The sequence below is a fragment of the Desulfomicrobium escambiense DSM 10707 genome (assembly GCF_000428825.1).
Classification (GTDB): Bacteria; Desulfobacterota; Desulfovibrionia; order Desulfovibrionales; family Desulfomicrobiaceae; genus Desulfomicrobium; species Desulfomicrobium escambiense.
Map to the genome: position 1 here is coordinate 56137 of NZ_AUAR01000016.1, position 43841 is coordinate 99977.

31 protein-coding genes (1 of these 31 running past the window's edge) are annotated in these 43841 nt (G+C 65.1%); 16 read left to right on the top strand and 15 right to left on the bottom strand.

What is annotated here, in order from left to right:
* Both G394_RS0113080 and G394_RS0113085 read left to right on the top strand, forming a co-directional pair.
* Positions 1-887: the 3' portion of an ABC transporter ATP-binding protein gene (locus G394_RS0113080; protein ID WP_051307183.1), read on the top strand. Its footprint begins 157 nt before the window's first position; 887 of the gene's 1044 nt are visible here — the last part of the coding sequence; its start codon lies off the left edge, out of view; its stop codon occupies positions 885-887.
* An 83-nt stretch (positions 888-970) separates the two neighbouring features.
* On the top strand, positions 971-1423 hold the full coding sequence (locus G394_RS0113085) for a PaaI family thioesterase (RefSeq protein WP_028578037.1): 453 nt from the start codon (positions 971-973) through the stop codon (positions 1421-1423).
* Between the two features lie 46 nt (positions 1424-1469).
* On the opposite strand, the gene G394_RS20325 is transcribed toward G394_RS0113085, so the two are convergent.
* Together G394_RS20325 and G394_RS0113095 are read right to left on the bottom strand one after the other, a co-directional pair.
* The gene (locus G394_RS20325; RefSeq protein WP_051307184.1) at positions 1470-4322 is read right to left on the bottom strand and encodes a PAS domain S-box protein; all 2853 of its coding nucleotides are present in this window, start codon (positions 4320-4322) and stop codon (positions 1470-1472) included.
* Between the two features lie 121 nt (positions 4323-4443).
* Positions 4444-5844, bottom strand: coding sequence for a sigma-54-dependent transcriptional regulator (locus tag G394_RS0113095; RefSeq protein WP_028578038.1), 1401 nt, complete (start codon positions 5842-5844; stop codon positions 4444-4446).
* Between the two features lie 454 nt (positions 5845-6298).
* Here G394_RS0113095 and G394_RS0113100 point away from each other — a divergent pair, with 454 nt between their 5' ends.
* The 9 genes from G394_RS0113100 (at position 6299) to G394_RS20820 (ending at position 17489) form a co-directional block, all read left to right on the top strand.
* Positions 6299-6568, top strand: coding sequence for a transposase (locus tag G394_RS0113100; RefSeq protein WP_028578039.1), 270 nt, complete (start codon positions 6299-6301; stop codon positions 6566-6568).
* 21 nt (positions 6569-6589) lie between these two features.
* Positions 6590-8599 (top strand): CoB--CoM heterodisulfide reductase iron-sulfur subunit A family protein, encoded by a 2010-nt coding sequence (locus tag G394_RS19185; RefSeq protein ID WP_043775887.1) that lies wholly within the window; start codon positions 6590-6592, stop codon positions 8597-8599.
* A gap of 10 nt (positions 8600-8609) precedes the next feature.
* On the top strand, positions 8610-9035 hold the full coding sequence (locus G394_RS0113110; protein WP_028578040.1) for a hydrogenase iron-sulfur subunit: 426 nt from the start codon (positions 8610-8612) through the stop codon (positions 9033-9035).
* A 20-nt stretch (positions 9036-9055) separates the two neighbouring features.
* Positions 9056-10198: a 4Fe-4S dicluster domain-containing protein gene (locus G394_RS0113115; RefSeq protein ID WP_028578041.1), complete on the top strand. Its 1143-nt coding sequence runs from the start codon at positions 9056-9058 to the stop codon at positions 10196-10198.
* 16 nt (positions 10199-10214) lie between these two features.
* Positions 10215-13643 carry a 4Fe-4S binding protein gene (locus G394_RS0113120; protein WP_028578042.1) on the top strand — a complete coding sequence of 1143 codons (3429 nt, stop codon included), beginning with the start codon at positions 10215-10217 and terminating at the stop codon, positions 13641-13643.
* Between the two features lie 18 nt (positions 13644-13661).
* Positions 13662-14228 carry a 4Fe-4S dicluster domain-containing protein gene (locus G394_RS0113125; protein ID WP_028578043.1) on the top strand — a complete coding sequence of 189 codons (567 nt, stop codon included), beginning with the start codon at positions 13662-13664 and terminating at the stop codon, positions 14226-14228.
* The gene (locus G394_RS0113130) at positions 14225-15142 is read left to right on the top strand and encodes a CoB--CoM heterodisulfide reductase iron-sulfur subunit B family protein (protein ID WP_028578044.1); all 918 of its coding nucleotides are present in this window, start codon (positions 14225-14227) and stop codon (positions 15140-15142) included. The genes G394_RS0113125 and G394_RS0113130 overlap by 4 nt, the downstream gene beginning before the upstream one ends.
* Positions 15143-15165: 23 nt before the next feature.
* Positions 15166-16080 (top strand): universal stress protein, encoded by a 915-nt coding sequence (locus G394_RS0113135; protein ID WP_028578045.1) that lies wholly within the window; start codon positions 15166-15168, stop codon positions 16078-16080.
* Positions 16081-16169: 89 nt separating this feature from the next.
* Entirely contained in the window at positions 16170-17489 is a 1320-nt protein-coding gene (locus tag G394_RS20820; protein WP_084435631.1) for a (Fe-S)-binding protein, read from the top strand.
* Between the two features lie 82 nt (positions 17490-17571).
* Here the strand turns inward: G394_RS20820 and G394_RS0113150 are convergent, their stop codons facing one another.
* From G394_RS0113150 to G394_RS0113195, 10 genes are all read right to left on the bottom strand, one after another.
* A complete protein-coding gene (locus tag G394_RS0113150) occupies positions 17572-18447 on the bottom strand; it encodes a DMT family transporter (protein ID WP_028578048.1) in 876 nt (291 codons plus the stop codon).
* 253 nt (positions 18448-18700) lie between these two features.
* Positions 18701-19072, bottom strand: coding sequence for a YdbL family probable chaperone protein (locus G394_RS0113155; protein ID WP_028578049.1), 372 nt, complete (start codon positions 19070-19072; stop codon positions 18701-18703).
* Positions 19073-19082: 10 nt separating this feature from the next.
* Entirely contained in the window at positions 19083-19283 is a 201-nt protein-coding gene (locus tag G394_RS0113160; RefSeq protein ID WP_043775889.1) for a YnbE family lipoprotein, read from the bottom strand.
* Position 19284: 1 nt separating this feature from the next.
* Positions 19285-21837 (bottom strand): intermembrane phospholipid transport YdbH family protein, encoded by a 2553-nt coding sequence (locus G394_RS20330; RefSeq protein ID WP_156902609.1) that lies wholly within the window; start codon positions 21835-21837, stop codon positions 19285-19287.
* A gap of 540 nt (positions 21838-22377) precedes the next feature.
* Positions 22378-23121, bottom strand: coding sequence for a UPF0280 family protein (locus G394_RS0113170; protein ID WP_028578052.1), 744 nt, complete (start codon positions 23119-23121; stop codon positions 22378-22380).
* A complete protein-coding gene (locus G394_RS20335; protein ID WP_051307186.1) occupies positions 23118-26585 on the bottom strand; it encodes an EAL domain-containing protein in 3468 nt (1155 codons plus the stop codon). Before G394_RS20335 ends, G394_RS0113170 begins: the two co-directional genes overlap by 4 nt.
* A 2-nt stretch (positions 26586-26587) precedes the next feature.
* Positions 26588-27724 (bottom strand): FIST signal transduction protein, encoded by a 1137-nt coding sequence (locus G394_RS19200; RefSeq protein WP_051307187.1) that lies wholly within the window; start codon positions 27722-27724, stop codon positions 26588-26590.
* 25 nt (positions 27725-27749) lie between these two features.
* A complete protein-coding gene (locus tag G394_RS0113185; RefSeq protein ID WP_028578053.1) occupies positions 27750-28838 on the bottom strand; it encodes an HD-GYP domain-containing protein in 1089 nt (362 codons plus the stop codon).
* Positions 28839-28915: 77 nt separating this feature from the next.
* Positions 28916-32182 (bottom strand): PAS domain S-box protein, encoded by a 3267-nt coding sequence (locus tag G394_RS20340; protein ID WP_051307188.1) that lies wholly within the window; start codon positions 32180-32182, stop codon positions 28916-28918.
* 131 nt (positions 32183-32313) lie between these two features.
* Positions 32314-34257 (bottom strand): aldehyde ferredoxin oxidoreductase family protein, encoded by a 1944-nt coding sequence (locus G394_RS0113195; protein ID WP_028578054.1) that lies wholly within the window; start codon positions 34255-34257, stop codon positions 32314-32316.
* Positions 34258-34419: 162 nt separating this feature from the next.
* Between G394_RS0113195 and G394_RS0113200 the strand changes: the two genes are divergently transcribed.
* Positions 34420-35013: a hypothetical protein gene (locus tag G394_RS0113200; protein ID WP_028578055.1), complete on the top strand. Its 594-nt coding sequence runs from the start codon at positions 34420-34422 to the stop codon at positions 35011-35013.
* A gap of 12 nt (positions 35014-35025) precedes the next feature.
* Here G394_RS0113200 and G394_RS0113205 read toward each other — a convergent pair whose 3' ends face one another.
* Positions 35026-35586 (bottom strand): manganese efflux pump MntP, encoded by a 561-nt coding sequence (locus G394_RS0113205; protein WP_028578056.1) that lies wholly within the window; start codon positions 35584-35586, stop codon positions 35026-35028.
* Positions 35587-35789: 203 nt separating this feature from the next.
* Here G394_RS0113205 and speA point away from each other — a divergent pair, with 203 nt between their 5' ends.
* From speA to nspC, 3 genes are read left to right on the top strand one after another with little or no spacing between them, the layout of a single operon-like run.
* Positions 35790-37757 carry a biosynthetic arginine decarboxylase gene (gene speA, locus G394_RS0113210; protein ID WP_028578057.1) on the top strand — a complete coding sequence of 656 codons (1968 nt, stop codon included), beginning with the start codon at positions 35790-35792 and terminating at the stop codon, positions 37755-37757.
* 32 nt (positions 37758-37789) lie between these two features.
* A complete protein-coding gene (locus G394_RS0113215) occupies positions 37790-38980 on the top strand; it encodes a saccharopine dehydrogenase family protein (RefSeq protein WP_028578058.1) in 1191 nt (396 codons plus the stop codon).
* Positions 38980-40149: a carboxynorspermidine decarboxylase gene (gene nspC / locus G394_RS0113220; protein WP_028578059.1), complete on the top strand. Its 1170-nt coding sequence runs from the start codon at positions 38980-38982 to the stop codon at positions 40147-40149. Before G394_RS0113215 ends, nspC begins: the two co-directional genes overlap by 1 nt.
* A 296-nt stretch (positions 40150-40445) precedes the next feature.
* Here nspC and G394_RS0113225 read toward each other — a convergent pair whose 3' ends face one another.
* A complete protein-coding gene (locus G394_RS0113225) occupies positions 40446-41000 on the bottom strand; it encodes a putative glycolipid-binding domain-containing protein (protein WP_028578060.1) in 555 nt (184 codons plus the stop codon).
* 506 nt (positions 41001-41506) lie between these two features.
* Between G394_RS0113225 and G394_RS19210 the strand changes: the two genes are divergently transcribed.
* Positions 41507-42685: an ATP-binding protein gene (locus G394_RS19210; RefSeq protein WP_043775891.1), complete on the top strand. Its 1179-nt coding sequence runs from the start codon at positions 41507-41509 to the stop codon at positions 42683-42685.
* A 44-nt stretch (positions 42686-42729) separates the two neighbouring features.
* On the opposite strand, the gene G394_RS21420 is transcribed toward G394_RS19210, so the two are convergent.
* A partial coding sequence (locus G394_RS21420; protein ID WP_028578061.1) for a HEAT repeat domain-containing protein occupies positions 42730-43841 on the bottom strand: 1112 nt, incomplete at its 5' end.

The window sequence follows — 43841 nt, forward strand, 5'->3', positions numbered from 1 at the left end:
AGTCCGGCAGCATCCATGTGGCGGGGCAGGACGTCAGTCTCCTTCCCCCCGAGCGGCGCAGGGTCAGTCTGGTGTACCAGGACCATTCGCTTTTCCCGCACATGACGGTGCTCGAGAACGTGACTTATGGGCAGCGCTATCACGGCATCCCCGCCGCGGAAGGCCGGGTCGAGGCTCTGGACCTTCTGGAGCGTCTGGGCCTGTCCAGGCTGGCCTCGCGTTCTCCGGCGCACCTGAGCGGCGGGGAGAGGCAGCGCGTGGCCCTGGCCCGGGCCCTGGCCTGCCGGCCCGATGTGGTGCTGCTGGACGAGCCCCTGTCTTCCCTGGACCCGCAGTTCCGCGACGGCCTGCGGTCCGAGCTCAAGGCGCTGCACCGCCGGTCGGGACTGACCTTTCTGATGGTCACGCACGACTTTGTGGACGCCCTGACCTTGGCCGACCGGGCCGCGGTCATCCGCGACGGGCGTCTGGAACAGGTCGGGACCGTCGGCGAAGTCTTCCGTAAGCCGGCCACATCCTTCGTGGCCTCCTTCGTGGGCATGCGCAACATATTCCCCCTGGATGTCGACGGCGTCTGCCGCCTTGGCGGGGAAACGTCTTTCGCGGTATGCGGCGCAGGCCTCACGGGCAGCGTGGCCTTGCGGCCCGAGGATGTCTTCGTGTCCCCGGGCGGGACGTTCCCAGCGGACTGGGTCAGCCTGCAGGGCAGCCTCGCGGCCGTTCGCCACGAGGGATTTTCCTGGTTCGCCGAGGTGTCCTGCGGTCAGGCCCGTTTCACCGCCGCCCTGGACCGGCAGTTCCTGGCCGACGGCCCTCCGGAACTGGGGACCCCGGTCAGCCTGGGCTTCGCCCCGGACCGTCTGCATGTGATCCCGGAAGAGTCCTGAGACGCGCTTGCAGACTGCCTCCCTGAGCGCCTATATGACCGGGACCGCCACTTCCCCCATATCTTTCCCCAAGGAGGCCTTCCATGTCCGGCACCCCTATCCAGCACCAGTACCCCGACGATCTCAGCCACTGTTACGGCTGCGGCAAAAACAACGAGCACGGCCTGCATATCGAGTCCCGCTGGGACGGTGAGCAGGGGATCGCGCGCTTCACGCCCCGGCCCGAGCACATCGCCCTGCCTGGCTACGTCTACGGCGGGCTCCTGGCCTCGCTGGTGGACTGTCACGGAGTGGCCACGGCGGCCGCGGCCGCGGCCGGAGACGGCGAGGGACCGCAACGCTACGTCACGGCCTCGCTTCATGTGGATTTTCTGCGGCCCACGCCCTTGGGCCCGGAACTGACGCTGCTGGCCCGGTTCGTCGAGCGGCGGGGCAGGAAGGTCGTCGTGGAGGTGGAGATTCTGGCCCTGGACGAGCTGCGCGCCAGGGGACAGGTGGTCGCCGCGCCCATGCCCAGCACCATGGCCCCGGAGTGATGTCCCCTCTGCGGGCTTCAGCCGCGAAGACCCGTGCACGGGGTTTTCAGGTTCGGTGGACGTTTCCCAGAACGCGCGCCATGACCTGGAGTATTCCTTCCATCCGGACGGGTTTGGCCAGATAGTCGTTCATGCCTGCCGCGAGAAAGACCTCCCTGTCGCCGGTCATGGCGTAGGCCGTCATGGCGATAATGGGGATCGAGGCCTTGTTCCCGAGGCTTTCGTCCTGCCGGATGGCTCTGGTCGTCTCGACCCCGTCCATGACGGGCATCTGTATGTCCATGAAGATCAGATCGAAATCCTGCCGGGCCAGATGGTCCAGCACTTCCCGGCCATTGGCGGCCGGCGTCACGCTGTGTCCCATTTTTTCGAGAATCTTCAGGCCCGCCCACAGGTTGACCTCATCGTCCTCGGCCAGAATGATCCGGCAGGCCGGCAGCGGGCATTCCGCCTCCTGTCCGTCCTGCGCCACGGGCATCCTGCCCTGCGGCACGCGCAGCGGAAGGGAGATGCATATGGTCGTGCCTTCGCCGAGGGTCGAATCCAGGGCCAGATCCCCGCGCATCATCCGCACAAGGCGCCGCACGATGGACAGACCGAGGCCCGCGCCCTGGTGTTCACGCACGTAGGACCCGTCGACCTGGACGAACGGCTCGAAGATGTCCCTGATCCGGTTCTCCGGGATGCCCGACCCTGTGTCGTTCACGCACAGCAGGATGCGGCATTCGGAGGCGCTGCGGGGCAGGAGCGGGGATATCTCCACGCTGACCGCGCCCCGTTGCGTGAACTTCATGGCGTTGCCCACGAGGTTGAAGAGGATCTGGCGCAGGCGCGTTTCGTCACCGACGAGACGCCGGGGTACTCCGGGGGCCAGTCGGAAGAGGAGGTCCAGGTTCTTCTTCCGCGCGATGGGCGCGAAGAGTTCGAGCACCGAGCCCTTGAGAGCCTGGACCTCGAAATCCGTCTCCGAGAGCACGAGCTTGCCCGATTCGATGCGCGAAATGTCGAGGATGTCCGAAAGCAGTCGCGTCAGACGGGTCGAGGAGGTTATGGCCGTGCGCACATAATCGCGCTGTTCGGGGTCCAGGTCGGTCGTCTCGATGAGCTGCAGCATGCCCAGGACCCCGTTGAGCGGGGTGCGGATCTCGTGGCTCATGTTGGCCAGGAACTCGCTCTTGGCCTTGCTCGCCGCCTCGCTCTGGGCTGCGAGATCCCGGGCCCTGTCCGTGCTTTCGGCCAGGTCGAGGTTGGCCTGGATCAGTTCTGCCTGAATCCGTTTGCGTTCGGTGATGTCCAGTGCCGTGAAGGTGACCCCGACGGAGAGGTCATTTCTGTCCAGCGGGGTGGACGCCATGAGCACGTCGATGACGTCCCCGTCTTTGCGTTGCCAACGGGTCTCCAGCTCTCCCGTGCCTTTCTCCCGTATCTGCCGGTATTTCTCCCGTCCCACGAAGTCGAAGTCCTCTTGGGAGGGGTAGAGCACGCGCGCGCTCTGGCCCAGTAGCTCCTCCTCACGGTAGCCGGTCATTTCGCAGACCCGTTCGTTGACCCGCGTCAGGACCCTGTTCCTGACCACGCCGATGCCCGTGGGGGCGACGCGGAAGATCGCCTCCAGGTATTCCTCGCTCTGGCGCAGGGCCTCCTCGCTCTTTGCACGGGAGAGGATGTCCCAGGCCATGCCGCCCAGGGTCGAAACCAGTTCGATGTCCCGGTCGTCGTAGTCCTCGTCCTTGTTGCCGACTCCGAAGACGGCCACGATGCGGCTTCCCTGGAAGATGGGAACGACGAGTTCGCGGATCACGGGCGCATGTCCGGGGGGCAGGCCCCTGCGGTGGGGCAGGCTTGCATAGTCGTTGTGGATGACGGCCTTGCGCTGCCGGATGGCGTCGACCCACACGCCAGCCTGCTCGACGGGGTAGTGCAGCCCGTCGCCCGCGGCCGTGCAGAAATGGTGGAGGGTGCTCGCGGACCAGGTCTGAAGGGCCAGGGTCGACTGATCCTTCTCCACAAAGTGAACGAAACCGATCCTGCTGCCGGTCAGGACCTCGGCCTCGTCGACGAAGGCCCCGAGCAGAGCCTTGGTGTCCAGCGTGGCGGACAGTTCGCTCAGTCGAACGCGGGCTTCGAGCAGGGATTGGGATTTCTTGCGGGCCGTGATGTCCATGATGTTGCCCACGACCTTGGACACGCGCCCGTCCTGCCAGACGGGCCGTGCCGTCGTTCGGGTCCAGAGCCGACGCCCGGCGAAGGTCGTGAGGGGGAATTCGAGATCGTAGGGTCGGCCCGTTTCGACGCACGCCTTGAAGGCTGCCGCGATGGCTCCCCTGTCTTCGGGGCGGTAGCACTCGATGCTTCTGCGGATGAGGTCGGGCGTGCCCTGTTCGCGTTCTTCCGGCGGCACGTCGTGGATGTTGAACGTCTCCTCGGTCCAGTACATTCGGTTTCCTGCCGCGTCCCACTCCCACCCTCCGACATGCGCCAGGGCCTGGCTCTCCCGGAGGATGGCCTCGTTCTTGAGACGCTCCTCCTCAATGCGCCTGCTGCCCGAGACGTCCCTGGCGTAGACCGCCACGAAGGCTGTCCTGCCGGTTGCGTCCGGGACCGGGTGGAGATGGTGTTCGAGGCTTTGGCCGAGGCGTTCGTCACGGAAGACGACAGGTTTTCCCGTGGTCAGGACTTTGTCGACGTGGGTTTTGCGCTGAGTCGCGGCGCGGGTATCGACGAAATCATAGACGTTTCTGCCGATCAGTTCCCCGGCAGGGGTGTGCACCCGCCTGCCCATGGCTGCGTTGGCCGCCAGAATGCGCCCGTCGGGGGACATGAGGAAGATCGCTTCAGGGGATGCGTCGATGAGGGGCTGCAGGGCCGTCGCGAGGGGCATTTCCCACGTGCTGTCCATGGTGCATCCTGTCCGGGGTTGAGAATGCGGCGCGAATTCGGGGTATGCGAGAGCAATTGCATCTTTTGCCCGTGATGACAACCAGGGACGCGCAATTCGACCGCTTCCGCAAGGGCGGTCATCACCGCCCCACGCCCCGTTCCTTGAGCAATGCGTAGAGCCGCGGCCGGGACAGGCCGGACAGCCGGCAGGCGACGGCGATCTGGCCCTTGCTGATGAGCATGAGGTTCTTGAGATACCACGTCTCCAGCTCGGCCAGGTGCTTTTCGCGGTAGGTGCGCAGGTCGGGGAAGTCGTCCGGGCTGGTCATGGGCGGGGTTCTCTCCTCCAGAGGCGGGAGGTCGGCGACCTGCAGCCGGGCGACGCTGGCGCGGATGTTCCGCGACAGGTGCTGGGGGTAGAGGATGGGTTCGCTGCCTGCTCGCAGCACGGCCTGGTCGATGGCGTTGGACAATTCGCGAATGTTGCCCGGCCATGTGTACTGCATGAGGGTGTCCAGGAAATCCGGGGACGAACCCTTGTTGTCGATGCCCTGGCGCTGGCAGGCACGGCGGATGAAGTGGCAGACGAGGTCGTTCATGTCGTCCAGCAGGTCGCGCAGGGGGGAGAGCTCCAGACGGATGCCGCGCAGCCGGTAGTAGAGGTCGCGGCGGAACGTCTCGGAGCGGACCATGGCTTCCAAATCGCGGTTGGTGGCTGCGACCAGCCTGAAATTGCTGGTCACCTCCTGCGCTCCGCCTACGGGCCGGAAGCTGCGGCCTTCGAGCACGCGCAGGAAGACCTTCTGCACCGAAAGGGGCAGTTCGCCGACCTCGTCGAGGAACAAGGTGCCGCCGTCCGCCTGCCTGATCAGGCCCACGGAGCGGCTTTCGGCGCTGGTGAAGGCGCCGCGCTCATGGCCGAAGAGCATGCTCTCCACCAGCGTGTCGGGCAGCGCGGCGCAGTCGACGACGACGAAGGGCTTCCCTGCCCGGCCGCTGTTGGCGTGGATGGCCCGGGCGAAGAGCTCCTTGCCCGTGCCCGTCTCGCCGGTGATGAGCACGCTGACGTCCGAGGCCGCGGCTTCGGCCACGATGTCCAGGCAGGAGTTTAGAAGCCGGCTGTTGCCGATGATGCCCTCCCGGCGCAGGGAGACAGGGGCGCTCTTGGCCGGCCGTTCGCGGTGGTACTCCAGGGCCCGCTCCACGAGGACCATGAGGCGCGGCATGTTGACGGGCTTGGGCATGAAGTTCCACGCGCCGCCGCGGATGGCGGCTTCGGCGGCGTCCGGGTCGCGGCTGCTGGACAGGACGATGATCTCCGGGCGCGACGGAATCTCGCGCAGCGTGGACAGGTACTCCAGGGTGTTCCTGTCCCCGGATTCCTCGCCCAGCAGGACCAGCCGGAAATCACCCACATGGAGCATGGCCAACCCTTTGGAAAGGTTTACGCTGTAGGCGGCGTGCAGGCTCCGTTTGGAGAGTTCGGTCATCAGATCCTGGCCCAGATCCCTGTCCGCGTCGATGATGAGGATGTTGTTCATGGGCTGTTCCTGTCGGTTTGTCTTGCGAGGCGAGACGGTTGTCTCGTCCCGGTTTGCCCTTTCAAGGTGAGGATGACGGATTGCCTGTTGGCGTGGATAGACTTGTAGGACGATATGACTCTCTCATACATGTGTCGTGTGTCTCGTCAAGCAAGACATTTATTTTTCTTCGAGATGAACGATACGCGTCACTCTCCATGTCTTCTCCTGTTTTGAATCAGATATTTCTATCTATCATGGCTTGCTGAAATACTAAAATGAATTTGGCATGTTTTATGACATAGGGACGACGTGAGAGAACAGCGGCGTAGTGGAAAAGAGTTCTTTAACAGACATATATGGTTAAGATGACATAGCAATGGCGTGGGTCAGGAAAGGTGAATGCGTTTTCCTTTCCGGGTGAGCGGTCCGTGACCCCGGGGTCGGCTGGACCCCCTGACGGGAGGAAATGAGGATGAAACGCAAGTGGGACGCAAGGACCAAGGCGCGGATCGTGCTCCAAGGACTCATGGGCGGCTGCGTGAACGAAATCTGCCGCTCCCATGAGCTGCGGCCGGGGTTGTACTACAAGTGGCGCAACCATTTTTTGGATAACTGCCACATCGTGTTCGAGGAGCAGCCGCGTCCGCCGAGCCAGTCGGATCTTGCCGTGGAGAACGAGAAACTCAAGCGGCTGGTGGGCGAGTTGACCCTGGAACTGAACAACGGCGGAAGCCACAGGTGATCGCGGGACAAGGGGGATGACATGGCCAGAAAGATCGGAGTGTACGTCTGTCATTGCGGGTCGAACATCGCGGGCCGGGTCGATTGTCCGGAGGTGGCCCGGTTCGCCGGGGGCCTGAAGAACGTGGCCGTCGCGCGCGACTACCAGTTCATGTGTTCTGACCCCGGGCAGGACATGATCATCCGGGATATCCGCGAGCACGGGCTGGACCGGGTGGTGGTCGCCTCCTGTTCGCCCCGCCTGCATGAAAAGACATTTCAGAAGGCCTGCGCCCGGGCCGGCCTCAACCCCTACCTCATGCAGCACTGCTGCATCCGTGAGCACTGCTCCTGGGTGACCCCCGACAAGGGCGAGGCCACCCTAAAGGCCAAGCACATCGTCGAGGCAGCGGTCCTTCGCGTCGGGCGGCACCAGGAGCTGCACTCCCGCGAGGTCGAGGTCCTGCCCGACGTCATGGTCGTGGGCGCGGGCATTGCCGGCATCCAGGCGGCCCTCGACATCGCCAAGTCCGGGCACCGCGTCATCCTGGTCGAGAAATCACCCTCCATCGGCGGCCACATGGCCCAGTTCGACAAGACCTTCCCGACCCTGGACTGCGCCGCCTGCATCTCCACGCCGAAGATGGTCGCCGTGGCCCAGGAGCCGAACATCGAGCTGCTGACCTGGACCGAGGTCGAGGACGTCTCGGGCTTCGTCGGCAACTACACCGTCACCGTCCGCCGCAAGGCCCGCTACGTCCACGAGGACATCTGCACGGGCTGCGGCGCCTGTCTCGAAAAGTGCCCGACCAAGGTCGTCAGCGAGTTCGAGGAGGGCCTGAGCCACCGCCGGGCCATCTACCGCAATTCACCCCAGGCCGTGCCGAGCACGCCCGTCATCGACCGGGACCACTGCAAGATGCTCACCAAGGGCAAGTGCGGCGCGTGCCAGAAGACCTGCCCCACGGGCGCCATCGACTTCACCATGCAGGACCGCCGGGAGGTCTACCACGTCGGCAGCGTGGTCCTGGCCACGGGCTACGACACCATGGACCCGACCCCCATGCGCGAGTACGGCTTCGGGCGTTTCCCCGAGGTCTACACGGCCCTGCAGTTCGAGCGCCTGAACAACGCCGTGGGCCCCACCGGCGGCAAGATTCTGATGAAGAACGGCGAGTTGCCCAAGAGCGTGGCCATCATCCACTGCGTCGGCAGCCGCGACAGGAACTACCACGAGTACTGCTCCCGGACCTGCTGCATGTACGCCCTCAAATACGACCACCTCATCAAGGATAAGGTCGGGCATGGGTGTGAAGTCTATAACTTCTACATCGACATGCGCTGTTTCGGCAAAGGGTATGAAGAATTCTATCGTCGCGTGCAGGAGGAGGGCGTGACCTTCGTGCGCGGCAGACCGTCGGAGGTGGTCCAGGAGAACGGCCGCCTCGTGGTCGTGGGCGAGGACACCCTGCTCGGCAGCCACGTGCGCGTGCCCGTGGACATGGTGGTGCTGTGCACGGCCATGGAGGCCCGTCCCGACAGCACGGACGTGGCCCGCATCTTCGGCATCGCCCAGGGGCGCGACGGGTTCTTCCTGGAAGAGCACCCCAAGCTTGGCCCCGTGTCCACTGCTTCGGACGGCATCTATCTGGCCGGGACCTGCCAGGGGCCCAAGGACATTCCCGACGCCGTGGCCCACGCGGCAGGCGGCGCGGCCCAGGCCCTGGCCCTGGCCGCGCGCGGGGTGGTGTCCATCTCCCCGACCACTTCGTGGATCAACCCCGACATCTGCGTCGGCTGCAAGGTCTGCATCGGCCTGTGCCCATACTCGGCCATCGAGTTCGACGAGCGGCGGCACATCGCCGTCATCAACGAGGCCATGTGCAAGGGCTGCGGCAGCTGCGCCGGGTACTGCCCGAGCGGGGCGGCCCAGGTGAAGCACTTCCGCCAGACCCAGGTTTTCAACGAAATCGACGGAATGCTCGACCCGCTGCCGGACCTGCTGATGCCGGCCGCGGACGTCTCCGCAACCACGACCCATGCCCCGGCGTGAGGAGGATCGCATGAACCAGGATTTTGAGCCCGCCATTCTGGCCTTTGTCTGCAACTGGTGCACCTACACGGCCGCCGACCTGGCCGGGACCTCGCGCATGAGCCAGCAGCCCAACGTGCGGCTGGTGCGCATGATGTGCACGGGCATGGTCGACCCCAAGTACGTCATCAAGTCGCTGCTCTCGGGGGCCGACGGGGTGCTCATCAGCGGATGCCACCCCGGCGACTGCCACTACCAGAACGGCAACTACAAGGCCCGCCGCAGGGTCAGGCTCTTGAACGAGATCCTGTCCCAGTTCGGCATAGACCGCCGCCGCGTGCGCCTGACCTGGGTCGGGGCCAGCGAGGGGCAGGAGTTCGCCGCCACCGTGAACAATTTCATCAACGACCTTCGGGAACTCGGGCCGCTCGACACGCGCGGACTGGCCGCCCTGTAGCGGGATGAGGAGGACACATCATGGCCACCACGGCAAAGATACAGATTGACGGTCAGGGGCCGGTCGTCGCCCTGCAGGGATTTTTCAGACGCTTGCTGGAGGACGAATCCCTCTCGGGCGTGATGCTGCCGGTCCATCTCTTCAAGCACGGCATGCCCATGCCGACCCTGGTCACCAAGCCCGAGCAGCTCGACCGGGCCGACCCGCTGGCGCCGGCCTTTCCCATGAACAGCGCCAAGCTCGTCTCGCGCCTGACCAGAGGGACGACGGGCGAGCGCATCGCCGTGGTCATGCGGCCGTGCGAGATCAGGGCCTTCATCGAGCTGGTCAAGCTCAACCAGGGCTCCCTGGAGGAGGTCATCCTGATCGGCATGGACTGCCCCGGCGCCTTCGACAACGCCCATTACAAGAGCTTCCTGGGCGAGGCCGACGGACCGGCCGCCACGGTCGAGTTCCACAAGTCCCTCGGCAACGGCGGCCTGCGCGACGGGCTGGAGCTGGCTCCGGCCTGCAAGGTCTGCGAATACCCGTCGCCTCACGGCGCGGACATGGTCATCGGCCTGCACGGCGTCGATCTGGGCCAGACCATCCCGGTCATGGCCACCAGCGCCCGCGGCGAGGCCCTGCTTGGGGCCATGGGGCTGCCCGCGGCAGAGCCCGACGACCGGCGCGAAAAGGCCCTGGCCGCCCTGACCGCGGCCCGCATCCAGGCCCGCGACGCCATGATGGCGCAGGTCAGCGGTCGCACGGCCACGCTCGAACAGCTGGCCGAGTACCTCTCGGGCTGCGTCAACTGCTACAACTGCCGAGTGGCCTGCCCGGTCTGCTACTGCAAGGAGTGCGTCTTCAATACCGACGTCTTCGAGCACAAGCCCTGGCAGTATCTGGGCTGGGCCAAGCGCAAGGGGAGCCTGAAGCTCCCTACGGACACGGTCTTCTACCACCTGACGCGCATGGCGCACATGAGCACTGCCTGCATCGGCTGCGGCCAGTGCTCCAACGCCTGCCCCAACGGGGTGGAGGTGGTGGAGCTCTTCCGCACGGTGGCCGCGCGCACCCAGGCTGGCTTCGACTACCTGCCGGGTCTGAGCCTGGACCAGGCTCCGCCGCTCACGGTGTTCAAGGAAGACGAATTTCAGGACACGGTCTCGCACCTGGCTTGAGCCTGAGGAGGACGCAATGAGGAAGCAATATGGCGCGCTGGTCGTCGGCGCCGGAATAGGCGGAATCCGCGCCGCCCTCGATCTGGCCGTGATGGGGCACAAGGTGGCCCTGATCGACAAGCGGCCCAGCCACGGCGGCATCCTGACCCAGCTGGACTACCAGTTTCCTTCGGACCACTGCGGCATGTGCCGCATGCTGCCGCTCATGAACCGGGACTCGGCCAGCCAGTTCTGCCTGCGCAAGGGGCTCTTCCACGAGAACATCGACCTGATGCTGAATACGGAGCTGGCTTCCCTCGAAGGGGAGCCGGGCAAGTTTTTTGTCACCCTGAACCGGCGCTCGCCCCTCATCAACCCGAACAAGTGCGTGAGCTGCGGCAAGTGCTCCGAAGTCTGCCCGGTCAAGGTCCCGAGCGAGTTCAACGCCGGGCTGACAAAGCGGTCCGCCGTGTACCTGCCCGTGCCCCACGCCATCCCCAACCACTACGTGCTCGACCTGGACAACTGCATCCGCTGCTGGAAGTGCCACGAGGCCTGCCCCACCGGGGCCATCGATCTCAAGCTCGACGAACGCGCGCGCTTCAACATCCTTGTCGCGGACGCGGACGAACAGACGCGGACCCTGATCCGGGAGAGCCTCGACCACCTGCATTTCCCGGTGCTGGAAGCCGCGGGCGGGCAGGAGGCCCTGGACCTGCTCGAAGGCGGGGCCGGCGTGGGTTATCTGCTCGTGGGTCTGAACCTCGAAGGCGTGGACGCCCAGCGCGTCATGGCCCGCGCCCGGGAACTGCGGCCCGGCCTGCCCGTGGCCGTGCTGGCCGAGGAGGGGCAGGAAGAGCAGGCCGCCGACCTGGTCAGGCGCGGTGCCCGCGACACGCTCGTCAAGCCCCTCAAGGTCAAGACCTTCGTGCCCTGGCTGGACAAGCACTACATGCGCATCGTCTCCGACACGACCGAGGACTTGCAGGTCAGCGCCGTGGTGCTGGCCGGCGGATTCGAGTGCTACCACCCGAACATGGACCCGAACGGCGGGCGCGACGTATGGGGCTACGGTCACCCGGCCGTGCTCACGGCCGTGGAGTTCGAGCGCCTCATGAGCGGCACGGGCCCCACGGGCGGCAAACTCCTGCGCCCCGGCGACGGCAAGCCCGTGCGCTCCATCGCCTGGATCCAGTGCGTCGGGTCGCGCGACGTGAAGAAGAACGCCGACTTCTGTTCCTCCGTGTGCTGCATGTTCTCCATGAAGGAGGCCATGCTGGCCAAGAAGGCCACGGGCGGCGAGGTGGAAGCCACCATTTTCTACATGGACATGCGCACCTTCGGCAAAGGCTGGGACGAATACCGGCAGCGCGCCGCGGACAACGGCGTGCGCTTCGTGCGCAGCAGGCCCCATTCGGTTCTTCCTGCCGCAGACGGCGGGGTGGTTTTGGAATGTTTCCATGAGGACGGCACGCGCAGCAGCGAGCCCTTCGACATGGCGGTGCTGGCCGTTGGGGCCAGGCCCCCGGCGGGCATGGACGCTTTCGCCGCCGCCGCCGGCATCGAGCTCAACGACTGGGGCTTCTGCCAAACCCAGCCCTATGCGCCGGAGCGCACCAGCCGCGTCGGCGTGTTCTCGGCCGGGGCCTTCGGCGAGCCCAAGGACATCTCCGAGGCCGTCATGCAGGCCGGCGCCGCGTCCGAGGCGGCGGCGCGCATCATCAAGATCTACGACGTGCTCGGTCCGGCCCCGCCGGCCCCCGAGCCCGACTACCCGGACGTTTCCCGCGAGCCCGTGCGGACCATGGTCGCCGTGTGCACGTCCTGCCCGACATTGGGCAAGAGCGTGGACCTGCAGGCGCTGACGGACACCGTGGCCCGCGTGCACTCGGTGCGCGACGTGGTGCACGTCAGGCAGGCCTGCACCGAGGAGGGCTGGAAGCAGATCCGCGAGGCGGCCGCCTCGGGCCGGCCCAACCGTATCCTGCTCGGGGCCTGCATGCCCTACGCCTACATCCCGCGCCTGCGCGAGTTGGGGCGCACTGTCGGTCTCAATCCGTCCCTGATGGACGTGGTCGACGTGCACACGCCGACCTTCAACGGCCGCGACGCCGTGGACGTGGCGCGCGAGGTCTTCTCGACCCTGTCCATGGCCGTGGCCAAACTGCAGGGCGCCGACCCCACGCCGCCGGCGGTCATGGTCGACGTGAACCGTTCGGCATTGGTGGTCGGCGGCGGCCTGGCCGGCATGACGGCGGCCATGGCCATCGCCGACCAGGGCTACGGGGTCTGCCTGGTGGAGAGCGAGGAGGAGCTCGGCGGCATGGCCATGCACCTGCACACCCAGCTCGACGGAACGGACCCGCGCAAATACATGGAGGACCTGGTGGCCCAGGTCGAGAAGCACCCGCAGATCAAGGTCTTCAAGGACTCCCGCGTGGTCCTCTCGCGGGGCAGCGCCGGACGCTTCCGTTCGGCCATCAGCGGCGACGGCGGGATCTTCCCCCTGGAGCACGGCGTGACCATCCTGGCCACGGGCGGGCACGAGGCCAAGATCTATGAGAGCGGCTTCTGCGTGCACAAGTCGGTCATGACCCACTTCGGCCTGGAGGAGAAGCTGGCCACCGGCGCCCTGGACGTCGGGGGGCTCAAGGCCGTGGCCATGATCCAGTGCTGGCGCTCCCGCGACGGCGGCGAGCGCAACTACTGCAGCCGCATCTGCTGCCCGGAGATGCTCAAGAACGTCCTGACCATGAAGGAGCGCAACCCGGACCTGCCCATCTACGTCTTCTACCGCGACATCATGGCCCAGGGATTCCTGGAGAGCTACTACACCAAGGCGCGTAAGGCGGGGGCGATCTTCGTGCGCTACGACCTGGACAACCCGCCCAAGGTCGCCTTCGCCGACGGCAAGCCCGTCATCACGGCCCTGGACCCGGTCCTCGGGGCGCAGATCCGCGTCGAGGCGGACATCCTGTCCCTGTCGAGCGGGGTGGAGCCCAACGACGTGGAGGATCTGGTGGAGATCTTCGGCGTGGAGCTGGACCGCAACGGCTTCTTCCAGGAGGCCGACAGCAAGTGGCGGCCCGTGGAATCCATGAAGCAGGGCGTCTACCTCTGCGGCCTGGCCCACTCGCCCCGCCGCATGGCCGAGACCGTGGCCTCGGCCAAGGCCGCGGCCCAGCGGGCCATGCGCATCCTGTCCGCCGGCAAGGTGGCCAGGGAGAACGTGGTGGCCACTGTCCGCCCGTCCCTGTGCTCCCTCTGCCAGGCCTGCATCGCGGCCTGCCCCTTCGGGGCGCGCAGCGTGGACCTGGAGAACGAGGTCATCAAGGTCGACGAGATGCTCTGCCAGGGCTGCGGCGCCTGTGCGGCCGTGTGCCCCAACAGCGCCACGGTTCTGACCAGTTTCCATGACGGACCCATGATGGCGGTCATCGACGCCGCCCTGGAACAACTGGCGTAAGCCAAGGGAAGGTGGACCATGAACCAGACGAAACCCCAGGCCTGGAGCCCGGACCCGGCGAGCCGGGAGATCCTCGACGAGCTGCGCGGCGAACTCGGGGCCTGCATGCAGTGCGGAACGTGCACGGCGTCATGCCCCAACGGCTTCGCCATGGACGTCACGCCCCGGCAGATGTGGCGCATGGTGCAGTTCGGGATGCTCGACCGGATCCTGGAGAGCAGGACCTTCTGGATGTGCTCGTCCTGCTACATGTGCACCCTGCGCTGCCCGCGCGGCCTCAAGCTGACCAAGGCCATGGGCGCCCTCAAGCGCCTGGCCAGGCAGCGCGGGACCTGGAAGGTGCGCAGGAACAGCGCCTTCTACGACGCCTTCATGGACAACGTGGAGAAATACGGCCGCGTGCAGGAGACGAGTCTCATGCCCGGCTATTTCCTGAAAAAGCGCGACCCGCTACTCCCCCTGCACTACCTGCCGCTGGGGGTGCGCATGATGCGGGTCGGCAAGCTGCACGTCCCGGACGGCAGCCAGAAGGGACGCCTCAAGGCCCTGTTCGCCAAGGTGCGGGAGATGGAGGAAGAGTCATGAAGTACGCCTACTACCCCGGCTGCTCCCTGCAGGAGAGCGCCCACGAGTTCGACGTCTCCGTGCGGGCCGTGATGGACAGTCTCGGGGTCGAACTCGTCGAAATCCCGGACTGGACCTGCTGCGGGGCCAGCGCCGCCGAGCCGGTCAGCGAACTCATGAACTACGCCCTGCCGGCCCGCAATCTGGCCCTGGCCGAAAGGGAACTGGCGGGCCTGGACGTGCTGGCCCCGTGCAGCGCCTGCTATCTCAACCTGCTCAAGGTCAACCGCGAGGTCGTCGGCAACAAGGCCCTGCACGGCCGGGTCAACGAGGCCCTGGAGGCCTGCGGCCTGGCATACGGGGGCGGGGTCCGCGTGCGGCACATCCTCGACATCCTGGTCAACGACATCGGCCTGGAGGCCATCGGCGGCAAGGTCGGGCGCGACCTGCACGGCATGCGCGTGGCCCCGTACTATGGGTGTCAGATCCTGCGGCCGTACGAGGTCTTCGACGACCCGCGCAAACCCGTGACCATGGACAACGTGCTGACGGCCATGGGGGCGCAGCTCCATCCTTGGGACATGGGGGCGCGCTGCTGCGGGGCGTCGCTCATGGTCACGCATCCCGAGGTGGCCATGCATTCGGTGGAGTCCATTCTGGCCGCGGCCGAAGGGGCGGACGCCATCGCCACGGTCTGCCCCCTGTGCCAGATGAATCTCGAAGCCTATCAGCACGATGCGGCGGCGGGAGGGCACCACGTGCCTGTCCTCTACCTGACCCAGCTCATGGCCCTGGCCTTCGGCCTGGAGGAGCCGGCCGTGCTGCTGGACACGAACATGAGCCTGAACGGGAGCACGCGCGCCGGCATCAGGTCCCGGGCCTGGCGGCACGAGCCGTCGGGCGAGCCGGAGGAAACGCGAACTGAAGGAACCTGACACACAAAACAGAGGGGGTAGTTATGTTCAAGGACATCATCGTAGGCGTGACGCCCACCGGTGTGGATGCATGCGCGGTCGAGGCCGCCGTGAATTTCGCCAAGAAGTTCGAATCCAACCTGTATCTGGTGCATGTGGCCGGCATGGAGCAGGGCTGGGGCTCCATCGAGACCCTGGAGGCCTCGGGCGAGACGGCCCGGCTGGAGGCGCGCATCCGCGAGATGTACGCGCCGCTGCTGGCCGCGGTGCCGAGCGCGTCGGTGCAGGTCGTGGCAGGCATCCCGCACAACGAGCTCCTGCGCCTGGCCCGCAAGAAGGACACTGACCTCGTGGTCATGGGCCCGCACACCAAGGAGTACGAGGAGAAGCGCGCCCAGATGTGGGGCATGGCCGGCAGCACCCTGGAGCGCGTCAGCCAGAAGGCCCGCTGCCCGGTCATGATCGTGCACCAGGCCGTGGAGTGCAAGGACCCGGCCTTCTGCAACATCCTCGTGGCCACGGACTTCTCGGAGCAGTCCGAGTGCGCCGTCAGCTACGGCGGCCAGATGGCCCGGCAGTACAAGGCCGGTCTGACGGTCATGAACGTCAGCGAGACTGCCACGGATTCGCCCGATGGACGTGCCCAGATCGAGGATCGGCTGCGCAAGGAATACGGCGACCGCCTGCAGGGCATCGAGAAGTGCGGCTTCACGGGCCGCTTCGGACGCCCGGCCATGGAGATTCTGAACATGGCCAAGCAGTTGGGGTCCGACCTGATCATCATGGCCCACCACTCCAAGGCCGACGATCCCGAGGAGGCCTTCCTCGGCTCGACGGTGGTGCAGGTCTCGGTCAACGCACCGTGTCCGACCATGAGCGTCAACCGTCACTTCGACCTGCGGTGCGGGCTCATGTACGACCAGACGGGTCAGGCGGTGCAGGTCTCGGCCACGGTTTAGGGCGCTGCGGACGACAACGGGCAGGGCCGCGCGGGCGGCCCCGCCCCTGTCTGCCGGCGTCGCAATCATTCATCGCGGGGGATACCGGGATGCTGAACGGAAAGATTTTAGACCTTGGGCGCGGGAAAAGCGCCTTCATGCAGAAGGTGCAGGACATGCTGCCCGAAGGCGGCAACCTGAACATGTGCCTGACCTGCGGGGCGTGTTCGGCCGGATGTCCGGCCACGGGGCTGGAGGGCATGGACCCCCGCAAGTTCCTGCGCATGGCGGCCATGGGCCTCGACGAGGAGGTCACCTCCACGCCGTGGGTCTGGATGTGCACCATGTGCCAGCGCTGCATCTACGTCTGCCCCATGAAGATCGACATCCCGAGGCTCGTCTACGAGGCCAGGGCCTCCTGGCCCCGCGAGACCCGCCCCAAGGGGATCATGGGGTCCTGCGACATGGCGCTCAAAAACGAGAGCGGCAGCGCCATGGGCACCGCGCCCCAGGACTTCGCCTATGTGATCGAGGACGTTCTGTCCGAGTGCCGTGAGTCGCAGCCGGAGTTCGAGGACATGGAGGCGCCCATCGACAAGGAGGGTGCCGAATTCTTCCTCAACCAGAATTCGCGCGAGCCGGTGACCGAGCCCGACGAGCTGCTGCCCTTGTGGAAGATCCTGCATCTGGTCGGGGCCGACTGGACCTACGGTTCCAAGGGCTGGGCCGGCGAGAACTACTGCATGTTCCTGGCCGACGACCAGAGCTGGGAGCGCCTGACGCGGCAGTCGGCGCAGAAGGCGAGCGAACTGGGGTGCCGGGTCTTTCTCAATACCGAGTGAGGCCACGTCACGTACTCAGTCCGGGCCGGACTGAACAAATTCGGCATAGAGCATCGTTTCGAAGTCAAGAACATCTATGAATACTACGCCAAATGGATCAGGGAGGGGAAGCTCAAGGTCAACTCCGACTGGAACAGGGAGCTGGGCATAAAATTCACGGTTCAGGACCCCTGCCAGATCGTGCGCAAGAGCTACGGGGACGCCATCGCCGAGGACCTGCGCTTTGTCGTCAAATCCGTGGTCGGCGAGGAGAACTTCGTCGACATGGTTCCCAATCGCTCCAACAACTACTGCTGCGGCGGGGGCGGCGGGTTCCTGCAATCGGGCTTCAAGGACCAGCGTCTGGCCTACGGGCGGGTCAAGGACGAGCAGATCAAGGCCACCAAGGCGGACTACTGCATCGCAGCCTGCCATAACTGCCACGCCCAGATCCATGAGCTGAGCGAGCACTACGAAGGACACTACGGCGTGGTGCACCTGTGGACGCTCATCTGCCTGTCCCTGGGCATCCTGGGACCCAATGAGCGGAACTATCTGGGCGATGATCTGAAAGAGGTCAACGTGTTCCATCCGGAGATTGCGGTCTAGGAAAGGGCACCCGAAAAATCAAAGCGGCCGTTTCCCGCAGGGGAGGCGGCCGCTTTGTCGTGGGGCGCAGATGCTGCCCGCGTCAGGGCCTGGCCTGGGACCAGATCATGCCGCAGAGCATGAGGGCGCAGCCGATGACGGCCTGCGTGGTCAGGATTTCGCCCAGCATCAGCCAGCCCGTCAGGGCCGCGAACACCGCTTCGAGGCTCAGGATGATGGCGGCAGGGGCCGGGCGGGCGTCGCGCTGGGCCACGACCTGCAGGGTGTAGGCCACGCCCACGCTCATGAGGCCGCCGTAGAGGATGGGGATGGCTCCGGCCCGCAGACCGGCCAGGGTGATGTCCTCGGTGGCGGCCGCCCCGGCGAAGCTGATGACGCTGCAGGTGGCGAACTGGATGGCGGCCAGCCGGACGGCGTCCACGGTCTTGAGCCCACTGGTCAACCTGCCGACCAGGAGCACGTGGATGCCCCAGAAGAAGGCGGACATGAGGACCAGGGTGTCGCCCTTGTCCATGGAAAAGGACTCGGTCACGCTCAGCAGGTACATGCCGGCGATGGCCAACCCCGCCCCGGCCCAGGTGCCCGTGCCGTAGCGCTGGCCGAGGAAGATGCCGATCAGCGGCACGAAGACGACGTAGAGCCCGGTGATGAACCCGGCCTTGCCGGCCGTGGTGTAGCACAGCCCGAACTGCTGCAGCCAGGCGCCCAGGAACAGGGCCAGACCCATGAGGACGCCACCTTTGAGCAGGGTGGAAAAGGGCGGCGGCGCCACGGTGCGTTTCGTGTTCAGGAAGGCGATGAGGGGCAGCAGGGCCGTCGAGCCCAGGGCGAAGCGCACGGCGTTGAAGGTCAGGGGGCCCATGTGGTCCATGCCCACGCGCTGCGCCACGAAGGCCGCGCCCCAGATCATGGCGGTCAGCAGAAGGAGGATGTTGGCGCGAGTGGTGCGGGAGTTCATGACTGGTCCTGGTTGAAACGTCCGCCGGCGGGAATGGCCGCGGTCCAGCGGCACGCTGTACCGGCGGGGGGACCAGGGCGTCAAGGCTGGGGGGGCAGGGGATGGGCGGTATGGACTGGAATGGACGAACACGGACGGATACGGGCCCTTGAAGTTGCGGTGGGTTTATCTGTCCGTGCCGTCCGTGTCAGTCCGTGTTCGTCCATTCTTGTTCATTCTCGTCCATACCGTCCACTTAAGTCCACTCTCCCCCTCACTTCTTTTTCCAGGCCCCTCCCGGGTCCTGGACCCAGAAGCCGGCGGGCTCCTTCTCGGCAATCTGGGCCGCCCGGGCCTGGCCTACGAAGTCGGGGGTGGTTTTCTGGCGTTGGGCGATGGCCTTGTACACGGCCGCGCGGTCGGCGTTTTCGGCCTGCACGACGTCGGCATTGGGCTTCTGTCCGCCCCGGAACTCAAGGAAGCCCTTGTTGTTCTCGCCGAGAAGGCCCTGGGCCTTGAGTTCGGTGATGACGGGCAGGCGGGCCTTCATGCGGTCCTTGATGTCGTCGGCCAGCCCGGCCTGGGCCAGCAGGAGGACGGCCAGCGCCGCCAGGATCGTCGCGATGAGGAATTTCGGTGTGCGCATGGTCTCTCCGTCAGTTGTTCGTGTTGAGTTTTTCCTCGGCCTTGTCGATGTCGCCGAAGAAATCTTCCAGGTCCTTCTGGACCCGCACGTTTACGTCGATGGTGATGTGGATGGGTTTGACCTCCACGGGCGCCATCTGCACCTCGTGGCGGGTGCTGCAGGCGCCCTGCAGGAGGAGCATGGCGGCCAGGGCCAAAAGTGGGGTTCGCACGTCAACCTCCGTTGTTGATCAGTTCCAGGAGCTGTCTGTACTGCAAGAGCTGGTCCAGGGGGAGCCGGAAATTCACGTCCAGCCGGATGCCCTGAAACACCGAGCCGGGGGAGCTGGCCGAGACCCGGGCAAAGCCCCCGAATTCGCGGTCATAGACGAAGGGCAGGGGTTTTTCCGGTTTGCCGTCGAGCTGCAACGAGACGACGAGTTCGCCGCCCACGGTGTTCATGTTCATCTTGGCCCACTCGTACCCGAAATCCTTCAGGGCCTCGGACGCCAGGTCCAGCTGACCGTACTGCGGCGTGCCCGGCGGCACCCCGGCGGTCAGGATTTCCGTGCCCTCGATGCGCAGTACCCCCTTTTCGCCGGGAGTGGAATAGAGGAATCCGTTGTCGAAGGTCAGCTTCCCCCCGGCCCAGCGCACGGGGATGCGCCCGTTGGCCGTGCCGCCGCCGCTGGCGCGGGTCATGCCGAGCTGCCCCAAAGCCTTGGGCAGTTCCACCCGGTCGCAGTACATCTCCACGGTGTAGTCCTCAACGCCGGGGTTGAGGCGGAAGGCCTGGGTGCCGATGCGGCCGCCCGCCCAGCGGAAGCTGCACCCTTCCACCAGGATGCTGTGCGGGGCCTCGATCTGGTAGCGGATGTCGCCCTTTTCCAGAATGATCTCGCCGAGCTGAAGGCGTTCGAAGGTCAGGCGCTGGTCAGAGTCCGAGCGCGCGGTCAGCACGTCGGAGAAGGCGACGGCCAGGGCGCCGCCGCTCAACGCCGCCTTGGTTTTGTCATGGGTCAGCGTGATGCCCGTGAGCTTCAGGGCGGCCGGAAGGGTGGGGGCTCCACCTTCCAGATTGAGCCTGGCCGAGGCCTGCAGCCGAGCGCTGCCCCCCAGGGTCGCCAGGGACGGGACGAATCGGGCCAACTCGCCCGGCAGGGTCACGGTCTGGTCGGCCTTGGCCTCCAGCCACGACGCATGAGGGTTGGCCAGGTCCGCACGCCCCTTGAGGGAGGCCCGCACGGCCAGCGGCGGCACGGACAGGGTCCCGTCGAGGGCCAGTCCGTGAAGGTTTTGCGCGATGCGGGATGAAATTTTTGCCACGGACCTCTTCTTCAGGCCGAGGTCCACCGACAGGCTGCCGGCCTCCGTCGCCGGGTCCGGCCAGGCCAGGGGCAGGCTCAGGGCCATGGTGGCGGTCGCGTCGTCGCTTCCGGCCGCGAGGCCCGCGGAGATGCTGCCGGCCAGCGTCGGCTCCGGGCCGAAAGCAAAGGCGCAGGCGCCCTCCAGACGTGTCGTGTTCAGGGTCAGGCTCGGGCGCCGGGCCTCAAGGTGTCCTCCGGACAAGGACAGGTTGCCGGTCAGGCCCTCGGCGTCGGCCGTTGCGTTGCAGACCAGTCCGAGCCCCGACAGGCTGCCCTTGATGTCGCCGCGCGCCGCTTGCAACTTTCCAAGATCGAGGCTGGCGTCGATGCGCGTTGCGCCTGTGGATGACGACACGGCCAGGTCCACGTCGCACGCTTCAACGGTTGCCTTGAGGTCCGGGGCGTTTTCCGGCGCGGCCTGGACGGGGTCCAGCCGCCCCCTGGAACGCAGGTCCCAGCCGTGTGGCGTGCGCCGGGCCGAGGTGGTTCCGGCCAGCCGCAGGGGCGACGCGAGGCGCAGTCCGGGCACGGCGGCCAGGGTCGCCTCCCAGCTGCAGTCCAGGGCGCCGGCCTCCGGGTCCATGTCGATGTCGCTGATTGTGAGGACCAGCGGCAGCGGCGCGCGCAGGCGAACGGGGTCGAGCGTGATGCCCACTGCTTCGCGCCAGTCGAGGCGCAAGGACGTTTCGCCGTCCTGGGCGATGGGGGATTGGCCCGGTACGGCCTGAACCGAACGCAGGTCGAGGCGGGCCTGCGCCTGCGGTGGGCCTGCTGGGGGCAGGGCCGCCTCGGCCTGGGCTTCGAGGGTCCCGCTCACGGGGAGATCGCGCAGCCCGGGAACCAGGCTGGCCAGCGCCGCCAGGGACGCCGGGGGGAGGGAGCAGGTCAGGCGGACATCCCTGCGGGCGAGATCGGCCCGGACGGTGAGACGCAGCGCCTGCCCGGCCAGTTCGGTGCGCGCCTCCAGGACCGCGAGTCCGTCCTGGTCCAGGCTGCCTTCCAGGTTGACGGGAAGGCGAAGGTCCGTGGCCTGGCCGTCGAGTTCCACGACCCCGTCCACGGAGAGCGCGCCGATCTGCGGCAGGAAGGATGGGTCGGACCCGGCCGCTGCGGCGGCGCGGGGAAGGCCGCACACAACCCACGCGCCGTCTTTTTCCGTAATCGTGACGCGCAGCCCCATGACCCGTACCGTGTCGGCGCGGCCCCTTGCGAGGCCGGACAGGCTCCAGTCCGCCTGCACGGCCGAGGCTTCGAGGCCTGCGTCCGGTCCCAGGGTGATGGTCCCCAGGTCGAGTCCCGACAGGCCCACGCGGCGGATGTCGACGTCGAGGCCGGGAACTCCCAGCCTTTCGGCGGCCACGGGCAGGAGCAGCCCCTCGGCCAGCCGTGGGAGCGCGGCCCAGAGGACGACAAGCAGCACGGCCGCGACCCCCGCGAGGAGGCACAACGCCGCCGCTATCCGGCGCAGAGGGCGGGTCGGTCGGGGCCGGGTCTCGTTTCGGGCTGGATCCGTCGTCATGGCGTCCGTCTACCAGAGCGCAGCGCAAAGGCAAAGCCCGGCGGCCAACGGGAGGGGCGTGCCGGGAAAATATGCGCCAAGCGAGTCTCTCCTCTGGACAGAGATCTCGTGAGGATATATATGGGAATCAAAGACGAGTGGATCAACCTCAACGGAGGGAAGACCATTGGGCCATACAGAAGAGTCTGAGGCGTGAAGGGAGCGAAAGGGCAGGCCTAGAGGCGGGAGAAGAAGTCCGACAGCCCAGGCGATCCAGACGGTGAGACCGTCACCAACGCTCCGCAGGTTAGGAAGGTTCACCTACCGAATTTACCGGAAACAGACAGAACTTACAGAGTACGACAAACACATACGTTCACGCACAACGCCCCGCTTCGAGCCGAAGCGGGGCGTATTTTTTTGTGCGCCCGGAAGGGCGCAGCGCCACCGTCCGCATTGGAGCTAGAGAACGGACAGCTCCATCTTTCCCCACACCCCTATCCTGCCCTCGCACTGCGCGAAGACCCCGTCCAGGCCGATGCCCTCCCAGGCCCGGGCCATGTCCAGGACCCTGCCCATGGCTTCGGCCCCCTTCAGGGCGTTGGCCAGGGCCGTGGCCGCGGCGTCGGCCAGGGCCGCGTCGCGGGAACGCGTGACCACGAGGTCCGCCTTCCCGAAGCTCAGGGAATGGCCGATGGTGGCCGATGAGGCGCAGAAGGAGCAGGGGAATTCCTCGGCCGGGACCTGCACGCACACGCGCATGTCCTCCTCGGGCATGGTCAGGATGCCGATGTGCCGGTCGCGTGTGGAAAACAGGTAGGTGTCGCCGCCGTTCTCGATGAGCAGGTCCGGCGATTCCCGGCAGAACTTTTCGGCGACCATCTGGGCCACGGTCCCGGCCACGGCGGCCATGGGGCCCACGCCCGTCAGTTCGCCGGCCCGGCACATGCGCCGGACGATCTCCGGGGCGCCGGACGCCGCCTGCAGGGGCGTCAGGGACGGCAGGAACTCGGGGTGGATGGCCGCGTAGGTCCGGATCTGCCCGCGCAGCAGGCGCACGTGGTCGGCCATGGGGACAGAGAGGTCTTCGCGGGCGGCGACCCAGAGGTCCGTTTCCTCGATGACGATCTGAAAGCTCACGAGGTCCGGCCGCTGGTCTGCGCGGTAGGCGCGAAACGGCGAGCGGTGGACGCGGGGCCCGGTCATGCCGCCGGACCGGCGCCGCACCCGGAGAGCAGGGCCTCGGCCTGTTCCCGCGGCATGGGCTTGCCGAGCAGATAGCCCTGGGCCAGGTCGCAGCCCAGGGCCTGCAGGGTGGTCAACTGCTCCGGAGTCTCCACGCCTTCGGCCACGATGCGCAACTCGAGAATCTTGCCCAGGCCGATGATGGCTTTGATGATCTCAAGGTTGTTGGGGTTTTCGAGCATGGTCTGCACGAAGGACCGGTCGATCTTGAGGATGTCGATGGGCAGGCGTTGCAGGTAGGACAGGGAGGAGTAGCCCGTGCCAAAGTCGTCCATGGCCACCTGGAACCCCATCTTCTGCAGCCTCTCCAGCCTGGCCGTGGCGATCTCGGGGTTTTCCATGACCGCCGTCTCGGTGATCTCGAGTTTGATGTGCCTGGCGTCGAGGCCCGTCTCGTGCAACAGTTCCGCCAGCATGGGGATGAGCGAAGGCTGGAGGAGGTCTCGGGGGGAAAGGTTCAGGGAGAGGCTCACCTCGATCCCGTCGAAGCGCTCGTGCCACTGCGCCAGCGTTCTGCAGCCGTGGTTGAGGACCCAGGTGCCCACGTCGGTGATCAGACCGGCCTCCTCGGCCACGTGGATGAAGGCCCCGGGGGCCAGGGTCCCGCGTTCGGGGTGGTTCCAGCGCAGCAAGCCCTCGAAGCCGCTCAGGCGGTTCTCGGCCATGTCGAAGATGGGCTGGAAATAGAGTTCGAACTCGTCCTCGGCCAGGGCCTGGCGGAGGTCGTTCTCCAGTTGGACCGTACGCACCACGTGCTCGTACATGCTCTTGCTGAAGACCTTGAACTGGTTTTTGCCCAGCTCCTTGGAGCGGTACATGCTGATGTCCGCGTCGCGCAAAAGGTCGTTGGGCGAGGTGTAGCGCCCCGTCTGCAGCACGACGCCGACCGAGGCGCTGACCTGGATCTCGTGGTCCTGGATGTTCATGGGCTGCCGGATGGCCTGCAGCAGGCGGCGGGTGATGCCGATGGCCTCCTGGTTGCTCTGGAAGTCTTCAAGCAGCACCGCGAACTCGTCGCCGCCCATGCGGGCCACGGTGTCCATGCTGCGCAGGCAGGCCGTCAGCCGCTTGGCCACCTCCTGCAGGAGATGGTCGCCGGCCTGGTGGCCGAGGGTGTCGTTGACGCGCTTGAAGCTGTCCAGGTCGATCATGAGCACGGCGAAGCGGTATTCCGAGTTGCGGCGCTGGCGCGTCATGGCCCGGTTCAGGCGCTCCAGGAAGAGGATGCGGTTGGGCAGTTCCGTCAGATTGTCGCGCAGGGCCTGTTGTGTCAGCTGCGCCTCGTAGCGCTTGCGCTCGGAGATGTCGCCGAAGATGAAGAAGGCGCCGGAGATGGCCCCGTCCAGGACGTAGGGGTAGCCGAGCATGGACACGGGAATGGCGCGGCCGTCCTTGGTCCTGCGTGTGGTCTCGGTGCTGACGGGCGTTCCGTTCAGGACCGCCGAAAGGAAGGTGAAGCTCTCCTCAAGGCTGTCGGGGGGCAGCAGGACCTCGAAAAGGGAATGCAGGTCGTCCCGGGTGAACCCGAAGAGGCTGGTGAAGCTCGGGTTCAGGTCCATGGGCGCGCCGTCCTTGCCCAGGAGCAGGATGCCCTGGGGGGAGTTGTCGAAGAGCTGCCTGAAGAGGCTCTTCTGGATGTCCAGCCTGCGCTCCGCCTCCTTGCGCATGGAAATGTCGTGCACCGAACCCTCCAGATGCATGATGGACCCGTCGCGGCGCCTGACCGTCCTGATATTCAGGGAAATCCAGATCCGGCTTCCGTCGACCTTCTCGGTGCCTGTCTCGAAATTCTGCACCGTGTCCTGCTCCAGGACCTGGCTGAGCAATCTGATGCGGTCGTCCGAGTTCAGGGCCTGCTGCAGGAACCCTTCGGCGCGGGCCATGAGCTCGTCGACGCTGTCGTGTCCGAAAATCCGCGCCATGGCCGGGTTGGCGCTCAGCAGGTCGTGGTCCAGGGAGATCTGGAAGATGCCCTCGGTGGCGTTCTCGAAGATGGAACGGTGCTTCTTCTCGCTTTCGCGCAGGGCCTTTTCCGTGGCGTTGCGGGAGATGGCCATGGCCAGATGGTCCGCCGCCGAGGTGAGCACCGGCGAATCCTGGGCCGAGAAGCGGAGGCTGTCCTCGACGATCTGGACGACCACGGAACCCAGAACCTGTTCTCCGTAGCGCAGTGGGGCCGCGAACCAGCGGATGAGCTCCGTCGCGTCCAGGGTCTCTTCGTCGGGGATGGTGGTCAGGCGGCCCGCAGACGACAGCCTGGATTCCGTCGCGAGGCCCGAGAGAATCTTGAGGGTGCCTGGCCTGGCCTGGCTCTGGTGCTGGAAAAAGGGATAGGTCTGGACGGCCCCGTTTTCCACCAGCAACGACACGTACATGATCCTGGCCCCGAGATGGTCGGAGAGGATGCCGAAAACGCGGGCGAAGAGTTCCTCGTCGGCCATGGGCGTGCTGGCGGCGGTGGAGATCAGGTACAGGACCTGTGTGGTCAGTTCCGTCCTCTTGCGTTCGGTGATGTCGCGGATGGTCTGGATGGCCCCGGCGATGTTTCCCTCGCGGTCGAAGAGCGGCGTGGCCTTGGCCCAGACAAAGGCCCCCAGGCCGCCGTACAGCCCCGGGACGTGGACCTCCGTGGCCAGCCCTTCGGACGTGCTCCCTTCGTGCCGGTACATGGGATAGTCCCGGCTGGGGTCCTTGCCGATGAAGTCCAGGAGGATGGGGCGGGGCCGACCGTAGAAGGGGACTGCGTATTCGTACTCGGATTTGCCGAGAATCTGCTCCTTGGGCAGGCCCGTCATGGTCTCGATGGCCCTGTTCCAGGCGATGACGCGGTGCTCCACATCGACCACCAGGGTGGGGTCGGGCAGGAACTCGATGATGTGGTCCAGGCGCTGCTGCGCGCCGCGCAGGGCCTCTTCGGCCAGGACGCGGTCGGAGATTTCGCGGATGAGAATGAGAATGATGTCGCGTTCGAGATTGGCGAAGCGGGCTTCGTAATACCGGGTCCGGCCGCCGGACTGCAGGGCGTACTCGGTCTGGTGGAGCGATGTGTGCTCCATCGTGCGCAGAGCCTTGGAGAATGCGTCCGCGTCGGCCACTTCGGGGATCTCGGTCACCTTTTTTTTGAACAGGGCGACCCGTTCCAGACCGAAAAGGGGCCATACGCCGCCCCGGCATTCCTTGATCACACCGTCGCGCGTGACCCACAGGAAGACGTCGGGCAGGGCCATGAACACGGCGCGCATGAGGGCGTTGCGCTGCACGAGTTCCGCGGAGCTGATCTCCAGGGACCTGTCCAGAATCTCCCGCTCGTCGTCGAAATGGCCATAGGCCTCGTCCACGAGGCGCACGAAGGCTCCGATGTCCGCAGGCATGTCGGCCGCGTTGAGGCGGGCCCGCTTGAGCTGTCGTTGGAGGAGACGGTGCATGTCTAGCAGATCTCCTGGAGGACGGTGACCATCATGGACTGGTTGTGCAGGCAGCAGGGCTCCCCCTCGATCCCGCGGGCGATTTCCCCGTAGGAATAAAAGCCGGTCAGGGTCGTTTCGGGGCCCAGGGCCTCGGCCACCGCCTCGATTTCCTCCTCCGTGAACTGCTTGAGGAGCATCTTGCGCCCGACGCAGCTGACCAGAATCGCCAAGGCCTTGCCTTCGCCAGGTCGGGCCGCCTTGCCGGCCTCCTCCGCGCCGTCGAGCAGATTGTCGATACTGCCGCGCATGAGGCGCACCGTGCTGCCCAGCGGGACGTCGCCGCCGAAGAAGAGAGCCTTGCGCTCCCGGTCGAGGCCCAGAATGGTGCGCACCACCCACACGGAGCTGCCGACCTCACGCAGGTTCAGGGGAAAGAGGTGGCCGCTGGCCGGGAGGTTCTTGGCATGCTTGCCGAGGTAGCGTTCATAGAGGTCCAGGGCCGACTCGCCGTCGATTTCCAGCAGCGCGTTGCCGTGCGAGGCCGTGACGAGCCTTTCGGGCCCGAAAGGCACCCAGCCTCCGCGCGTCCCTTGGCTCACGCGCAGCCTGTCCCCGTAGAAGCCGATGCAGATGACTCCGCCCGAAAAGATGTCGCAGCCGTGCAGCAGGGTCGTGCGTTCGAAGCGCTCGCCGTCGCCGGCCAGCCCGCCGGTCACGCCGACATGGGACGGCAGCGCCTCGGCCAGCCCGGCCGCGAGGGCGCATCCGTTGATGGTCAGGGCGTCGGACAGGACAAAGACATGGACCAGCCCCTCGTTGTTCAGGGCGGCGCCGAGGTGGCGGCCGAGCGCGCGGTTGTCGGAATGATCGGCCGCCATGGCCGAAACGGTTTCGAAGCGGGTGTGCTCGAACGTGACGAGCGTGGCGTTGAGGGCGTTCTCGAAGAGTTGGCCGCCCTGGATGACCCCGCCGGTGGAGCATCCCACGATGACCGGTTCGCCGCATGATTCACGCAGCATTCGCGCCGCGTTACGCACTCCCTGCTCGTCCAGGTCGGACCAGAAGACAAGGGCGAGGGGCCGCTCGCGTGGCGTTTCGGCCGAGGGGCACGTGATCCGGCCCCCGGCGCTGTTCATGTGGAGTTGGTTGATCTTCATGACGTTCGTCCGGGTTGCGCAGGGCCTAGTCGTTCCATCTGGTGCGGATGGTCCGGATGCGCTCGGTGTTCCTGAAAAAGGCTTCGACCACCTGTGGGTCGAAATGGGTGCCTGAACTTTCCCTGATGATCTCCAGACATTTCTCCTCGGGGAAGGCTTTCTTGTAGGGTCGCTCGCTGGCCAGGGCGTCGTAGGTGTCGACCACCGCCACGATGCGCGCCTCCAGGGGGATGGCTTCGCCGGCCAGACCGAAGGGGTAGCCGGTGCCGTCCCAGCGCTCGTGGTGCAGCAGGGCCAGCATGCGGGCCAGATCGAGGAGTTCGTTGCCTTCCGGGTCTTTGGCCGCCCAGTTTTCGCAGCTGGCGTGAGCCTCCGCCGTGCTCGTCAGGGGGCCCAGGATTTCGCAGCCGAACATGCAGTGCTGTTGCATGACCTTCCATTCCGCCGGGTCGAGCTTGCCCGGCTTGAGCAGCACTTCGTCGGGCACCCCGATCTTGCCGATGTCGTGCAGGGGCGCGCAGTCGCGCAGGTTGGCGCACTGCTCGTCGCCAAGTCCCAGGGCCTCGGCCAGGACGGCCGCGATCTCGCCGACGCGGATGACGTGGTGCCCGGTCTCGTTGTCCTTGTACTCGGCCGCCCGGCTCAGGCGGTGCATGATCTGCCGACGCGTGCGCTCCAGTTCGGCCGTGCGCTGCCGCACGAGTTCTTCGAGGTTGGTCTGGTACTCCCTGTTTTCCCTGAGGAGCCTGGCCTTTTCCATGACCTTGCCGAGGGTGTGTTCCAAGATGCTGAAATTGTGCAGGGGCTTGGTCAGAAAGTCCCAGGCCCCGAGACGCACGGCCTGCAGGGCGTCGTCGACCACGCCCACGCCCGAGAGCACGACAATGGGCAGTTCCGGGGCCTCTACCCTGGCCTGGCGCAGGAAACCGTAGCCGTCGAGGACCGGCATGTTCAGGTCCACGATGACCGCGGCCAGATCCTGCAGGTTCGCGCGCATGACCGCGAGCCCGTCGAGTCCGTTGCCCGCGTCCAGGGCGTCGTATCCCAGGTCTTCAAGATAGGCGCACAGGGAGCGGCGCAGGCCTTCTTCGTCGTCGATGACCAGGATGTTCATACGCATTTCCACCCATATGGCATACAGAAAGTGTCAGACATATTCGTACCCCGATACGTTGAATGGAGTCCCTTCGTCTAGGACCCTGCCGCGGCTTCTGCGGAGCGGGCCCGGCAGGGCAGTTCCACGGTGAAGACAGTGCCCCCCTCGGGCGGACAGGAGACGCTCATCCGCCCTCCGTGTCCCTTGGTGACGATGAAGTACGACACGGACAGGCCAAGACCGGTGCCCGCGCCCGAGGCTTTGGTCGTGAAAAAGGGTTCGAAGATGCGCTTGCGGTGTTCGGGAGGGATGCCCGGCCCGTTGTCGGCGATGTCGAGCCGGAGGCCGTCCCCCTCGATCCTGGCCCGGATGACGATGCGCGGCGCCTGCGTGGGGGGCTCGGTCTCTGCCATGGCCTGGGCCGCGTTGCGCATGAGGTTCAAAAGCACCTGCTCGATCTCCGTTTCCGTGCATTCGCAGCCAGGCAGCCCCGACGGGATGTCCTTGATGATTTCGATGGACTTGAAATCGTAGTTCTTCTTCAGGTCGTAGTCGCTGGACGCAAGGCGCAGGGCATTTTCGATGATGGCCGAGATGTCGCAGACCGAGCGTCTGGACTCGCTGCGCCGGCTGAAGTCGAGCATGTGGCGGATGATCTCGGCGGCGCGTACGGCCGCGCCCTGAATGTCGCGGATGAAGATGTCGATTTTGCGATCCGTCAGGTACCGTTCGACCTGTTCGATATCCACGCCGATTCTGGCCGCCGCTTCGATGTTTTTCGGGAAGTCCGGACGGGTGCGCAGGGCGATGGTCTGCACCGCCTGCAGGACGATGCCCAGGGGGTTGTTGATCTCATGGGCGATGCCGGCCGCGATGCCGCCCAGGGAAAGCATCTTCTCGGACTGGACCATGGTTTCCTGCATGGCGCGAAGGTGGGTGATGTCGCGGGAGATGGCCAGAATGCAGGGCGTGTCGGCCATGGGCACGACCCTGGCCGACACGGAGACGCGCAGGATGTGTCCTTCGCGGTGACGCATGTCGAACTCGAAGTTGTCGATCTGTCCGTCTCGGGCGAGGATTTCGACGAATTCCGCGCGCCGTCCGGGGACGGCGAAGAGGCCGATATCCACGGTGCTGTTCCCGATGGCCTCCTCACGGCTGAACCCGGTCAGGGCGGTGAAGGCCTCGTTGACCTCCAGCAGGCGGCCGTCGCTGAACCGGGCCAGGGTGATGATGTCGGGCGAGAGGTGGAAGAGGCGCGAGAACATCTCCTCCGAACGCCGCAGGGCCTCCTGGGCCTCCTTGAGTTCGGTGATGTCCACGGTCATGGACAGGATGCATTCCTCGCCGCCAAGGGTGATGAAGCCGCCGGAATAGAGGAGGTGAATGACCCTGCCGTCGGGGCGCACGGTCGTCGTCTCCATGTTGTGCAGGGTCTGCCTGGAGCCGACGGCCAGCATGATCTCTTTTATGTGCTTCTCGGGAAGGCCGCCCACCTCCCCGGGCGAGAGCTTGAGAAGATCTTCGCGTCTGACGCCCAGCCGTTCCAGGAAAATGGAGTTGGCGTCCATGTATCGACCGTCGGAGAGGCGGTTGATGACGATGGAGTACGGCGAACTCTCGAAGATGGTCCTGAAGCGCCGTTCGCTTTCCTCGACGGCTTGCTGCTTGCGTTTGAGTTCGGTGATGTCCCTGGCTTCGATGATGATGTTGACGACCCTGCCGTTTTCGTCTCGGAAGGGCGATGCCGTGAAGTCGAAAAAGGCTTCCCGTCCTGCCGCGTCGACATGCGTGATCTCGCGGCGGATCGTCTCGCCATTGCGCACGCTTTCGATGACCTGGCGGAGCATGGTTTCGGCTTCTGCGCCGTCCGGCCACCACGGGCCCTCCCAGAACGGCTTGCCGATCACCTTCCCGGCGTCGGCTCCGACCCATTCCAGGGCGCTCCTGTTGGCCGAGAGGAGACGGCCCTGCAGGTTCAACAGGCCGATGAACTGCGTGGTCTGTTCCAGCAGGGCCTTGTTCAGGGCCTGGATGCGCTGCACCTCTTCCTGGGCCTGTCTGGTCTTGTGGACGTCGATGTTCAGGCCGATGATGCGCACCGGGCGGCCGCGGTCATCCCAGGACACGGTCCGGCCCTTGGCCAGGATCCAGCGCCAGGACCCGTCGTGGTCGCGCATACGGTATTCGGCCTCGTACAGCCCGCGCCCGCCCTCGCGGATATAGCCCGCGAAGGCGTCGGCGGCGTAGGTCCTGTCGGCGGGGTGGATCAGGTTGCTCCAGCTGCTCAGGCCGTCCGACGTCTGCCGGGCCGGGTAGCCGAGCATGGCGTGCCATTCGGGGCTGTGCTCCTCGCGCTCCTCGATCGGGAAGTATTCCCAGTAGCCTGCCTGGGTGGCTTCCATGGCCAGGCGGAAACGGCCGACCTGGTCCATGAGGGCGGCCTCGGTGCCTTCAAGCTCGGTCACCTTGCGGCGCAGCTTGCGGCTCAGGATCCATGCCAACCCCGCCAGCAGCACGACCGTGGTCAGGGCGGACAGGCCGGCAAAGATCAAAGCCCTGCGGGTTGCCGGATCCAGGAAGGCCGGCAGCCTGATCCAGCGGTTCTTGATTTCGGACGTTTCCTTTTCGTCCAGGGAGTCCAGGGCCTTGGAGACCGCACTGGCCAGCAGGGGGTATTTGCGGCTGACGCCGATGGACAGTTCTTGGTTCAGTCCGAGATCCCCCGCCACCCTCAGGTTGGAGAGCCCCTGCTGCTGGATGTACCAGGCCGCCACGGCCAGGTTTTCGACAAAGGCGTCCACGGCGCCGAAGGCCACGTCGCGCAAGCCTTCGGGTATGCTTTGGACCTCGACGACGGTGAAACGTCCCAGATTCGAGGCGCGCACGATGTCGCCCGAGGCGTAGCCCTTGACCAGGGCCACGCGCATACCGCCGAGGTCGTTCAGGGTCAGGGTTTGCGAAATGCGCCGCGACGTGACGATGACCAGCGGGATGCGTGCGTACGGTGCGGAGAGCAGGGTGTATTGCGCGCGATCCGGTGTGAACATCAGCGCCGGAGCCAGGGCGGTCGTGCCGTCGCGCAGGCCCCGCAGTACGTCCTCCCAAGGCAGGGTCTGCTTGCGGAAGGTGATGCCCAGGCGCTCCTCGATGCGCTCCACAAGATCGGCGCTCATGCCCGTGAACGTGCCGTCGGGCTTTTCGAATTCGATGGGGGGAAAGGAGCGGTCGAAGGACAGGACCAGATTGTCCCTGTTTTTGGCCAGCCAGGCCCGCTCCTCGACGGTCAGGTTCAGCGACGGGGCCGCGGGGGCCGTGCCGGCCAGGGCCAGCAGGAGCAGAATGGTGCAGAAAAGCCGCATGAACCTGTCCGAGTTCGCAGAGTGTTGAAGGTCAGCCGGTCTCGGCAGCATGTAGCACCTACCCCCTGCCGGACGCAAGAATGGGTTCATTTTTCAAACCCTTGGGCGGCCTGCGCCTCCGGGCGGCGCGTTCAGGCGCGGCTGCCGCCGCGGGGATAGCTCTGCGGCGGCCAGAGCCGCGGTCCGTCCCACTGGCGGTAGGGGCCTTCGGCGTGCAGCCTGGCGGCCTCGGCCCCGAGTCCCAGTTCCTCCATGCGCTCCCGGGTGGGGATGCCCGTCGCCGGATCCTGTCCCAGCAGGGCGTAGTAGCGATCGAGCATGGCGTTGTGCCTGGCCTTTTCCCGTGCCATGTCCTCGGGGCTGAACAGGTCGGGGTTCAGGGGGATGGCGTCGTGGACCCGCGTGATGCCCCTGCGCGCGTTGAAGGCCTTTTCCAGGGTGTAGATGCGGTCCGCGGCGCGGATGAGGCTATCCTCGTCGAACGCTTCTCCCGTGGCGGCGGTCAGCAGGCGGGCCAGGCCGCCGAAGAGGGGCTCCTTCCAGGCCAGGGGCAGGGCGTTGGCCCAGGAATTGACCGCGCCCTTGCAGCGGCCCACGCTGTCGGCCAGGGTGCAGACCCGCTCGGACAGGATGATGGCCTGGACCGGGTCGTCCATGTCGGCGTGCATGGCGCCCGAAGCCTGCAGCTTGGGGTAGAGGTCGGGGTCGTTCTCGCCGTAGGCCCAGCTGCGGCCGCGCAGGTGGTCGGCCCCGCGGGTGGAGGTGGCGTGGGCCAGGGCGAAGAGGCCGGCCGGGTAAGGGCCGCGGCTCAGGCCCTTGACGTGGTAGCAGTAGCGCAGGGCCTCGGGGCCGATGCGTTTGGCCATGGACAGCATGCCTTCGGCCAGGAGGTTGCCGAAGCCTTCGCGCAGGGCCGTGAGGTGCACGAGTTCCACCTGGTCGGCGACGTTGTCCCAGGACAGGTCCAGTCCGCCCGTCATCTCACGGGTCAGGATGCCGCGGGCGAAGAGGTCCTTGGCCAGGGCCATGGTGTTGCCGAGGGGGATGACGTCGAGTCCGTAGATGTCGCCCAGATTGCTCATCTCCATGATGGCCACGGGGTCCGTCACGCCGCAGTTGGTGCCCATGCAGAAGATGGATTCGTACTCCAGGGCCTCGCCGTGCTCGCCCTTTCTCGCGCCCGACGGAATCTCGTAGACGTTCTTGCAGCGCACGGGGCAGTTGCCGCAGCCCGTGCGGCCCGTCTCGAACTGCTTCCAGGCCTCGGGCCGCAGCTGGGACGGCACCTCTCCAGACTCCAGGTATTTCGAGTAGTTGCGGAATCCAGGCCGCCAATTCACCACGCCGTGGTGCGAGCCGTAGCGGCTGGCCACATTGCGCTGAAAGTCGTCGCGCGCGAAATATTCCCGGTCGAGTCTGGCCAGTTCCCTGAACGTGTCGGGATCGGCCAGGGTCACGCGGTGGTCGCCCAGGACCACCACGGCCTTGAGGTTCTTGGAGCCCAGGACCGCGCCGCTGCCCCGGGCGGCCGAGGCGTACTTGTCGACGATGGTCGAGGCGAAACGCACCAGGTTTTCCCCGGCCTGGCCGATGCAGGCCACCGAAGCCTTTGACCCGTGTCTGGCCAGGAGCAGGTCCGTGGTCTGCCAGGTGTCCTTGCCCCAGAGGTCGCGGGCGTCGAGAAGCTCGGCCGAGTCCGGCGTGATCAGCAGGTAGCGGGGGAAGGCGGCGCGGCCCGTGATGATGATCTGGTCCGCCCGGGCGTGTTTCATGACCGAGGCGAAACGCTCGCCGGCGTTGCCGTCGCCCAGGATGCCCGAGTAGGGCGAGAGGGTGGAGACCTCCATGCGGCTGGTCATGCCCAGTACCGTCCCGGACAGAGGGCCGGGGGCGATGCAGTACACGTTTTCCGGGGCGAGGGGATCGATCCCGGGTGCGATGCGGTCGAAGAGAACCTTGGAGTTGAGGCCCCTGCCTCCGAGGAAGTACACGGCCAGCTCCCGGTCGAGGGGCAGCTCGCGCACCTCCTTCGCCGTCAGGTCAATGTCGATGATCCGTCCGGTCCAGCCGTTCATGGGCTCCTCCTTGGCAAAGGTGGCGGGGTGCCGCTCAGTTGACGCCATCATACCCGGGCGTGGCCGTCTTGGCTAGATGGGTCCCGAATTCCCTTGCTCGGACTGTCGGTTGTGGCTCGGGGCGGGAGCGTATAGACGGTGGAAAAGAAACAAGGAGACACGATGAGAGACACGTTCAGGGAAATTCGCTCCAAGATGGACGAACTGGAGCAGCAGTTGCGTCAGGAACTGGCCGCCAAGCAGGAGGAGTTCCGCTACACCGTCGAGAAGAAGAAGGTCCGCTTCAGCCGCGAGGTGCAGGAGGCCCACCGGGCCCTGGTCACCCGCTGGACGGCCTACGCCTACGAGTCGGGCGTCTTCAAGGTCCTGACCATCCCGATCATCTGGTTCGCTCTCGTTCCGGCGGTGTTCCTGGATTTCTTCGTGGGGCTCTACCAGCTGATCTGCTTCCCGATCTACGGGATCCCCATGGTCCGGCGCAGCGACCACATCGTGCTCGACCGGCACCGACTCAGGTATCTGAACTGGGTGGAGAAGTGCAACTGCATCTATTGCGGCTACTTCAACGGTCTCATGGCCTACGTGCGCGAGATCGCCGGCCGCACCGAGCAGTACTGGTGCCCCATCCGGCACTCGCGGCTGCCCAAGAGCACCCATTCGCGCTACGATCGCTTCGTGGACTACGGCGACGCCGAGGGCTACAGACGGGAGCTGGGGAACATCAGGAAGGATTTCGACGATTGCAGGAAGGACTAGGCCCCGTCCGCCTCACAGGGCCTGCCACAGGATCTTGGCACCGATGCCCAGGAGCACGACGCCGCCGAGCACTTCCGCGTGCTGTCCGAGACGGGTCTGGCAGCCGAGCAGCATGCCCAGATGCAGACCGGCTGCCGTGAAGCAGAAGGCCACCACGCCGATGACGGCCGCGGGGAACCAGATGGGGACGGCGAGCATGGCCAGGGTGAAGCCCACGGCCAGGGCGTCGATGCTTGTGGCCACGGACAGCATGATCAGGCGCGAGCCCACGGTCGGGTCCTGGCAGGTGTCGTCCTCGTCGTGGTGCAGACCTTCCCAGAGCATGTGTCCTCCGATATAGAGGAGCAGGGCAAAGGCGATCCAGTGCCCGAAGCGCAGGAAGTAGTCGCGCACCAGCAGGCCGCCGAACCAGCCGATGACGGGCATGGCGGCCTGGAACAGACCGAAGTGCCAGGCCAGGCGGAAGGTCTGGCGGCGGGTCACGACCTTGAGGGCCACGCCGGCCGCGATGGCCACGGCAAAGGCGTCCATGGCCAGGGCCACGGACACGGCCAGTAATTCGACTAAAGACATGCTGGTCTCCCGGAGATGAAGTAGGCACAAGGCAGATAGCCCAGCCCCGCGCCCAAGGCCAGGACCTTTTTGCGGGTTCCCGGCGGAGGTCGCCGGGCCGTACAAGTTTTATTGACGACGTGACCCCTCCCGTTTAGAGGGGTGCGCTGGCCAGGTTTTCGCCGTGGCCTGTATATTCTATGGTATGAAGGCGGAGGATATCGATGCGATCTCGGACTCTCGAAAAATGGACGGTTGAGCGCTCTTCGGAGCTCTACGGCGTGGACAACTGGGGCGGCGGATATTTCAGGATCACGCCCGACGGAAAAATGGGCATCACCCCGTTCCCGGGCAAGGACGTCTGCGTGCCGATCCCGTCCATCATCAGCGGCCTGCAGGAACGCGGTCTTGGCCTGCCGGTGCTGCTGCGCATCGAGAACCTCCTCGACGCCCAGATTTCCCTGCTGCACGACTCCTTCGCCAAGGCCATCAAGGACCTGCAGTACGGGGCCGAGTTCCGTGGCGTGTATCCCGTGAAGGTCAACCAGCAGCAGCAGGTCTTCGAGGAGATCTCCAAGGTCGGCGACCGCTACAACCACGGCTACGAGGTCGGCAGCAAGGCCGAACTCATCGCGGCCCTGTCCTTCCTGAAGAACCCCAAGGCCTGCCTGGTCTGCAACGGCTACAAGGACCAGGACTACATCGACCTGGCCCTCTACGCCGGCAAGATGGGCTTCCTCTGCTTCCTGGTCCTGGAGATGCCGAGCGAACTGCCCCTCATCCTCGACCGCGCCAGGATTCTCGGCATCAAGCCGCGCATCGGCGTGCGCATCAAGGTTTCGACTCAGGCCGGCGGCCACTGGGCCGAGTCGGCCGGCGACCTGTCCATCTTCGGCCTGTCCACGGCCGAGGTCGTGGATGTGCTCGACCTCATGCGCTCCCGCGACATGCTCGACTGCGTGCAGCTGCTCCATTTCCACCTGGGGTCCCAGATCCCCAACATCCGCGACATCCGCACCGCCGTGCACGAGGCCGCGCGCATGTACGCCGAGCTGGCCAAGGAAGGCTGCGCCATGGGCTTTCTGGACCTGGGCGGCGGCCTGGCCGTGGACTACGACGGGTCGCACACCAACTATGCCAGCAGCCGCAACTACACTCTCGAAGAGTACTGCACGGACATCGTCGAGTCGGTCATGGCCACGGTGGACGAGCACGACTTGCCCCACCCGAACATCATCACCGAGTCCGGCCGCGCCACCGTGGCCTACTACTCGGTGCTGCTCTTCAACGTGCTGGACGTCAGCCTCCTGGAGAACCGCCCCGTGCCCAAGACCCTGGACGAGGACGACCCGGAGGCCGTGCACAACCTGCTGGAGGTCTACAACTCCTTGTCCCTGAAGAACCTGCAGGAGTGCTACAACGACGCCATCTACTACCGCGACCAGATCCGTCAGCTCTTTCGCCTGGGCCAGTGCAGCCTGCGCCAGCGCGCCCTGTCCGACACCATCTTCTGGGCCGTCATCCGCGCCATCGCCGAGAAACTGCCCGAGATGAAGAACCCGCCGTCGGCCCTGAAGGACGTGGACCTGGCCCTGGCCAGCATCTACTACTGCAACATGAGCGTGTTCCAGTCCCTGCCCGACGCCTGGGCCATCGGCCACCTCTTCCCCATCATGCCCGTGCACCGGCTGGACGAGCTGCCCACGGAACAGGCCATCCTGGCCGACATCACCTGTGACAGCGACGGCAAGCTCGACAGCTTCATCGACATCCACGGCGTCAAGCGCGTGCTGGAGCTGCACTCGGTCAAGCCGTGCGAGCCCTATCATCTGGGCGCGTTCCTGGTCGGCGCATACCAGGAGACCCTGGGCGACCTGCACAACCTCTTCGGCGACACCAACGTCGTCAGCGTGCGCATCAACGAGGACGGGACCTACGATTTCATCCGCGAACTCGAGGGCGACAGCGTGGCCGACGTGCTGTCCTACGTGGAGTTCGAACCCAAGCAGGTCCTGGAGAACTTCCGTAAGGTGGCCGAGCAGGGCGTCCGCGAGGGCAAGATCAGCCCCCAGGAGCGCTTCATGATCATGCGCGCCTACGAGCGCGGCCTGCGCGGCTACACCTATCTGAACGAGGGCCGGGATTGCGACAATCCCGATGTGTGCGCGAGCGGCCCCACGGCCGGCGTGTAATTCGAACCATGCCTTATTGAAGGAGGATCGCCATGTCCAAAGTGCTCATCATCGGCGCCGGCGGCGTCGGCCATGTGGTGGCCCACAAGTGCGCCCAGGCGCCCGAAGTCTTCAGCGAGATCATGCTGGCCAGCCGGACCAAGTCCAAGTGCGACGCCATCGCCGCGTCGGTGAAGGAGAGGACCGGGCGCACCATCCAGACGGCCGCCCTCGACGCCGACAACGTGGCCGAGACCGTGGCCCTCATCAGGAAGTTCCAGCCCAAGCTGGTCCTGAACGTGGCCCTGCCGTACCAGGACCTGGCCCTCATGGACGCCTGCCTCGAAACCGGCGTGGACTACCTCGACACTGCCAACTACGAGCCCCTCGACGAGGCCAAGTTCGAATACAAGTGGCAGTGGGCCTACCAGGACCGCTTCAAGGAGAAGGGGCTCATGGCCCTTTTGGGCTCGGGCTTCGACCCCGGCGTGACCAACGTCTACTGCGCCTACGCCCAGAAGCACCTCTTCGACGAGATCCACGAGCTCGACATCATCGACTGCAACGCGGGCGACCACGGCCAGCCCTTCGCCACCAATTTCAACCCCGAGATCAACATCCGCGAGATCACCCAGCGCGGCCGCTACTGGGAGCGGGGCGAGTGGGTCGAGACCGACCCCCTGTCCTGGCGCATGAGCTACGACTTCCCCGAGGGCATCGGCCCCAAGGACTGCTACCTCATGTACCACGAGGAGCTCGAATCCCTGGTGCAGAACATCCGGGGCCTCAAGCGCGCCCGCTTCTGGATGACCTTCTCCCAGAACTATCTCAACCACCTGAAGGTGCTTGAAGGCATCGGCATGACCTCCATCGAGCCCGTGGACTACAAGGGCCAGAAGATCGTGCCCCTGCAGTTCCTCAAAGCCGTGCTGCCCGAGCCGGGTTCCCTGGGACCCCTGACCAAGGGCCGGACCTGCATCGGTTGCGTCATGAAGGGCGTCAAGGACGGACGTGAGCGCAAGGCCTACATCTACAACATCTGCAGCCACGAGGAGGCCTACCGCGAGGTCGGCTCCCAGGCCATCTCCTACACCACGGGCGTGCCGGCCATGATCGGCGCCATGATGATGCTGACCGGGAAATGGCGCGGCGCGGGCGTGTTCAACATGGAACAGCTCGATCCGGACCCGTTCATGGAGAAGCTGAACATCCACGGCCTGCCCTGGGTGGTGGTCGACCTGTGATGGACGGGCGCACCGCGTACCGCTTCGACACGCACCAGGTCGCCACGCCGTCCTTCGTGGTCGACCTGGGGCTCATCCGGCGCAACCTGGACGTGCTGGCCGGGGTCAAGGAACGCACGGGCTGCAAGATCCTGCTGGCGCTCAAGGGCTTCGCCATGTGGAGCGTCTTCCCGATCCTGCGGCAGGTGCTCGACGGCGTCTGCGCCAGTTCGCCGCATGAGGCCAGGCTCGGCCGCGAGGAGTTCGGCCGCGAGGTGCACGCCTTCGCGGCCGGCTACTCCCAGGCCGACATCTTCGACCTGTGCACCACGGCCGACCACATCGTCTTCAACTCCTTTCGCCAGCTGGAATCGTTCCGGGGCCTGATCGCCGAAGAGGCCAAGCGTCTCGGGCGGGAGATCGAACTCGGCGTGCGCATCAACCCCGAGCACTCCGAGGGCGCGGTGCCCATCTACGACCCGTGCTCGCCGGGCTCGCGCCTGGGCATCCGGCGCAAGGACTTCCGCCCCGACCTGCTCGAAGGGGTCACGGGCCTGCACTGGCACAACCTGTGCGAACAGAACGCCGACTGCCTGGAGCGGACCATCGCGGCCGCCGAGAAGGGCTTCGGGGAGTTCTTTTCGCGCATGCAGTACGTCAACTTCGGCGGCGGCCATCACATCACCCGCCCCGACTACGACGTGGACCTGCTGTGCCGGTTGATAAACGACTTCAAGCAGCGCCACGGCGTGCAGGTCTACCTGGAACCCGGCGAGGCAGTGGCCCTGAACACGGGCTATCTGGTCTCGACCGTCCTCGACGTGACCGAGGCCGACATGCCCATCGTCATCATGGACGCCTCGGTCCCGGCGCACATGCCCGACGTGCTGGAGATGCCGTACCGCCCACACATAGTAGGCTCCGGCCTGCCCGGAGAAAAGCCCTGGACCTGCCGCCTGGGCGGCCTGTCCTGCCTGGCCGGCGACGTGGCCGGCGAGTACTCCTTCGACCGGCCCCTGGCCCCCGGCGACCGCCTGGTCTTCACGGACATGGCCCACTACTCCATGGTCAAGACCAACACCTTCAACGGCATCCAGCTGCCAAGCATCGCGGTCTTCGAACCCGAGGACGGTTCCATGCGCGTGGTGCGGAGCTTCGGCTACGAGGATTTCAAGGGTCGGTTGTCCTGAGCCTTCGAATCACAATGACGATATGAAAACGCGGTTGTCCGGCGACGGGCATCCGCGTTTTTTTTGAAGTGTAACGGCGGAGGACATCTTGGAGGAAGATCACGGGAGGGGGATGTATACGTCACGGGTTTGGAAGATCTGAAGCGTGCAGGGGCTCTTTCGCTGCGGGCCTTTCTGGAGAACTGCGCCGGCGTGGCAAGGAGCCGCGCAACCTTAAGGGTAAATTCACCCGGAGCCTGGACGGGGAGAACGGTCACCAGGGCGGCGTTGCCGCTGCGTCAATCGGCGCGTGTTGATTACGGCTCCGCTTCCCACAGGTTCGGATAATCCTCCACGAAGCCGACTTCGTTGACCCGGAGCAGAGCGAAGTAGTCGAAGCGTGGCGCCTCGTACCAGTACGCTTCGGCGGTGCGCCGCTCGTAACGCTGTTGCAGCCTGTCAAGAGTGCCGGCAGCTACGTCGAGCCAGGCGACAGATACATCCGCGGCCTGGCCGATCTGAAGTGCCACACGCCGGAGTTGAAGCAGGTTCGTGGCCGGGGTGAACCCGAGATCCAGGTTGATGCACCCTTCCAGGTTGGGCACGACCAAGCCGTTGAGCGTCCATGTTCCATCGTGCGCCAGCGCGATCCGGAAATCGAGCGCACGTTCACCCATCCAGCCGCGCACCGCACCCTCCTGCGTTCGCCACTCACCATCGCATTCGACTTCATAGGCCAGAAAAGCAGGGACACCGTTGTGCAGGAAGGCGGTGGCACCCTCCACGCGCCAGGCGCCGCCTCGCTCAACCAGACGGCAGGCGTCGTGACCGGCGGAGTCCAGGCGCCTCCAGAGGATCTTGTCAGTTACCATGTCGCGTCCTCAACCGGCCCATGCGATGAAATCCGGGGTTACAGAAAGTTGAAGATCACGCAAAATCCGGTTCCAGATTTCGAATAATGAACTGTCTCATATTTCCAATGAGTATATTCGCAGTTGAATAATGCAATCCTGTCGCGGCGGCAACGTGAGCCTGGGTAGAGTAATATCCGCAGCAGGCGGGGAGATGGCAGCGTCACACCATTTGCGGTCACCTGTTTCAGGGCGCAGTGCATTCAGAAGAAGGTTGTCTCCGAGCAGGCACTGCCCTGAGATCATTCCAGGCGAATTCACATTCACAACCGCATCGGCAAAGAAACGGCTCTCTTTTCAGTCTGCAGGATATCATCCTGGAATTGTTCCAGAATCAAGCCAGATTTCAGAAGCCCGGTTAAGGATAACGGTCGGAACAGCATTTTTACTCAGTAATTGAGTATTTTTGCTCAATCAATTGAGTAAAAATGATTGATTCATATTTTTTATCTTGATATCGGACGATTATGACATATCAACGATCGCTCTTTTCCGACCTGCAACGGATTCTGCAATCGCCGTCGCCGGTCATGCATGTCCTGGTCGGGCCGCGTCAGGTCGGCAAGACCACCATTGCCCGGCAATTGGCCGATAGTCTCGGGTTTCCGGCAATTGTGGCCACGGCCGACAGTCCAACGCCCCTGGACGGCGCTTGGATCGAGACTCAGTGGCGGCGCGCCCTGATGCGGGCCTCGGACGGCCCGGTGCTCTTGGTGCTCGACGAGGTGCAGAAGGTTTCGGGTTGGAGCGAAAGCGTTAAGCTGCTGTGGGATGGCCGGGATATCGCCAAGGATATCCGGGTGCTGCTGCTTGGCTCTTCGGCCCTGCTTATGCAGGAGGGGCTGACGGAAAGCCTGGCCGGACGCTTTCTTTTGCATCGCTGTCCGCATTGGGGCTTTGCCGAATGCCGGGAGGCCTTCGGCTGGACTCTGGAGCAGTGGATTTTTTTCGGGGGCTATCCGGGGGCTGCGGCCTTTGTCCATGATGAAAGCCTGTGGAAGCGCTATATCGTCGATTCACTCATCGAGACCGTCCTGGCCCGTGACGTCTACCAGATGGCCAGGGTCGGCAAGCCCGCGCTGTTGCGCCATCTCTTTGCCCTGGCCGCGACCCTCCCGGCCCAGATCGTCTCCTACACAAAGATGCTGGGCCAGCTTCAGGACGCCGGCAATACCACGACCCTGGCCCACTACCTGCGCCTGCTGGAAGGGGCCTTCCTGCTCAGCGGGCTCGAACTCTTTTCCCGGGGCACGCAGCGCAAGCGCGGCAGCAGCCCCAAGCTGGTGCTCTGGAACAACGCCCTGGTCAACGCCCTGGGCCTGCGCAGCTTCGAGCAGGCCGCCTCGGACCCGGTATGGTGGGGCCGCCTGGTCGAAAACGCCGTAGGCGCGCACCTGTGCAACGGCCTCGGCTCCATGGAGTACGGGGTGACCTACTGGCGCGACGGCAAATACGAGGTCGATTTTGTCGTCGAGCGGGGCCAGGATATCTGGGCCGTGGAGGTGAAGAGCGGCGGGACGGGAGACGCAAAAGGGCTTGAGCGGTTCCGGGCCAAATACCCGGAAGCGAAAACGCTCATGGTCGGCGGGCCGGGGATTCCGCTGGAGGAGTTTTTCAGTGTTGCGGCAGGGCAGTGGGTGGGTTGAGCGTACGGGAGGGTCTGACTGGCGTTCAATTTGCTGCCAAACTTTTATTGTTCGATCTCTTTGGTCAAATCGATAGTTCTTCCAATCCGGTTTTCGAAAAGCAGATCCCATATATCTATGCATCGGTTAGCAATTTGATGATTGCAATCATCTTGGGCCTGTTCGTAAAGTCGCAATAAAATAGATGCTATTTCCGACGCCATGTGGGGATAACGTGAACCAACATCACGGGTTTTTTCTTGAAGGGTTGTGGAAAACGTCTCACAGACAGCAAAGATTGCGTCTGCGACAGAAATGAGGCTCCCGGAAAAATCCCTCAAGGACCAGACGAAATGGTCAGGGTCATCCGCGAAAGCCTCTGACTTGATATAATCTTTTACAAATACCGCATATTTTGTATCGGTCATTAAATTCTGGCTTCTGAATATGCCGTTCAACTCGTTCCGCACCTCTTTTTCCGGATCGTTCATGAATTGAAGCAAGAGATTCAGACACTGGTTGGAATATTTTTTGTCAAACAGCAATTGTGCGGCTACATCGGCTACGCCCTTTCGCTGCGGCACTGCCCCTTGGTAGCACTGGTTAAACTCATTTTCAAAAAAGCCGTGAAACAGCCATCGTGCCGTGACCTGCCTTGCGCCTTGCAGAGCAACGTCATCAACAAAAGAAAGAACCATTTGTTGAATAATGGGGCCGACCTGATCAATATAGTCGGGAATAGTATAATTGAAGAAACGCATAACGCGTGGAGATGCAGCGACTCGCAGATCATCTTTGCATGCCTTACAAAACCATGAAACCGCTAGGTCTTTGTCAATATTCAGGACCGGTTCAATGGCTTCAATGGCCGCCATGCGTACCGCCGGGTGAGGATCCTGGATAAGGGACTCAATTCCGGGCCTGACCTGCTCCAGGCGGTCTTTACGCTCCCAAAGCAGTTGTCCGATCGCACCGGCGGCCACACCCCGGACACAGTTGATGGTGTTCTGAAAAAGAATTTCAACCGTGGCCTCGTCACTGTTCTTGTCACAATGGAGATTCAACTTTCCAGCTTCCAGGTCCTGACCTGCCCGGCTCTTTTCAGACCAGTCGAAACTTGAGATAGGTTTCCCCCTCAACCACGAGGGGACAGATGAAAAAGGGACGATTTTCCGAA

Coding starts and splice junctions, on each gene's coding strand:
- G394_RS0113085 (WP_028578037.1), top strand. CDS start 971: ATGTCCGGCACCCCTATCCAGCACCAGTACCCCGACGATCTCAGCCAC.
- G394_RS20325 (WP_051307184.1), bottom strand. CDS start 4,322: ATGGACAGCACGTGGGAAATGCCCCTCGCGACGGCCCTGCAGCCCCTC.
- G394_RS0113095 (WP_028578038.1), bottom strand. CDS start 5,844: ATGAACAACATCCTCATCATCGACGCGGACAGGGATCTGGGCCAGGAT.
- G394_RS0113100 (WP_028578039.1), top strand. CDS start 6,299: ATGAAACGCAAGTGGGACGCAAGGACCAAGGCGCGGATCGTGCTCCAA.
- G394_RS19185 (WP_043775887.1), top strand. CDS start 6,590: ATGGCCAGAAAGATCGGAGTGTACGTCTGTCATTGCGGGTCGAACATC.
- G394_RS0113110 (WP_028578040.1), top strand. CDS start 8,610: ATGAACCAGGATTTTGAGCCCGCCATTCTGGCCTTTGTCTGCAACTGG.
- G394_RS0113115 (WP_028578041.1), top strand. CDS start 9,056: ATGGCCACCACGGCAAAGATACAGATTGACGGTCAGGGGCCGGTCGTC.
- G394_RS0113120 (WP_028578042.1), top strand. CDS start 10,215: ATGAGGAAGCAATATGGCGCGCTGGTCGTCGGCGCCGGAATAGGCGGA.
- G394_RS0113125 (WP_028578043.1), top strand. CDS start 13,662: ATGAACCAGACGAAACCCCAGGCCTGGAGCCCGGACCCGGCGAGCCGG.
- G394_RS0113130 (WP_028578044.1), top strand. CDS start 14,225: ATGAAGTACGCCTACTACCCCGGCTGCTCCCTGCAGGAGAGCGCCCAC.
- G394_RS0113135 (WP_028578045.1), top strand. CDS start 15,166: ATGTTCAAGGACATCATCGTAGGCGTGACGCCCACCGGTGTGGATGCA.
- G394_RS0113150 (WP_028578048.1), bottom strand. CDS start 18,447: ATGAACTCCCGCACCACTCGCGCCAACATCCTCCTTCTGCTGACCGCC.
- G394_RS0113155 (WP_028578049.1), bottom strand. CDS start 19,072: ATGCGCACACCGAAATTCCTCATCGCGACGATCCTGGCGGCGCTGGCC.
- G394_RS0113170 (WP_028578052.1), bottom strand. CDS start 23,121: ATGACCGGGCCCCGCGTCCACCGCTCGCCGTTTCGCGCCTACCGCGCA.
- G394_RS20335 (WP_051307186.1), bottom strand. CDS start 26,585: ATGCACCGTCTCCTCCAACGACAGCTCAAGCGGGCCCGCCTCAACGCG.
- G394_RS19200 (WP_051307187.1), bottom strand. CDS start 27,724: ATGAAGATCAACCAACTCCACATGAACAGCGCCGGGGGCCGGATCACG.
- G394_RS0113185 (WP_028578053.1), bottom strand. CDS start 28,838: ATGAACATCCTGGTCATCGACGACGAAGAAGGCCTGCGCCGCTCCCTG.
- G394_RS20340 (WP_051307188.1), bottom strand. CDS start 32,182: ATGCGGCTTTTCTGCACCATTCTGCTCCTGCTGGCCCTGGCCGGCACG.
- G394_RS0113195 (WP_028578054.1), bottom strand. CDS start 34,257: ATGAACGGCTGGACCGGACGGATCATCGACATTGACCTGACGGCGAAG.
- G394_RS0113200 (WP_028578055.1), top strand. CDS start 34,420: ATGAGAGACACGTTCAGGGAAATTCGCTCCAAGATGGACGAACTGGAG.
- G394_RS0113205 (WP_028578056.1), bottom strand. CDS start 35,586: ATGTCTTTAGTCGAATTACTGGCCGTGTCCGTGGCCCTGGCCATGGAC.
- speA (WP_028578057.1), top strand. CDS start 35,790: ATGCGATCTCGGACTCTCGAAAAATGGACGGTTGAGCGCTCTTCGGAG.
- G394_RS0113215 (WP_028578058.1), top strand. CDS start 37,790: ATGTCCAAAGTGCTCATCATCGGCGCCGGCGGCGTCGGCCATGTGGTG.
- nspC (WP_028578059.1), top strand. CDS start 38,980: ATGGACGGGCGCACCGCGTACCGCTTCGACACGCACCAGGTCGCCACG.
- G394_RS0113225 (WP_028578060.1), bottom strand. CDS start 41,000: ATGGTAACTGACAAGATCCTCTGGAGGCGCCTGGACTCCGCCGGTCAC.
- G394_RS19210 (WP_043775891.1), top strand. CDS start 41,507: ATGACATATCAACGATCGCTCTTTTCCGACCTGCAACGGATTCTGCAA.